Below are 55,791 nucleotides of genomic sequence, written 5' to 3'. Positions count from 1 at the left end.
CCAGCGCCTCCGAGATGCGCTTGGCCGTGCGCTCGTCGTTGGTGCCGAACGCAATGCGCACATGGCAGTTGTCAAGAATCGCGTGATTCGGGCCATAGGCCTTGTCGATCTGGTTCAGGGACTGCGCGATCAGGAAGGCACGCAGGTCGTAGCCGGCCATGAACGCCAGCGCAGATTCGAAAAAGTCCAGTCGGCCCAGCGCCGGGAACTCGTCGAGCATCAGCAGCAGCTTGTGGAGCCGTGCGATGCCATCGGACCCGTCGAGCGATTCGGTGAGGCGCCGTCCGATCTGGTTGAGGATCAGGCGGATCAGCGGCTTGGTGCGGCTGATGTCCGAGGGCGGGACGACCAGGTACAGCGAGACCGGGTGTTTCGCCGAGATCAGGTCGGCGATGCGCCAGTCGCAGCGCGAGGTGACTTCAGCCACCGTCGGGTCGCGATACAGCCCCAGGAAGGACATGGCCGTGGACAGCACCCCGGAGCGCTCGTTGTCGCTCTTGTTGAGCACCTCACGGGCAGCCGAAGCAACGACCGGATGGATGTCCTCACCCAGGTGCCGCGTCGTCATCATCCGGTGCAGCGTGACCTCGAAGGGGCAGGCGGGATCGGAAAGGAAGTTCGCCACCCCACGCAGCGTCTTGTCCTCACCCGCGTAGAGCACATGCAGGATCGCCCCGACCAACAGCGCATGGCTGGTCTTCTCCCAGTGGTTACGCCGCTCGAGTGCGCCCTCAGGATCGACCAGGATGTCCGCGATGTTCTGCACGTCGCGCACCTCGTGCGCGCCGCGGCGCACTTCGAGCAGCGGGTTGTAGGCAGCCGAGCGCGCCTCGATCGGATTGAACAGCAGGCAGTGCGAGAAGCGAGCGCGCCAGCCAGCCGTGAGATTCCAGTTCTCGCCCTTGATGTCGTGGATCACGGCCGAGCCGGGCCAGGACAGCAGCGTGGGCACCACGAGCCCGACGCCCTTGCCGGAGCGCGTGGGCGCGAACGCCATCACATGCTCTGGGCCCTCATGACGCAGATAGGCGCCGCTCTTGTCCGAAGTCTTGCCGAGGAACACACCTGCCGGCTTCGTCAGTCCGACCTTGTCGATCTCCTCACGCTCGGCCCAGCGCGCGGAACCGTAAGTTGTGACGCGCTTGGCCATCCGCGCGCGCCATACGGCCATCGCAATGGCTGCGCCCGTCGCCGACATCCCGCTCAATGCGGCTATGACCCCACCACGCTTGAACACCTGGGGCGCATAGGTCTCGTAGAAGTACCACCACGCGAACAGCTTCCACGGCTCGTAGACTGGCACGCCGGAAACCTCGAACCACCAGGGCCCGAGCCTCGATTGGTAACCCAGCGCGTGCGCCGTCCACTGCGTGGCCGCCCACACCCCGCCCAAGGCGACGCCGAGCACCACGAATATCTGTCCGAACAGGATGCCGGTCGCTGCTGTCGGCATAGGGCGCCACCTCCCAGGCGTATGAGTTCCAGCACATGTGTGCCGCTGCGGCACGCAGGCATGAGTCTGGAATCAAGCCGCCGGGCGGCACACCCATGGGGGCGTGGCGTGGCGTACGTTGGCGTGGGACTGGCTTGCGACTCCTTCTTCTGCTGAGTGCATGAGCCTTCAGGCTGTCATGACGGGAGCATTCCACGGGCAGCTCGACAACTCCATGGCTGTTGGAGCGAGGCAGTTCGCCTTGCAATCCCGCACCGTAACGTTCAGTTCAAAGCTGTGGCGTGGGTAAGAAACCGTTGCAGCGATTCGGGCAGGCCATTGCGCCGGTGCTTGTGCAGCACGTAGGTTGTGAAGTGCACCGGTTCGGCGAGCGGCACGACCACGACGTCCGTACGTCGCAGTGCCCGCATGTGGTCAGCATCTGCAACCCCAACCCCCTGACCTGCCGCCACACGGGTCAGATAGCCAGTCAGTGTGCGAGCCTCCCCGACGATTGTCGGAGCTACAGAATATCGCCGACGTACTGCCTTCATCTGCTGACATAGTCCTGGATGGTAGGAAGCACTGCAGGCGATGGCGGGGAAGGATGACAACTCGGCAAGGGAAACCACCTCGCGGCAGGCGAGCTCATGTGCTCTTGGAAGCAACGCCACGATGGGGCTCATCCAGGCCACATGTTGCGCGATGGCTTCACTATCTGGCAGGCCGAAGGAGAACCCTGCATCCATCTCCTCGCTGCGCAGCGCGGCCAAGAGTTCTGCCGGGCGCATTTCCGTCAGCTCCACTGGGATATCGGGGACAAGTTCCCGCCAGCGGGTCAGGCATTCGGCCAGCCTGGGCTGCACCGTGCTGTCGTCCGCGCCGATGCGCAAGGGCTCGCGATAGCGTGCATCGGTTTCGCGTATGACGCGTTTAATGCGCTCCAGACGCAAGAAAAGTCCTCGCGCATGATCAAGCAATTTGGCACCTGCGGGAGTGAGCTCGAGTCTGCGGGGCTTTCGAATTAAAAGAGCCACGCCCATTCGGTCTTCCAGGTCACGGACGGTTCGCGACAGTGGAGTCTGGTCGATATGGACTCGCTCGGCGGCGCGACGGAAGCTCAGTTCCTCTGCAACGGCCATGAAATGGCGAAGGTGGCGCAGTTCGATCATCTGCGCGCCAGCAATGAGGCAAGACAGAACTCGGTCACGGGCGGCCATGGTGCCGATGTCGGAGCGAGCCGCTTCGAACTTTCGAGTTGCGGTGCCATCTCAATCAACCGATCAAGCCATCCTAGTCGCGATCTTGGCCGAGATTCGCGAAACGCGCGGGGTCACGGCGCTTGAGTCGACCTGCCGCCAACCACCCGACAGACGCTGCGATCGGCAACAGACCGATCAAAGCGAGAGCACTCCTTTCGCTGGCGCCCGTCAAAATATGGAAGTTCGCAACCGCAAGCACCAGGACCACGCAAAGCCCCATTCCCGCCAACGCCGGCAGCAGCAGGATCCGGACCTTGCCATAACCGTGCGATGCGCGGCGAAAGAACCTAATCACCGAGATCGCGGTGGCGATCATCAGCAAGAGCACACAGACCGTGGCCAGGTTACTCAGCCACGAGAACATCGTCAGGACCGGATCTGCACGGGCCACGGCGAAGCCGATCACCACGGCGGCGCACAAGGCCGTCTGCAACAGCGAAGCAATATGCGGGCTCTTGTGCCTGGGATGTGTCCAACCGAGCCGTGGTGGCAGCAAGCGTTCACGTCCCATCGAGTAGAAATAGCGCGCGGTCGAGTTGTGAAATGCGATCAATCCTGCATAGATACTGACGATGAACATGCCGCGCAGGATCATGGTCAAGTGCGATCCCGCATAGGTATCTGACAAGGTGTACAGGAAATTCGTTGGGTCACCCAAGGCAGCAACCGTGGCAGCGACCTTGTCAGTGCCGGCACCCAGCACCAAGCACCACAGCGAGAACGAGTAGAAGCCGCCCACGAGCAACAGCGCGGCGTATGTGGCGATCGGGATGCTGCGTTTGGGATCCTTGGCTTCCTCGCTGTAGATGGTCGTCGCCTCGAAGCCTATGAAGGCCGCAAAGCAGAAGAGCAATCCGATGAACGGGTTTCCGCCAGCGATCACCTGCGGGGTGAAGGACTTGAAGTTGATACCGTCCGCCCCTCCCTGGCTGAGAATCAGCACATCAAGAATCAGCACCACCGCATATTCCGCAACGACGAAGCCGGCCAGCACCTTCGCGGAGAAGTCGATCTGGCGATAGCCGAAGTACGCTACCGTCGCCATGGCTGCCAGTGCGCAGGCCCACCATGGAACACTCAGCCCAAACTGGGCAAGCAAGGCCTCGGACGAGACAGCGCCCAGCAGGCCGTATAGCCCGAATTGCAGTGTGAGGTAGCCCAGGATCGCCACCATCGCCGCAGCGCCGCCGGCGCTTCCACCAAGGCCGCGGGCAACCATGGCATAGAAGCCCCCTGCACTCGTGACGCAAGTGGCCATCGCCGTGTAGCCCGCGGCGAACAGCAGCAGCAGCGCCAGCGCCACAACAACCAGCGCGGGCGTGCCGGCACCGTTGCCCAGCATGATCCCAAGTGGAAAGCCACCAGCGACAACGCTCAATGGGCTTGCCGCCGAGATCACCAGCAGTGTGATGAACCCCGCGCTGAGCGTTGAACGGCGCAGAGTGGTGGAGCGGACTGCGGCAGCCTCCTGTGGCCGCTCCAACAAGGTGTTCATAACTTCCATGTACTGTCTCCTGACTCGGCATGCGATGTTCGAAGCCGGAATTGCGGGTGGGCGCGAACCTGCTCGGTTGCAGCAAAGGGGTGGCCGGCAGTCTATGAATAGAAGCCTGCTGCGCGGTATCCCGGATCGGCAAGCCGTTGCGCGGCCGTTGTGCGCGAGACCAGTCGTGGCACATCCAGCCGATGCTTCATTCGCTGAAAGTGAACCGCCCCTCGGCTGCCAATTGGGTCAGCGGCAGTCGTCCGTTGGGCATCTCGCGAGCGCGCAGCCCCTCGGCAAGCAAGGCCTTGTCGCCCTGCTTGCCAATCGCCAACACCGTTTCCAGCGCGTAGGTGTCTGGAATGCCTGCGGCCTTTCGCAGCCGATCTGCATCGAAGCCCGCCATCCCATGGGCGGACCAGCCCGCGAGCGTGGCCTGGAAAGCGATGCTGGCCCACGCCGCGCCGGCATCGAACGAATGCCATGCGTTGGGCGCGGCATCTGTCTGCCCTGGAAACACGGCTTGCCTGGCCGACACGATGACCACCAGTGCAGCTGCATGCTGGGCCCAGCCTTGGTTGAATTCCACCAGCGTAGCAAAGATCGGCTCCCAACTGAGGGTCTCGCGCTGCGCATAGATGAAGCGCCATGGCTGCGCGTTGTATGCCGAGGGTGCCCACCGAGCTGCTTCCAGCAGGCTCAGCAGCATGGGCTTGGCAATCGGCTCGCCCGTGAATGCGCGCGGCGACCAGCGGTCGACGAACAGGGAATTGATCGGGTGATCGGGCTGGCGTGCTTCAGTCATGGTTTCCTAGTTGAGTTGATTCGTTCGCGGGCTCTCGATTCCCGCCATGTTGATGTACTTGATGACCAAGTAGTCCTCGATGCCATGGCGCGATCCCTCGCGTCCGAGGCCCGATTGCTTGACACCGCCGAACGGCGCCACCTCGTTGGAGATCAGCCCGGTGTTCACGCCAACCATGCCGTACTCGAGGCGCTCCGCGACACGCCACACGCGGCCGAGATCGCGTGCATAGAAATAGCTTGCCAGGCCGAATTCGGTGTCGTTCGCCATCGCGACGACTTCGTCTTCTGTCTCGAAGCGAAACAGGGGCGCGAGCGGCCCGAAGGTCTCCTCGCGCGCGACGCGCATGGCCTGGGTGACGCCCACGAGCACGGTCGGCTCGAAGAAGCTGCGCCCCAGCGCATGCCTGCCGCCACCGGTGATCACCTGCGCCCCTCTTTCTAGCGCGTCAGCCAGATGTTCCTCGACCTTCCGCACGGCCGCGTCGTCGATCAACGGCCCGACGCGTACGCCCTCCTCCTCGCCGGACCCCACCTTCAGCGCCTTCAGCGCGTCCGCCAACTTGCGTGCAAACTGGTCGTAGACCTTGGAGTGCACGTACAGCCGGTTGGCGCATACGCAGGTCTGGCCTGCATTGCGGAACTTGGACACGATGGCCCCTTCCACCGCGGCGTCGAGATCTGCATCTTCGAAGACGATGAAAGGTGCATTGCCTCCCAGTTCCATCGACACCTTCTTTACTGTCGCCGCGGTCTGCTGCATCAGATGTCGCCCGACTTCGGTGGAGCCGGTGAAACTAAGCTTGCGCACCAACGGATTGGTCGCCAACTCCGTCCCGATGTCGCCAGCCGACCCGGTGACTACCGACAGCACGCCCGAAGGAATCCCTGCACGTTCGGCCAACGCCGCGAGAGCAAGCGCCGTCAACGGTGTCTGGCTCGCCGGCTTGACGACCATGACGCAACCCGCGGCCAATGCCGGTCCCGCCTTGCGCGTAATCATCGCAGCGGGAAAATTCCAGGGCGTGATTGCCGCGCACACACCCACGGGCTCCTTGGTCACCACGATCCTCTGGGTGGAGATCGGCGAAGAAATCGTCTCGCCGTAGACCCGCTTGGCCTCCTCGGCGAACCATTGGATGAAGGACGCCGCGTAGGCAATCTCGCCGCGCGCTTCCGCCAGCGGCTTGCCTTGCTCGGCAGTCATGATTCTGGCGAGGTCGTCCTGGTTCTCCAGGATCAGCGCGTGCCAGCGCGCCAGCAGCGCCGAGCGGTCATGGGCCGTGCGCGCGCGCCATGCGGGCCACGCACCATTCGCGGCGTCGATCGCCTGGAGGGTTTCGGTGGCACCCAGGCGCGGTACGTGAGCCACCACGGCGCCACTGGCGGGGTTGGTGACGGCGATGGTTCGGGCGGCAGATATCCACTGGCCCGCCACGAAGCATTGCTCTCGAAGCAGAGAAGGGTCTCGCAGGTTCAACATGGTGCAGGAACTCGGGGTTGAGGTTTCAGATCTGGGTGATCAGCTTGGTCACCAGGAAGCTGTCGAAGGACTCGGTGCCGCCCTCGCTGCCGAAGCCGCTGTCCTTCACGCCGCCGAAAGGCAGCTCGGGATGCGCCATGCCGGAATGGTTGATGTTGACCATGCCGGCCTCCAGTTCGTTGGCCACGCGCGTCGAGGTCTGGATCGACTGCGTGAAGACGTAGGCAGCCAGGCCGAAAGGGAGCGCGTTGCCCAGGCGCAATGCATCGTCCACCGTATCGAAACGCGCGAGGGCGGCCAGGGGTCCGAATGGTTCCTCACGCATGACGCGAGCGTGCTGCGGCACGTTAGCGATCACGGTCGGCTCGTGAAAATGGCCGCGCTCGCCCAATGTGCCGCCGCCTGCGAGCACCTGCGCGCCCGCCTGCACTGCGTCGTCCACGAGTTCGCGTATGGCTTGCAGGCGCCTCTCGTGGATCAGTGGCCCCATTTGGACGCCCTCTTCCAAGCCATGGCCCACCTTCACGCCGCGCATCGCATCGGCGAAACTGGCCACGAAGCGGTCGTGGATGCCTGCCTGGACAAAGAAGCGCGAGGGCGAGACGCACACTTGGCCGGCATTGCGGGTCTTCAGTCGCGCAAGCAGAGTCGCGGCCTGCTCTACGTCAGCATCATCGAATACCAGAACCGGCGCATGACCGCCGAGTTCCATGTTCATTCGCTTCATGTGCGAGCCCGCGAGCGCCGCGAGATGCCTGCCCACCGGAACCGAGCCGGTGAACGAGACGACCCGCACCAGGGGCGATTCGATCAATTGGCGCGAGATCTCGCTTGGCACGCCCCACACGATGTTGAACACGCCTTCGGGCAGTCCCGCGTCGTGGAACAAGCGAGCCATCGCCACAATGGCGCTTGGCGATTCTTCCGGCCCCTTGAGCACGACGGTGCAGCCGGCGCCGATCGCGGCCACGACCTTCTTCATCGCCTGGCCAAATGGAAAGTTCCAAGGGCTGAATGCGACGCAGACGCCTGCCGGCTCGCGCACCACGAACTGGCGCACCGCGGGATTGCGCGATGGCACGACACGGCCGTAGATGCGACGGCATTCCTCCGCGTGCCATTCGATATGCTCGACGGCGTTGAGCACCTCGGCCACTGCTTCCGGCAATGGCTTTCCGTTGTCCAGCGTGATGCCATGCCCGATCTCGCTGGCGCGCTCGCGTGCCAGCGCTGCCGCCTTGCGCAACACCTCGGAACGCTCCATCGGCGAACTGCGCCGCCAGGACTGGAACGCCCGGTGTGCGGCCCTCAGTGCCGCATCGACGTCCTCGCGCGTTGCCCAGGGCAGGCGCCCGAGCAGATCAAAGGTGGCGGGATCACGCACGTCCTGTCCTGGACGGCCATCGCCATTCAGAAAGCGGCCGCCGACATAGAGGGAAAGCTCGGGATACAACATCATGGTTTCCTCAGGCATGCGCCGGCAAGCGGGACTGCTCGGAGGCGCTCGCCGAGCCGGCGAAAACAGAGCCAGTTGGCGGCAGTACGGTTTCGCAAAATGTCGAAAGCTGCGGCACCGAATCGCCCGCCTTGCCAGCCGCCGCGATGAAGCGGTCCGGGCGGATCAGCACCCAGTCGACACCTTTGGCCTGGAACCAGAAGTGCAGCGTGTTCTCCACGTCCTCGATCACTGTTCCCGATGGCTGGACTGGCACGTGAGAACAGGCCTCGCTCCTGATGCTGCGCGAGCGCACGCCGACATAGTGGTCGCAGCCCAGACGCTCGAGTTGCTCCCGCAAACAGGCGGGTGCACCCGCCAGTGCGTCGCCGCACCAGCTCAGCAGCGCGAAGCGCGCACCGACCATATCGTCCAGGCGCTGGGTGCGCCCGGCTTCGCGCTCGACGTTGGGTTGGATGAACATGCGCCCCACCAATTCGTCGCTCCGCGCATCGCCACTGTTCAGGACAACACCCTTTGTAAAGCGCGGCATGGGTTTGAACTTCATCTGCAGCACGTAGTCGCGCACGCGCGGAATGTTCTTGATGGACAGGAAGAAACAGTCACGCATCCAGGCCACGAAGCGGTTGCGCTGGGACAGCACGGAGCCGAACAAGTCCGCCAGATCGATCATCGCCTTGGCGTGCGCGTGGCGCTCTTCGTGATAGCTCGCCAGCAACTCGGGCTTCATCCGTCCCTGCAGGATCCAGGCTAGCTTCCAGGCCAGGTTGAAGGCGTCGCGCAGGCCCGCGTTCAACCCCTGGCCGATCCATGGCGGCGTGATGTGTGCAGCATCCCCGGCCAGGCAAACGCGCCCGACGACGAACGCGCCGGCCACGCGAGAGTTGTGCGTGTACACGCGGGCGCGGATCACGTTGAGCTTGTCGGGTTCTGCCACATGCCGGCCCAGCAGTTCTCGCACCTTCTCAGGCTGCAGCATCTGCTCGCCGTCTTCGCCCGGAAACAGCATGAACTCCCAGCGCCGCAGCCCATAGGGGAGCCTCAGGCACACGTAGGGCCTTTGAGGCTCGCAGTGCAACGCGGTATAGGGCGCGTCCAGGGGATCGTGGTCGCATTCGATCACCACCCACTTGGCTGGATGCGTGCGCCCTTCGAAAGGCAACTTGAGGATGCCTTCGCGCACCATGCTGCGTCCGCCGTCGCATGCCACGAGGTAGCCTGCGCGCACCCGGTGCTCGGCCCCCTCTGCGTCGCGCAAGGTCGCCGTCACGCCCTCATCGTCCTGGACCAGATGAACCAGCTCTACGCCGGGACAAAGGTTCACGTGCGGGAAGCGTTCGAGCCCCTGGCGCAGCGTCAGCTCGCCGAGCGGCTGTGAAAAGAGATTGCGACGAAACCAGCCGAACTCGCGCGTGCTCGGCAGGATCTCCGCAAAACAGCGCTTGCCGGCGGTGTACATGCGCATCGGCACGTTTTGGATCATGTCGCGCAGCATCGCCTCGGCCAGGCCGGCCGCCTGGAAGGTGCGCAGCGCCTCATCGTCGAGGCCCACCGCGCGGGGATAGTTCAGCACCTGCAGGTTGCGCTCGACGACCAGGCAAGCGGCGCCGTAGTGGCCCAACAGGTTGGCGATGGAGACGCCGACCGGGCCCGCGCCGACGATCAGCACCGGAATGTCCGTGGGGATTTTCATAGGTTCTTGTCTCCGTGCCCGCCGACTCAGGCGGCGGTGAGAAGGCGGCTGTCCTGCCGGACCAGCAAGTGGCGCACGCTCTTGCGAAACTCCGTGAAGCTGGCGTCGGCCATCAACTGGGCACGTCGACGCGCGCGCTCTTCATGGCTGTCATAGGCCCAGAGAAAGACAAGCTGATTGAGATCACCACTCTCCGGCGTCATCAGCGTCACCAGGTTGCCCAGCATGCGGGTCTGCAGCGCTCGCGCCGTCTCGTTGTAGATGCGCAAGTACTCGCGCGTGCCGCCTGGTACGAGGGTATAGGTTCGAAGTTCGTGGATCACGGTGCGCCCTTTCCTGCATGGAACAGACCCCGATCGAGAAAATCGGAAACCGCCTGCTGGAACAAGGCCGGCTGGTCGTCATGCACGTAGTGGCCGGCGTCCGGGATCTCGATGCTCGCGATGCGCGGATTCAACGCCTGCATGCGCTCGACCATCGACGGCTGCAGGTAGTCGGATCGCCCCCCGCGGATCACCAGGGTCTCGCAACCGATGGCCGACAGGCACGGCTCAAGATCAACGACACGCGCCGGGTCGGGGTTCAGCCGCGTCGCCGCAATGCCGGCATGGTCGTAGCGCCAGGTGTAGCCGCCCTCGCGCAGGGGCTTGAGCATGCTGTGCAAGCGCTGCTGCCGGGCCTCTTCGCTCACCGTGGGACGCAGCGCCCGCATGAATTCGCCGGCGGCCTCCCAGGACTCGAAGCGCTCCGGCGTCGTTGCGAGTTCCTTGCGGATGCGTGTCGCGCCGTCGCTCGTCTCGAAGGCGCCGGGGCCGGCGTCCTCGATCACCAGGCGCCGCACACGCCCGGGATGGCGCGCGGCATAGACGATCGCGTTGATGCCTCCCATGGAATGACCCAACAGGTCGAAGCGGTCGAGCCCCAACTGTTGAACGATGGCCTCCACATCCGCCACGTAGGCGTCGGCATAGTAGTTGTGAGCGGGGTCCCAGTCAGAGCCGCCGCGCCCGCGCTGATCGAACGCAATGACGCGGAAGCCGGGATGCAGGGCCGCCGCGATGCCAGCGAAGGTCTCGGCGTAGCCGCGAATGCCGTGGAGCATGACGACGGGCCATCCCTGTTCCGCCCCCCACTCGCTGACGTGGAAGTTCAGCCCCGACAGGGCCAGCGTGTAGTCGCGCCGCTCCATGTGCGTCTTTCAGTACAAGCCGTCCTGGCCCTTGACCTCGGAGGCCTTCAGGCCCCCCAGCCGCGCGTTGAGGCGTCCGCGGGTGGCGAAGGCCCAGCAGACGATGACCTCGTCGCGGTTGGGGCCGTCGCTGAACTGGGCGGTCACGGTGTCGTAGTGCGAACGCACGTACAGCGCGTCCTTGTGCGCCAGCGGGATGTCGATCACGGCGCCGGGACCGCCACGCTTTCCGGTGGAAGGCACCCAGGACTTGCCGCCGCCGAGTGCGTCGCGGATCGGGTTGGCTGCCGGATTGGTGAGCAGCGCGTTGCCATGCTCGTACTCGCCGTCGATGCCCACGAGGCAGGCCTTGCCGTAGCTCTCGATCGCGCGGCCCTGGGCAGCCTCCTGGATGCGGCGACCGAACTCGCGCCCCAGTTCAGGCGACGGCTCGATCCAGGCAGACAGGTCCTGGACGAACCTGCCGGCGAACGGGTTGTGGATGGAGGCCGCAATGACGATCTTGCGCAGTGGGTCGCCATCGGCCGGCGCGCCGGTTTCGCCTGCGAGGGTGTCCTCGATCTGCAGGTACCACTTGCGGATGTGAAAGACGCTGCAATTGGCTGACTTGGTCATGAGAATGATGTGTGAATGTTGAAGAACAGGAAGGGGAAAGCGCGCCGCACTCAGTCGTACAGCGGCTCCAGTTCGAAGTGGTCGCTAGGCGCGTTGTAGTTATGCAGCACTCGCTTGCCCTCCTCATCGTCGTGGACGGTTTCGCAGAAGAACTCGAAGCGATGACCATCCGGGTCGTTGAAGTACAGGCCGTAACCCACCTTGTGGTCGGTGGTCTTGACCACCTCCACTCCGGCCTTGAGCAGTTGCCCGTAGAGCCGCCGCAGTTCCGTGATGTCGCCATCGATTTCCAGGCCGTAGTGCTGCAGCGCACAGCCGCCCACAACGATGCCCGGCTCCGGGCGGATCAACGCGATGTCATGGTGCTTCTGTCCGAAGCTCATGAACACCCACTGCTCGCCGCGCGCGGTTTCCTGCATGCCCAGCACGCGCTCGTACCAACTTGCCGATGCGAAGGGGTTCGACACAAAGAGCGAGAGGTGCGTGCGGCGAATCTTCGGGCGCACGGTCCGGGTCGTCGTATCAGTCATGTGGCTTCGCCCCGAGAGTGGATTTCGGGTGCGCCTTGACGGCGGCGACGACCGGCGTCCATGCCACTGCGGTGATCTCGCTGAAGTCGCGCCAGTCCTTGAACCAGGTTTTTCCCGCGTCCATGGAACGGAAGAGGTGGCCGTATTTGGTGCCGGCCAACACAAACTGAGGGTCTGCGGCGTGCGTTCCCAACGCCCAGAACGTGGAGTTGGGCACCGCATGAAGCAGTGCCGCTGACCATGTCGCGCCACGGTCGAGCGAGCGGTAGATCTGCGTGCGCGTGCCCGGCGTGCCATCGCCGATGGCCACCAGCAGCACGTCCTCCGCGCCCTCCAGAGGTGCGAGCGTGCGGGTGTAGTACATGCCATCGAAGCGATCGGCCGAACTTTCCGCGGCCCACGGCCCGTAGCCACCGTCGCGGTTGGTATAGACCGAATTCACCGTGGCGAGCAGATGGGTCTTGGGCCGGCCGCCGCGGGCCGGAAGGATGGTGATGGCGTGGATGTCGCCGTTGAGGATGCCGCTTTGCGCATCGTCCGCGCGGCGCCAGGTCTCGCCCTGGTCCAGGCTGTGCCAGGCACCGCCCTCCTCTACGCCGAACCACACCGCGCCGTCATCGGCGTCCACGCAGATGGTGAGGATCCGCGGACGGTTTACGCCGCCGCAGAACTCCGGCAATTCGATGCCAAGCCGCGTCCAGCTCTGACCCCCATCGAGCGAGCGGAACATCGCGGCGCGAGAAGGCGCGCCCGTTCCTGCGTAGATGACATTGGAGTCGCGCGGGTCGATCGCGATGGACCAGACATGCATTCCGTTCGCGGGCGATTCGAGGCGCCTGAAATGCGCACCCGCGTCTTCGCTCAGGCAAATGCCGGCGTCCGCACCCGCGAAGATCCGGTTCGGGTCCCGAGGGTCCACCAGAAGACTTCGCACGACGCCATCGAACTCGATGGCTTCCTTCAACCCGAGGCGATGCCATGTCGCGCCGTCGTCTGCGCTGCGCAGGATGCCCTGCCCCGCGGTTCCCACAAGAATCGTTCCTTGCATGATTGAGTGCTCCTTCGCTTTGCTCAGATGAAGATGCCGCGCGTGATGCCGCCGTCCACCGCGATCGACTCTCCGGTGATCGCGCCCGCTCGTTCGGAGGCGAGGAACAGCACGGCATCGGCAATCTCGTTGGGCTGCAACACGCGGCGGATGGGCGTGGCCCTGGCGTAGTTCGCCTCCACCTGATCCGGCGTAAGGCCCTGTAGCTTGGCCTCCTTGGCGTAGAGCTCGTGGATGTGCGGTGTTTCCACCACGCCGGGATGGATCACGTTGACCGTGATACCCGACGGGCCGAGTTGGTCGGAAAGCGTCTTGGTCAAGTGGCAGATCGCCACGTTGCGCATGCCCGAGAGTTGCTTGCTGCCGCGGCCCGTGAGGCCGCCGATGTTGATGATGCGGCCGAAGCCGCCCTTGCGCATGTGGGGCGCGGCCGCCTTGGCGCAGCGCATGTAGCCCACCACCTTGATGTTGATGTCTTCCAGCAGCCCTTCGGGGCTGGCGTTCTCGATCTCGCTGCGCACCAGACCGCCCGGGTGGGCAGCCCCATTGACGAGAATGTCGATTCGGCCGAAATGCGCCGCGACCCTGCTCATCATGGCGTCGACCTGCTCGGTGCTGCTGACATTCGCGGGCGCAGCAAGAATCTCGATGCCGGTTTGTTCGCTGATTTCGCGCGCCGCCTGTTCGAGCGGTTCCTTGCTGCGCGCCACGATCGCCACGCGCACGCCTTCGGCCGCCAGCGCCTGCGTCACGGCCCGGCCAATGCCAAGGCTGCCGCCGGTCACGACCGCGACCTTGCCCCTGAGTTTCAGATCCATATGTTCTCCTTGATTGATGCAGGCCGCCTGCCGGCGCCCTGACGTTGCGCCCTCAAAGGGCCATTTCGATGAGCGCAGGGCCGCTTCGCCCGAACGCGCGTTGAAGTTGTTCGGTCAGTTCTTGGGCGGTGTGCGCGCGCGTTGCGGGGACGCCGTAGGCCTCGGCAAGCCCCACCCAGTCGATGCGCGGGTGATCCAGCGCAGTCAGGGCCTCCGCCCGTGTGCCGAGCGCCGCGCCATCGCGCCGCAGTTCGTTGCGCAGGATGGCGTACTGGTGGTTCGCTGCGATCAGCACGACCACGTCGAGGTTTTCATGCGCGAGCGACCACAGCGTCTGGATCGTGTACTGGGTGCTGCCGTCCGACAGCAGCCCGACCACCTTGCGCTCCGGGCAGGCGATGGCCGCGCCCATCGCCACGGGAAGCCCCTGCCCGATGGCACCTCCGGTGTTGGTGAGCGTGGTATGCGGACGGGCGGCCGAAGACGCCGCATAGAAGGGGTAGCCGCAAGTCCCGCCCTCAACCGAGACGATCGCGCCCGCCGGCAATTCGCGCGCCAGAACCGCTGCGATCCTGGCCGGCGTCAGCGCGCCCTCGGGCGCGTCCGGCAGCGACGACACGGCCGCCTGGTAGGCCGGCGCCCCCAGGGCATCGGCCATTTCCTCGAGCCGCCCGGCCACTGGCTGCCCCGGCTCGCTGATGACCAGCAACCGTTCGGCATCGACCAGCAAACTCGGGTGACCCGCATAGCCGAAGTACGTCACCGGCGGCAGCGCGCCGACGAGCACGACGAGTTCGGCCGCATCCAGCACTTCGCGCGCCGGCTCGGGAAAGTAGGGCAACCGATCGAAGGCCGGCAGCCCCTGCCCGCGCTCTGAACGCGACGGAAAGGTCTCGGCATAGGCCTGTGCGCCCAGCAGCGTGCACAGGCGGGCCGTCGCGCGCTGAGCGCGCTGACCCAAGCCAGAGAGTTCTCCGCCACCGCCCAACAGGAAGACCACGCGCCGCGCTGCGCGCAGGCGCTCGATGCATTGTGCTGTGTCGGGGCCGCCCTCGGCGCTCGTGCTGGTGGCGCCAGGCCTTTCGATCTTGGCGGCCTGCGTGACATCGCCCGCCTGAAAATCGGCGGGGAAGATCAGCGTCGTGCCGCGCCCACCTGCTGCAACGCTTTGTCGCACAGCCTCGGCGGCCGCGGCCGCGCTGTCGTCGACACTGTCGATGCGGTGCACCCAGCCAGAGACGGGCCGCGCGAGCGATTCGATGTCGGAGGTCAGCGGCGCGTCATATGGCAAATGCCAGCTGGCGTGATCGCCGACGAGGTTGACGATCGGCGTGCGTGCGCGCCGCGCGTTGTGCAGGTTCGCGATGCCGTTGGCAAACCCCGGCCCCAGGTGCAGGAGCGTTGCCGCGGGACGCCCGAGCATGCGGCCGTACCCGTCGGCCGCTCCCGTGCAGACGTTTTCCTGCAGGCCGACCACGCACCGGATTTCATCGCGCTGCTCCAGTGCACGCACCAGGTCGAGTTCGGTGGTGCCCGGATTGGCAAAGCAGGTGTCCACACCTTCGCCTGCAAGCGCGAGCCAGAGCGCCTCGGCGCCGGTCATTTTCTTCATTGCCTTGTTCCTCTTATTGCACCTTGATGCCGCGCTCGCGCACCAGCTTGCCGACACGCTCGGCGTCGACGGCGATCTGCGCGTCGAGCTCCGCGGGCTTTGAAGCCCCGGCCCGCAGGCCTCGGGCGGACGCCCAGGCCGGCAGGTCGGGAGCGGCCAGCACCTTGGCCAGGGCTGCGTTCATTCGCGCCAGGATTTCTGCAAGGGTGCCTGCCTTGGCATGCAGCGAGTAGGAGGTGGACAGCAGCATGTCGGACCCGCCGGCCTCGGTGATCGTCGGCACATTCGGTGCCACCGGCGTGCGCGCGCTGGCGCCGACAGCCAGCAGCTTCAGGCTGCCCTTTTGCACATGGGGCAGCAGAGCCTCCACGCCGCCCGATGTCGCCACCACCTGGCCACCGAGCATGGCGGGAATGACTTCCGCGAGCGCCTTGTACGGCACATGCAGGAACTGCACGCCGGTGCCTGCTTGCAGCAACTCCATGTTCAGGTGCATGACGCTGCCAACGCCGCCGGTGCCGAACGGCACCTCCCCGGGATGCGCCTTGACGTGGGCGATGAAGGATCTGAAATCGTTGGCAGGCACCTGCGCACTGACCACGAGATACAGATTCACGTCGGCGATGTTGCTGACCGAGACGAGATCCTTCCGGGGGTCGAACGGCAGCGGCTGGTAGAGCAGCGGATTGACCGTGAGGGTGAGCCGGTCGACCAGCAGGAAGGTATAGCCGTCGGCCGGCGACTTCACTACCTCCGACGTCCCGATGATCGCGTTGGCCCCCGCCTTGTTTTCCACGACGAAGGCGGTCTTGAGCTCCTTCGCCATTCCTTCCGTCACCAGGCGAGCCATCACGTCCGGCCCCGTACCTGGCGGGTACGGAACGACGATGCGGATCGGCCGGGATGGCCAACCGCCCTCGGCCCAGGCTGGAGCCGGGGCCAGACACGCGGCGAAAAGCATCGCCAGGGCGGCACATGTTTGCCGAAAGCAATTCCTGTTCATCTCGAACTCCTGAACACCCCGACTGACGACGTTCGGCTTCGAGCGGGGCGTGCGCTCGCTGGGCCGGGGCCAACGGCCCGACTACCCCTGCCAGAGCTCTTTCATTCTGCGAGGAATTTTGCAAGTTTATCGATTGGACAAAACAATGCAATATTGTTTGTCATTTTCAAGCACATAACATGCATATTTTTCTCAATGCGAGATATTGATCGATCATTTCGAAGCGAGCAAGAAGCCGACAACGGCGCCGATGCTTCGATTAACCTTCCGGGTTTGCCAAGACATGCCGCCCACCCATGACGCCACGCGCTGCCAACGCCCATGAATAGCCTCAGTCGCATGCTCGAGGTGCTGAATCTGTTCAAGCCGGAACAGCCCGTGATTGACATCGAGGTCATCTGCTCGCAGTTGGGTTACACGTCCGCGAGCGCATACCGCTATGTGAAGGAGCTGTCCAACGCGGGCCTGCTCGTTCGCCTGCCCCGCGGTTACGCCCTGGGGCCGCGAATCATCGAACTCGATCGGCACATGACTCAGTTCGACCCATTGCTGGCAGCCAGCCGCGACATCGTGGGCGACCTGATCGCCCAGACCCATCTGGAACTGCTGATCAGCGAGCTCTACGACTCGACCGTGATCAACATCCTGCAGCGCTCCGGTGCCGACGAGCAGGCGCTGAACTTCGGACGCGGCAGACCCATGGACTTGTTTCGCAGCGCGACGGCCAAGGTGATCCTGGCGTACCTGCTGCCGCGTCAGTTGAAGCGGCTCTTCGACAACGCCGCGCCAGGAGACCTGGAGCGCATCGGGCTGACCTGGAAAGACTTCTCCAAGGCCATGCTGCGCATCCGCAAGGACGGCTACTGCATCAGCGAGGGCGAACTCGATCCCGGCAAGAGTGGTATCGCCGCGCCGATCTTCGACGAGAAGGGACGCATCCTCGGCAGCATCACCCTGGCGGGAAACTCCGAACGGTTCAATGCCTTCAACCGGGAGTTCCTCTCGACGCTGATGATCGACGCCGCGCGCAAGATCACGTCGCGGATCGCTGGCTAGGGCGGCCAACTCGGCACTCCCTTTAGCTCACGAACGCACCGAGTCTGGCGCAAGGTTTGTCATGGCCGTCAATCGGCCACCTTGATCTTGCGCTCCGAGACCACGCGCTGATAGATCGCCTTGCCTTGGGTGATTCGCGCCTGCATCTGTTCGGGAGTGCTGTAGGCCGCGGTGAAACCCAGGTTGTCGAATGCGTGGCTGACCGCGGGCGCCGCAAGCGCCGTCTTCATGGCGCCGTTGAGCTTCGCCAGTACTTCCGGTGGCGTCCCTCCGGGCGCGAGCAGGCCGAAGAAGCCGGTAATGGCCAGGTCGGGCAGCCCCACTTCCAACGCGGTGGGAATGGACGGGAACAGGCGGTCGCGCGTGTCGCCCGTGATGAACAGCGGCACCAGTTGATTGGAGCGCAACGCGCCGATGAGCGGCGAGACGACCTCGTCCATCAGTTGGGCATCGCCCTTCAGAAGCCCCTCCTTCGCCGAGGCGGCCCCTCTGTAAGGCACGTGAACCAGTTGGATGCCGGTGACCGACATGAGTATTTCGCCCAGCAGATGATTGCTCGACCCCGTCCCGGCCGATGCGAAGTTCAACTCACCAGGCCGTCGCTTTGCCAGCGCGACAAATTCAGCCAGCGTTTTCGCGCCGGTGGCAGGCGTCGTCACGAAGACAAAGGGCTGGGTCGCGCCAAGGCTGACGGGAGCCAGGCTCGCCGCATGCCCCCGGTCCGGATAAAGCACCGGCCCAGCCGTCAGGGTGCTCCCGCTCCCCCAGAGAAGCGTGTAGCCGTCGGCCTTCGCCGAAGCGGCGTATTTCGTCCCGATACGCCCCCCTGCACCCGGCTTGTTGTCGACTATGACAGGCTGGCCCAGGGCGACCGAGAGTTCCTGCGCAACCGCACGGGCAGAGATATCAGTGGAGCCCCCTGGCTCGAACGAGACGACGAGCGTGATCGGCCTGGACGGATAGGCCTGGGCACCGGCCGGCTGCACGAGGGACAGCGCAGTGGCAAGGACGCAGCAAGCCAGGAAGGCCATGCGCAAAAGCGCCGGGTGCAAGCGATTCATCATCATGGGCAGCCTCTTCAAGTGAAAGGGAACGCCGAAGCCCCGCGCCGAGGCGCGCTCAAACAGTGGCAATGGGCGTGACAGGCGAACCTGCGGCACCGGGAAGATTCAATGGCGGCGCAGTCAGAAGGAAACGGCTTCGCTCGTTCTTTCTCAGCCAGCGCGCGAGTTCGCCCAATCGCCACAACTCGCCCAGGTGGATGCCGTTCTTGAAAAGGCAGTGCTCGTGCAGCGGCAGCATTGCGTGCCTGGCGCTCTGGCGCATGGCTTTGGGCATCAACTCCACCGCGAAGTTGTCCGAGATCAGCGCAGCAATGCCTGTGTCGGTGATCCACTGAAGCAACCGCTGGTCGCCGCCATCCAAGCCAGCACAGGAATGAAGCAGTTTCTCGGCGACGGGCTTCCTGTTCATGCCGAGGATCAGGTCGTCGAGGCCGGTGTAGAGGCAGACCATGTCTCCGCGCTCTATGACCACCCGATCCTCCTGCAGGATTCGCATCAGGTCCGCATAGCCGACGGGATGATTCTCCTCGCCGTAGTGGCGATTCAGGTCGATCATGACCGCGCGCCCCTGCACGCCGTGGCTGGCCAGTTGCTCGATGCCAAGCGCGCTTGCCGTCGGGTCCTCGTAGGTGTCCCATCGCACGGCGCCTTCGGCACGGCGTGCCGGCTTGACGTGCTCTCCGCCCCGGTAGCCGTTGTAGAAGACGATCTCGTCGACGCCATCACCGTCGGCGTCAAACTCCGCGCCGACGTGCGCCAAGCCGTCCCACTGCGTGGAGTACTGCGTGTGCAGGACCACGACGTCATCCGAATAGACGTCGGAATAAAAAGGATTCTCGCGGGAGAGCGCAAAGCAGAAGCACTGCTCGCCCTCGTTCTTTCCGCCCCGCAGCGTGGCGAAGCGCCGAGGGCCATGGCGGCGCGGATGCAGTGCCGTGCCGCCGGGGTAGTCCAGCGGAAGCGACAAGCTGAATGTCAGCCCCTCTTTCGCCTCCTCGAGCCCCTTCAGCACTTGCGGCCGGCCAACGAGGTTCATCGATCCGCGCTGATCGTCGTTCCCGAAGAGGCCCCAGTTCGAACCCGGCGGCCTTTGCTTCCATCGGTTCGTCATGGCGATCTTTCTTCGGGCGCCTCAGGCGGCGGCACGGGCGGCGATCTCCTGCCGCTCCGCATTCAGTGCCGCCCGAACGCTCTCACGTTGCTCGATGCGTTCGAGATAGGCATTCAGGCTGGGCCATTGCGAAAGATCGATGTCGTGGACGTGGCTCCACATGACGATGGTGTAACAGTAGGCGTCGGCAACCGTGAAGCGATCGCCGTGCAGGTACTCGCGCCCCGACAGCGCGGTGTCGAGCCAGGCCAGCCGCTTGTTCAGGTTCTCTATCGCCAGCACCCGATACGCGGGAGGCGTGGTCGGTCGGAACAACGGAGTGAAGCCCTTGTGCAGTTCCGAACCGATGAAGTTGAGCCACTCGATGACACGGTATCGGTCCATCACGGCACCGGCAGCCAGCAACCCGCTTCCCGGCTTCATGTCGGCCAGGTACTGCACGATCACCGGGCCTTCGGTCAGCAACTCCCCTGCGTCGGTCTCCAAGGTCGGAACCTGTCCCTTCGGGTTGATGGCGAAGTAGTCGCCTCCGTCTTTGAGCTTCTTGGCGCGCACATCCACCCAGATCAGTTCCAGCGGGATACCCGCTTCTCGCGCCACGATGTCGACGGCCAGCGAGCATGCGGTGGGTGTCAGGTACAGCTTCATGTGTTTCCTCAGTCAGTTGCGGGGTCTCGCGCCATGCCAGCGCCGTCAGGTCAAATTGCCATTTTTCCCATATTCCGATAATTTATTTATTTCGTCAACACATCACCCACGAACCCGCATCGGCCATCCACCGGAAGGCCGGGCGCAGCCTCGAGCGACGCGGCCCCTAGAATTCCCAGCCATCGCTCAGCCGAAGGGGGAGGAGACCCATACATGCCGCGTGCAAACACAAAGACCAAGCCCCTCAAGGCGACTCCCAAGACGGCCCGCAAGGCGCGCTCGGTCGCCGTCAAGGCCCGCGATTCGGAGCAGGACTCCTCGAGCCTTTCCCGGATGCTGAGCACGCTTCAACTCTTCACGCGCGAGCACCCGGTGCTGTCGGCCGAGGAGATCGCCAAGGGCGCGGGCGTTCCCACCAGCACGGCCTATCGCTACGTGAAGCAGTTGGCAACGGCCGGCTTGTTGGTTCGCTGGAAAGGCGGCTACACGCTCGGGCCCAGCATCATGGAACTGGACCTGCAAATCAGGGAGTGCGATCCGGTCATCCGTGCGGCGTCCGAACCCATGCGCACACTGTGTGCGCAGACAGGCCTGAACGCGCTGCTGACCAAGCTCTATGGCAACAAGGTCATGACCGTGCACATCGAATCCACGAGCGACACGGGCTCGCTTGCCTACGGCCGGGGCCGGCCGCTGCCCCTGTTCCGAGGCTCCAGTTCCAAGGCCATCACCGCCTTCCTGCCGGCCGCCAAACTGCGCCGACTCTTCGAGAACGGCGAGGCGCAGGGCGACGAACAGCTCAACGACTGGGAGAGCTTCCACGCCAGCATGTCGAACATCAGACGCCAGGGTTTCGCCCTCTCCGTCGGAGAGCTCAACAGCGGCATCGAAGGCATCTCCGCGCCCGTCTTCATCGAATCCCGGCAGGTCGTGGGCAGCATCACCCTCATTGGCGATGCGGCGCGCATGGCACTGCTGCGCGAGGAGGTCGTCATCGAAATGGTGAAAGCTGCGGCAGCCACGGTCAGCAGCGCCCTGCAGTAACGCGCCGGTAAAGCACCGCGCTTTCGCGCCCCGGAAAAGCCGGCATTTCTTTCTTGTTTGATTTTTTCCCAAAATATGAGAAAGTTCTTCTGACACGACACTGAAAGGCCGACCATGGTGCTTCGCTTGCTCCGAGACGCGCTGAAGATCGGACTTCTGGCTGCAGTGCCGCTCTCGGCCTGGACTCAACCTCAGGCGCAAGCGTTTCCCGCAAGGCCCATCACCATGGTTGTCGGCTTTGCCGCCGGCGGAGGCACGGACACGGCGGCGCGCTTGCTGGCGCAGAACCTGGCCGCCGAGTTGGGACAGCCGGTAGTGATCGAAAACAGGGCGGGCGCCGGAGGAATGATCGGAGCCGCCGCCGTAGCCAAGGCATCTGCGGATGGCTACACACTGTTCTTCGGGTCGGGCTCGGAGTTGACCGTTTTGCCGGCCCTGAAAAAGGCGGTGCCCTATGACACGCTGAAGAGCTTCAAGCCCATCACGCAAGTGGGCACCGTGTCGTTCATGCTGGTGGCGCATCCATCAGTCCCAGCCAGCAGCGTCGGCGAGTTGACCGCCCTTGCCCGGGCGAAGCCGGGGCAGCTGAGCTTCGCGTCCTACGGCGCAGGTTCGACCAATCACCTGATCGGTGAACTCTTCGCGATCAAGACGCAGACAAAACTGCTGCACGTGCCCTACAAGGGAAGCGCAGCTGCCGCGACGGACCTGGTCTCCGGTGAGGTGCAGATTGCGTTCGATACCGTGTCGGTGATGCTTCCGTATGTGCAGGCGGGAAGGCTCAAGGCACTTGGTGTCCTGTCTGCTCAGCGCACCACCCAGGCCCCCAATCTTCCAACGATGGCCGAGGCGGGTATCCCGGACCTGGTGGTTGACGGCTGGCTTGGTGTCATGGCCCCGGCGGGAACATCCGACGCCATCGTGCAACGCCTCGACAAGGCAATCGGAAACGCACTTGCCAAACCGCAGGTCGCAGAGGCCTTGGCGCAGCGCGGCGTGAAGGTATCCGGCGAAGGTCCAGGACCGTTTCGAGCCTTCATCGAACGAGATCAGGACAAGTGGCGAAGCGTTGTCCAGCACGCTCACATTCAACTCGAGTAGCCACTCCAACCCGACAGAGCACTTTTGCCGAAACCCGCATCGACGCCGGCACACGGTCGACCACCGCCGATCGACGACCCGGACCCGGCGCCGCCGAGCGCCGTCTTACTCCACTTGCCATGCTAAAGAAAATACCTCTCGCAGCGCTTGCACTGTTTACCGCTCTCGCATCCCTCAGCGCCCAGGCCGCTCCTGCATTCCCCGCAGATCGCCCGATCGCGTTGGTCGTGCCGTTTTCCGCCGGTGGCGGGACCGACATACTTGCCAGACTTGTGGCGGCCAAGCTGGGCGCGATGATTCGGCAATCCGTTGTTGTCGAGAACAAGCCGGGTGCCAACGGTGTTCTCGCGAGTCAGTATGCCGAACGAGCGAAAGCCGATGGCTACACGCTGATGTTCGGCGGCAGCTCGACCCACGTCCTGTCGCCGCTACTGTCTCCGAAGAAGCAGCAGATGGAACAAACCCGCAAGAACTTCTCGATGGTCGGCATCGTGGCGGAAACACCGCTTGTACTGGCCGTGAACGCCAAGTCTTCGTTCAAGAATCTCGATCAGCTGCTGAAGGCTTCGCGCGACCGCGAGCTGACCTTCGGCACCTTCGGCTCCGGGTCGTCTCCCCACATCATGGGGGCGCTGCTTGCGGCGCGAACCAATGCGCGTCTGCAGCATGTTCCGTACAAAGGCTCTTCGCCCGCGATCACCGAGTTGCTCGGCGGTCACATCGACAGCGTGTTCCTGACAGTCGCCGCGCTCAGCAGCCATGTCGAAGACAAGGAAGTGCGCGCCTTGGCGGTGACCGGGGCCCGCCGCGTGCAGACATTGCCCGACGTTCCCACATTCAAGGAAGCCGGCGTATCGGGTTTCGAAGACTCGGGTTGGTTCGCTGTGTTCGCACCCGCCGGGACTCCGGAGCCTGTCATGGACTTTCTTCACGATGCCATCGGGCGCGTGATGGCAACCCCGGAAGTTCAGGCCAAGTTGGTGGAGCTTGGATTGCGCAGCGCGAACAGCAGCCGTGCGCTCCAGATGGCCGTGTGGGAGCGATCCATCGTCGCCACGCAGGGCATCCTGACTCAGGTCAAGATCGAAACGGACCGGTAGCGAACCGTCGCATGAGATTCGACTCAATTCCTGGTCGGCACGACGCTGGCCATTTATGCACTAGAAGAAGATGAGAAATGTCATGAAGCTTTATCACGAGGTGCGCGGCTGCTCGCTGGCTGTCGATATCGTTGCGCGCGAACTACAAATCCCTCTTGAGCTTGAATGGGTCAACATGACCACCAAGCGTCTGAAGGACGGCACCGACTACTTTCAGGTCAACAGCAAGGGAACCGTGCCCACTCTCGAAATGGCCGACGGGCAGTATCTCAGCGAAGGCGCGGTCATCATGCAGTACTTGGCAGACCAGAGCCCGGGCAGTTCGCTGCTGGCGCCCCCGGGCACGCTCGAACGGTACCGGACGCTCGAATGGATGAGCTTCATCGGAGCGGACCTTCACAAGGGCGGCTTCATGCCGCTCTTCAAGGCGGCGACTCCTCCTGAATACAGGAGCATCGCTCGCCAATACCTCAATGGCCGACTTGGTTGGCTGAACACGCAGTTGAGCGACAGGAACTACCTCATGGGGTCCATCTTCACGATTGCGGATGCGCATTGCTACACCATTGCCATGTGGACAAGAGCCCACGCTATCGACACTGCGCCATGGCCCCACCTGGAAGCCTACCTCACCCGGACCGGTTCACGGTCCAGCGTGAAAGCGGCCGAGCAGGCAGCGCGCGAACAAGGTGAGCGTGAAAGCGCAGAGAGAATGCACAACACTCACTAACCGATTCGCGCACGCGCTCATCGCCGAGCCGACGGACGAGCGTGATCGCCCCCGTCACGGCCATCGCGCCTGAACTGGGTTACGCGATTGCGAGTGCGCTCGTCGGCGTGTCTACCGCACCTTCGAAGAGACACGCGCATCCATCGGGTGCATCGCTGGCCCGCATGCACCTCTTGACTCTATTCAATTGTCGCGGCGCTGCGCGCGCGTCTTTCGGCGCAAGTCGATGTGCCGCTCGCAGGCGGTCAAGTTCAAGCGGCACTTGACGCCGCCCGCTCCGCTGGCGACTTCGTCCAGTTGCTGATTTGGGCTAACGCGGGTGACACAGGCAAACGCACACTCGCCCTGCGCCCAGAGTTCGGCGCGACTTTCTTCAACCTGCCAGAGCCTCTGGCATTTGTGCGATTTTCATCTGGCAGATCACCCATGACCCTGCAACTGAATCACTTTATCGAGGGCGCTTTGGTCCCTGCCTCGGACCATGCCCGCATGAGCCTCGTCAGTCCTGTTGACGAACTGGAATATGCCACCGCAGCGCGCGGCACGTCCGAGGACGTGCAGCGCGCCGTAGCGGCTGCGCATGCCCAATTGGAAAGCGGCGCCTGGAAGCTACTCAGCGGAGCGCAACGCGGCCACCTGCTGAGCAAGCTGGCCGACCTCGTCGAACGCGACACTGCGCTGTTGGCCGACATGGATGCCAATGCCATCGGACGCTCGCCGATGGAGCCCCGCATGATGGACGTTCCCAATGCCGTGGCCAACTTGCGTGCCGCAGCGGGCTGGGCCAACCACCTTGAAGGCCGCGCCATCCCTACGGGCGGCTATATGGGGAATCGGACGCTCTCATACACGATCCGGGAGCCGATCGGCGTGGTCGGTGCCATCCTGCCGTGGAACTCGCCCCTGATGATCACGACATGGAAGCTGGCCGCTCTGTTGGCGGCGGGCTGCACCGTGGTGGTGAAGCCGTCAGAGGAAACGCCCCAATCCGCGCTGCATCTGGCTCTCCTCGCGCAGGAGGCGGGCTTTCCCGACGGCGTGATCAACGTGGTCACGGGCTACGGTGAGGTGGTCGGCCGTGCGCTTTGCGAGCATCCCGACGTGGCGAAGATCAGCTTTACTGGAAGCCCCGAAGCGGGACGGGCCATCCAGCGCATCGCAGCTCCGTTGTTCAAGCGAATCACACTGGAACTGGGTGGCAAGAGTCCGCAGATCGTATTTGATGATGCCTCCATGGAGGAGGCACTGCGCGGCTGCGCCATGGGCCTGTTCGTGAATCAGGGGCAGGTGTGCGCGGCTGGATCGCGGATCCTCGTGCAGCACGGCATCGCCCGCGAATTCGCGGCTGCATTGGCGGAGGCGGCGAATTCCATCACCGTGGGGGATCCGCGCCAACCCGGTGTGCAGATGGGCCCAGTGGCCAAGAAGGCGCAGTTCGACCGTGTGAATCGCTACGTGCAGATTGGCCTCGACGAAGGCGCCGAACTCCTTGCCGGCGGTGTGTCGCAGCCTGAGAGAGGATGGTTCGTGAAGCCCACCATCTTCGCCAACGCAACAAACTCAATGACGATTGCGCGGGAAGAGATTTTCGGTCCCGTGGGGACGATCATCGTCTTCGACACCGAGAAGGAAGCCATCGATCTGGCCAACGACTCCGCCTATGGCTTGGCCGCCACAGTGTGGACCAGCCACCTCGCGCGCGCTCACCGCGTCGCAGCCGCCCTCAAGGTCGGAGCCGTTGGCGTGAATTGCTGGAGCCCTCTGGATGCGAACCTGCCATGGGGTGGACTCAAGACGAGCGGCATTGGCCGCGAGGGCGGGTTGTCCGGTGCCCTCGCGTATACCGAAGAAAAGGTTGTCACCGTGCTGTTGCCAAACTGACCTTGGTGCTGCAGCCAAAAGAAGAAGGAGATTGCGATGGGTTGGCGCAACAGAATCGACGCTTACGGAAATGCCTCAATGCTGTTCCATTGGTTCACAGCGGGGGCATTCATCACCGCCTATGTGATTGCGTACTATGTGATCTGGATAGTCGATCCGGAAACAAGTATCAAGCCGGCACTCTTCGGCATCGCTCCGGAGCCTGACCGGGTCATCCCGCTCCTCAATATCCACTGGATTCTGGGTATCTCCATCGGCGTGCTCACGCTGCCGCGGCTCGTCTGGCGGCTCTGGGGAGGCGTCCCCCACCACGTCCCCGGTTCACGCCTGGAACATCTCGCCGCGGACGTGGCCCATTGGGCGCTGTACGCCTTCCTCATCCTTATGCCCGTGACAGGCTACATGACGACGTATCACCCGACTGATTTCGGGCTCTTCGTGATTCCGGCATGTCGAGACACGGCCTTTGCGGCCTGGGTCCGGGACCTCTTCGGCCTGAGTGTCAAAGACCTGGAAGACATCATGTGGTCGATTCACAGCTTCTGCGGCAAGTGGCTGGCATGGCCGCTGGTGGTGCTGCACGTCGCTGCGGCTCTTGTGCATCACTTCGTTCGCAAGGATGCCGTGCTGCGGCGGATGCTGCCGTTGAAGCCGCGACCCCAGGTCGTTCCGGCGCACGCCCACCCGGGAAAACGCTGCAACCCTTGATGTGCAAGAGCTCCGGCGCGGTTCGACCGGCCGATGCCCGGCGCGGAAACGGACGGGGTCAGAAGACCGGGGTCATGGAGGATCGTTTCATGCAAGAAGCTCGGAACCTGCTGTTCCTATCCGTGGTGGTCTGCATTGCGCAGACCAGCTTGGCAGAGCCCTCTGTTGCTCAACTGCCCACCGTGCAGGTGACGGATACGCAGGCCGAGGCCGGCAGCACCCTGTCGCTCGATGCGCCCAACAGCACCGGCTCCCGCCTGGGCCTCACTGCACGCGAGACACCGGCCAGCGTCAGCCGTCTAGAGGCGGCCGACATCGCCGAGCGTGATCTCACGCGTGCGCAGGACGTGGCCGTGCGCATGCCCGGCATCAGCGAAGCGCCCGCTCCGGGGAATGGCGGGACCAGCTTGATTGCGCGCGGCTTCGTCGGCCACAACTCGGTGGCCCAGTTGATCGACGGAACACGCCTCACCGTCGCAGCAGGCACCGTCACCTATCCCTTCTCGACCTGGCCCATGGAGTCAGTCGAGGTCCTGCGAGGCCCTGCGTCGGTGCTCTATGGCGATGGAGCCATCGGCGCGGCTGTGAACTATGTGACCAAACGCCCCGGCTTCGAGCGCACCGAGCGCGAGGCCTTCCTGAGCGTTGGCTCCTTTGGCGCTGTGCAAGGGGGCGTGGGCCTGCGCGGCCCCATCAACGATGTGCTGGCTTATTCGGTCTACCTCGATGCAGAAAGAAGCGACGGCTATCGCCAGTTCATGGATGTGCAGCGCCGCAACTACGCGCTGGCACTGGCGGTGCGCGCGAGCCGCGACATGAGCGTGACCCTCTCCCTCGACGGCGGCGTGAACGACGACGCGCGCTACTTTGGTACACCGCTGCGCAATGGTGTGTTGGACCAGCGGCTGCGCCGGACGAACTTCAACGTCTCCGACTCAGTGGTCAAGTACAACGACCGCGTCTGGCGCGCCAAGGTGGACTATCAGGTCGCCGCCGGCCTTCGCCTGCGCAACGAGACCTACCACCTCACCACCGCCCGGCACTGGCGCAACGCCGAAGACTACAGTTTCAGTACCCCGGGAACCAGCGTGGACCGCAGCGATTACCTGGAGATCCTGCACGACCAGGGGCAGACCGGCAACCGATTCGACGCGACCTTCGACGGCACGCTGGGCGGCTTGAAGAACCGCTTCATCGTGGGCCTGGACTGGTACCGTACCCGGCTCGTGCACACCAACAATTCGCCCTATGGGGGCGCCAGTGCGGGAGACCCCTACAACTTCGCGCCTGGCGTCTTCATCAGTCCTGTTCCCACCATTCCGGGCCGCGCGTCAGAGCTGGAGACCACCGCCTTGTTTGCCGAGAACGCGCTCGACCTGAATCGGGAGTGGAGGCTCGTGGCCGGCCTGCGCAGCGACCGCATGGAACTTCACAGCACGGACCTGCGCCGCGGCGTGAACCTGGTCAAGAAGTATTCGCCCATCACCGGCCGTCTTGGCGCCGTGTGGTCGCCCAGCGAGGCGCTCTCGCTCTACGGACAGTTCGGCACCGGCACCGACCCGCTTTCGGGCGCACTGTCGCTGCCCGGAGGCGGCAACACCTTCGATCTCACGAAGGGCCGCCAGGTCGAGGTAGGCGCCAAGGGCGCCGTGCCCGCCGTGCGCGGCGAATGGACGGTGGCACTGTACAAGATCGCAAAGCGCAACCTGCTCTCGCGCGATGCCGGCAATCCCAACGTCACGCAGCAGATCGGCCAGCAGTCGTCCACCGGCATCGAGCTGGCCTTCGCGGCCGAGCCCGTGCGCGGCTGGACGATCGACGCCAATGCCGCCTTCCTGCGGGCGCGCTACGACGACTTCAGGGAACTGGTCTCGGGCGCCCTGGTCTCGCGCGACGGTATGACGCCCACCGGCGTGCCCGAGCGCACGGCCAGCATCTGGACAACGTGGCGCTTCCTGCCGCAATGGCAGTTGGGCTTCGGCGCGCGCTACGTGGGTGAGAGCCAGGGCAACACCGCCAACACCACGAAGCTGCCGTCGTACGTGGTACTAGACGCGTCGCTGGCCTACGAACATTCACCCAACCTCAGGTTCAGCCTGTCCGTGAAAAACCTGGCCAATCGCGACTACGCGCTGACAGGCACCGCCAATACAAGCTGGCTGCTGGGTACTCCGCGCACAGTGCAACTCACGGCGCGAGCGAGCTTCTGATCCGCGCCTGCTGTACAGCAGGCGCGGATTGGGGAATTCCCTAGCCTCAGGACGAACTGCCGTTTTGGGCTAAGGCCACATCACGAAGCGGCCTAACCTTGGCATGCATCGCGATGGCGCAGTGGCATTTTGAGAGGCCACAGATCAATACAAGAGTGGAGACACCCGCAATGAGACATCCGAGGTTATCGCCGTCCTCAATCAGAAGGCGCCTCGTGCTGGCAGTGATCGCATCGGGCCTGCTGCCATTGACTGCATCGGCACATCACTCCTTTGCCATTTTCGACAGAACCAAGACCACCGCGGTCAAAGGCCTCGTCGGTCGGTTCGACTGGACGAATCCCCACGTGACGATCTACGTGGATGCAGAGGGCACGCCGGCCCAGCGATACAAGGTCGAGACCGGAAGCATCAACGCCCTGGCCAGATCGGGCTGGAAATCCGATTCGATCAAGGTTGGCGACAAAGCAGAGGTGTCGTTTCACCCGCTGAAGAACGGTGATCCTGGAGGGTTGCTCATCGAGATCAAGATCGGCAGCGTGGTTCTGACGGGGGGAGGATGATGACGCGCCGCCCAGCCCTTTGTACTGAGACCGACGACGTCCGCCGGGTGGAGATATCGATATGACAATGACACGACGCTCTCGTGCGGGCTTGCTGGCCCTGTTCATCGCCGCAGCTGCCGCAGTGACGTTCATCGCCTCCGAACGCGGTGGTGGTCCTGCAGAAGCGCAGAAGCTCGGCATCAGCGGAACGTGGGAAAGAACACCGGACGACTGGTTTGGCGAGGATCCGGACAACCCTGTATTGCCAGGCGGAAAGATCGACCTGAAAGAGCCCTTCCTCAGTGAATACGAGACGCTGAAGAAAAAGCAGGCTGAGGCCAACGAAGCCGGGACCCCGCTTGCCACAACGAGCAGCAAGTGCCTCCCGGAGGGAATGCCCACGCTGATGGCGGCGCTTTTTCCGATCGAGATTATTCAGAACAACAAGCAAGTGGTCGTGCTCGGCGAGTATCTCCAGCAAGTACGTCGCATCCTGTTGACCGAACCGATGCCGTCAAAGGACAACCTGGAGGCCACGTTCCAAGGGCAATCGCGCGGGCGGTGGGAGGGCGACACGCTCGTGGTGGAGACCCAAGGTATTCGGCCCGAGGCGCGGCTGTACGACGTTCCGCATGGGAAGGAAATGAAGATCACGGAGCGAATCCGGCTCAAGGATCCCGATCATCTCGAGAACCAGATCGTGATCGAGGATCCGGAAGTTCTTAACGCGCCGTATCGCTTCACCTTCGAATACAAGAGGTCCGACTACAGGATCCAGGAATACGTCTGTGAGAACAACCAGATCGTGATCGACAGCGAGGGAAAGACCGCCCTTCGTCGCAACTGACACCGCCGCCCTGCCCCCTCACTCCATCCCAAGAGCGGACGTACTGAAATGAATTGGATCTCGAGCGGTCTGATGCGTGCCGTGCTGCAAAGCGCTTTGGTTTCGCTCAGCGTTTCCGGGCTGTCGTGGGCGGAGGTTCCCACCACGCCCACGATCGTGGCAGTCCCCCCCTCCGGCAAGGCGCCCTTGTCTTCGGCGCAGCGCAGGGGCACGGAGTACATCGACCTGGCGCGCCACGGGTATGTCGAAGAGGAGTACTACCTTTCGGGCATCGCGCCAGCCATCACCGCCGCAGGCGAGACGCTGCTGCAAGCCCCATATACCACGCGCATTCTCGTGCGCAAGCCGATCGACCCGGCACGCTTCAATGGAACCGTGGTGATCGAACCGTTCAGCTGGTTCGGCGAGCGTGGAGCCGGCTGGATCCTCACCCGCGACTACCTGCTGCGGCGAGGATACGCCTACGTCGGCTACACGCTGAACATCAACAAGCCAAAGCGTGATCCCAAGTTCATCTCCGAAATGGCGGCGGAGGAAGCCGACGGCATCAGGCAGTACGGCCGGATCGTGAACTTCGACTTCATGCGCCGGTACGACTACGCACGCTACGCACCGCTGGGCACGTACTCCGATCCCGAGCGCTTCAAGCGCGGTAGCGTTGCCGATCCCTTCGTTCCGCAATCGCAGGCCATTGCGGCGCAGCTTGCGATGGCGTTGAAATCCAATGCGCCACAAGGTCCGCTCACCGGACTCGAAGTTCATCGCGTGTATGTCAACAGCTGGGCCGTGACGGCCCAGGTGTGGATGGACTATCTCGACCAAGGGCGTCACCAGCAATGGCGGATGCCCGATGGTGGTCCCCTGATCGACGCCTACATGACTGGCCGCATGGCCTACGGCGAAGTCGGGGGTGACGCCATTCGCGTACCTCGCAAGATGCCCGACGGCGTGCCATTCGTGACGGTCTACAGCCAGTCCGAATTGATGCACGACGCGATCGAGGGCATCGAGCTGCCGCCGGACACGGACAGTCCGAAACTTCGCTACTACGAAGTGACCGGCATGCCGCATCTGCGCCTGGCGGACCTCGGCACGGAGCATTCAGAGCGGCTGGCCGCCGATGTCGGCAAAGGTCGCGATCCTCGCTGCCAGACCTTGTACGACGAGCCGGTCGAAATGCTTGCCTCGGCCTTGCTCGACGGCATGGACCGCTGGGTCCGCGAAGGTACAGCGATGCCCAAGGCGCCACGGGTGGCACGCAAGGGCAAATCGGTGCTGCGCGACCCCGCAACCGGCAACATGCTCGGCGGCGTCCGCCCCCCCTGGATCAGCGTGCCATCCAGCCGCTACATGACCGACCAGGAGACCCGCTGCGGCCTGATCTACGACACCAAGATTCCGTACTCGCGTACGCAGCTGCGCAAGCTCTACGGAACCGGTGAAATCTACGCAAAGAAGTTCGAGGAGGCCAAGGCGCTGTCTGTCAAGGAGGGTTATCTCCTTCCCGAAGACGCCGCGAGCTTGCGCCCGATCGCGAAGCCAGGTGACTTCTGACGAGAAGCTCCATGGTCCCGGCCTGCCAGGCAAGCCAATCCTGATTCTTTTCATTGAAAGGCGACAGATGTCCTCGGAGACCTTCATCGCGTGGCTCTATGAGTCCGCGCCCAGCACCATGATCCGGGACGTGTCCTGGATCGTTCCGACCGTGCAGTGCATCCACATCATTGCGATCGCCGTGATCTTCGGCTCGGCATTCGTTTCCGATCTGCGCCTTGCAGGCGTACTGGCCACGGATGAGTCCCCGGGCAAAGTCGTTCGCCGCTATTTCCCGTGGATGTGGCGCGCGCTCATCGTGCTGCTCCTCACCGGGCTGGTCATGAGCATCGGTGAGCCTGAACGCGTTCTGACGAACTCGACGTTCTGGCTCAAGATGGTGCTGGTCGTTGCCGCCTTCACGTTGACCTGGCTCGCGCGGCGTCCGCTCCTGTCTCCGGACGCGGAGGGCAGTGGCGCTCGATGGGTACACCTCGTCAAGCCGATCTCCTGGCTATCGCTTTTCCTGTGGTGCTGCGTGATCGTCTGCGGCCGATGGATTGCCTACACGATCTAGGTCGCCTCCTCTTTGACGCAACGCTCACCGGTACCTTCCATGGTCATTCAATCCATCCTCCAAGCCGTTCAAGATTCCCGGCTTTCGACTTTCATCCGAGAGACCGGTGTGGCATTTCCGGCGCTCGAGTCAGTGCATGTGATTGCGATCACGCTGGTGCTCGGAATCATTGCCATTGTGGATCTGCGGCTCATCGGCTGTGCCTCGCACCGCTGCAGCGCCCATCGGCTGATGCAAGAGCTGCTGCCATTTACCTGGGTGGCCTTCATCGCCTCCGTGGCGACGGGCCTGCTCATGTTCGCGTCGAATGCCACTACCTACGCCGAGAACAGCCTGTTCTGGTGGAAGATGACCATCCTGGTCTTCGCCGGCATCAACATGGCGATCTTCCATCTGGGCATCTATCGCCGGAGCGGCTATTGGGACGAACTGCTGCCGCCGCCGCGCGGGGCGCGCGCCGCGGGATTGAGCTCGATGGGGTTGTGGATCGTTGTGATTGTTCTCGGCCGATGGATAGGATTCTCCTCGTGAGCGCGGGAGGCAGTCTCGTGGGGCGCAGCATCCGGCGGGCGTTGGGTGACTCACCGGCCTTGAAAGGTGGGAGCGCTCGACTCTGGACCGTGCGTCCCCTCACCGGCAGGCTTGAAACGCTCATGATGCCTCTGCTGTTCGTGGCGATGGTCGGCAGCCTGGCAGGCTACGTGCTGTTGCGCCCCGCCCATCCTGCCCCCCCGAAACCCCTCAGCTGGCAGATCAGGTCCTTCGACGGCCTCGGGCCCGCCGACCAGGCCATTCACGGCGCGCTGCTGCCCGCCTCGGAAGAGATCATCTGGTTCAACAACGACACGGGCGGCTGGATCACCCTCGCGGACGCCCAGCGGACGCTGCTCCCGCCCTTCTATCAGGACACCTTCTGGAAGGCGAATGGGGAGGTGCATTGGCAATTGATCCTCCCCGGCGCTCACCAGCCCCATGCCAGCCAGCCCGGCGCAGAGAGCGGCCATCGTGAGACGCCTGCCGCGGCGGCGCCGAACGCTGTGTCCGAAGGCACGCAGGGTCAGGGTGCCACCGTCTACTACGGCTCTGCTGGCAAGGCGCCGGCCCAAAGCGCCTACCTGCTGGTGATCGGACATGCGCACGCGGGGGTGATGTGGGCGAACCAGGCCACCATCTGGATCCATCCCGATGCCCTGGCGCCCTACCCCGAGATCGTCAAACCCGAAGCACTGGTCGCCAAGGGATGGCGGCAAGTCATCGCCTATAACGGCGCGAGTGAAGTCGAGCGCATCAAGGAGGCTCGATGACGGCCACGTCGAAGAAGCTTTCGCTGCGCCGGCGCGGGACGACGATGTGCCTGCTGCTTCTGGGGTGCGGATTGGTCGGCCCGGCACTGGCCGCGGGTAAAAAGCTCAAGGTGGGCGTCACCTTGCACCCCTACTACAGCTTCGTCGCCAACATCGTCGGAGACAAGGCAGAGGTGGTCCCGCTCATCGCGGGAGATGCGAATCCGCACAACTATCAGCCGCAGACGGAAGACATCACGCGTGCCATGTCACTCGATGCGCTGGTGGTCAACGGCATCGGGCACGACGAGTGGGCCTTCGAGATCGTCAAGGCAGCCGGACGCAAGGGGACGCTGCCGCTCATCTACGCCAATGCTTCGGTGGCGCTCATACCGATCGCGGGGGACCAGGGCGACGCCAAGGTCGTCAATCCCCACACCTTCGTGTCCACCACCGCGGCCATACAGCAAGTGTTCGAAATCACCCGGCGCCTGGGAGAGCTCGACCCGGACAACGCCGCCGCGTACCGGCGCAATGCCGCCGCCTATGCGGCGCGGATCCGGGGGCTGCGTGCGGAGTTCATGACCCGTTTTGCCAGTCTCGACCTGTCGTCGTTCCGATGCGCCACGACACACGCGGGCTACGACTACCTGATGCAGGAGTTCGGCCTGACCGTGACGGCGGTCATCGAGCCGCGCCATGGCGTTGCGCCGACCGCGCGCCAGCTCGCCAACACGATCGATGCCATCAGGAAGGCGAACGTCCGCGTGCTCTTCGCTGAAAAATACTTCTCCATCGGCCTGGGCAAGCCAATCGAGGAAGCCACGGGCGTGAAGATCTTTGCGCTCTCTCACATCACCGGCGGACCGTACACCGCGGACCGGTTCGAAGTGGAGATGCGCGAAAACCTCCAAACTTTGGCCTCGGCCATCGAGTCCACGCGCCGTTGAAGGAGAAAGACCGATGCGTGGCCCGGCCCTGGTATTCGAGCATGTCACCCTTCAGTTGGGTGGAACGCGTGTTCTGGACGACGTGACGTTCCGCGTCGAGGCCGGTGCGCTGCACTGCCTGGTCGGCCCGAACGGCGGCGGCAAGACCTCATTGGCCCGCGCCCTGTTGGGCCAGATGCCGCATTCGGGGCATATCCGCCTCGAAGGTGATGTGGTGGGTCCGATCGGCTACGTTCCTCAGTTGCCGGAGTTCGACCGCAACTTGCCGATGACGGTAGATGACGTCATGGCGCTCCTCAGTCAGCGCAGGCCCGCCTTCATGGGCGCCTCCCGACCGGGCCGGGAAGCATGCACCGCGGCCCTGCAGCGAACCGGCGTCCAGGTCTCAGGCAGGCGCCCCTTCGGAGCCCTCTCCGGCGGGGAGCGGCAGCGCGTCCTGTTGGCACAGGCCCTGACTCCGGCGCCATGGCTGCTGGTTCTTGACGAGCCCACCACCGGTGTCGACAGGCCGGGCATGCGGCTGCTCGAGGATCTGGTGGCCGAACTGCATGCGCGTGGGGTCACCATCCTGTGGATCAATCATGACCTGGATCAGGTGATGCGTCTCGCCCAGTGCGTGACCAGTATCAATGGTCAAGTCCTTTTCCATGGCTCTCCCGCCGAAGCACTCGACTGGACGCATTTTCGGTAAGAGACCAGCCAATGACGCCCGTATACGAATTCATTCGCAACCAGTTGCAGGCACTCGCCGAACGAGGTGCCTTGCCAGAGCCGTTCCAGTATGAGTTCCTGATCAATGCGCTGCTGTGTACGTTGCTGATCGGCCCGCTGCTGGGAGTGCTGGGCTCGATGGTCATGATCAAGCGGATGGCATTCTTCAGCCAGGCTGTCGGCAATGCAGCCATGACGGGCGTGGCCATCGGGGTGCTCATCGGCGAGTCCTACACGTCGCCCTATGTCTCGATGTTTGCCTTCTGCCTGCTGTTCTCTCTGACGCTCAAGTACGCACAGCACCGCACGACGTTGTCCAACGACATCCTGATCGGCGTCTTCCTGTCGATCTCGCTGGCCCTGGGGGCCTCGCTGTTGCTGTTCGTGTCCGCAAAGATCAATACCCACGTCATGGAAAGCGTGCTGTTCGGCTCCATCCTGGCGGTCGACCACACCGACATGAACGTGCTGCTTGTCGTCACGGTGATCTGCGCCTGCATTGGACTGCCGATGTACAACGCGATGCTGCTGGCCAGCATCAACCCGAGCCTGGCACATGCAAGGGGCGTGCGGGTGCGCTTTGTGGATTATGTATTTGTCGCCATGGTCACGCTGGTGACCGTGGCCTGCCTGAAGATCATTGGTGCCGTGCTCGTCGAAGCTCTTCTTCTCATTCCGGCGGCGGCAGCCCGCAACGTCAGCCGCTCACTGGGTGAATTGGTCGCGCGCTCGGTCGCCATCGCGACGGTGTCCTGCGTGCTCGGCATCCTGCTGCCGATGCAGCTGCATATCCCGGTCCCCACGGGCGGGGCGATTGTCCTCGTCGCTGCGGCGATCTTCGTCTTTACCTCCGTCGTTCGAGCCCGCGCGCCCCGGTTCCGAAGCGCTGGCATCTAGAGCGCACTCCATGACTTTCCGAAACTGGTTGACGATCTTGGTGTTCGCGTGGGGCGCCCCTCTTGCGGCACATGCAGGCGCCGGCGGTGAAAAATGCCGCGTGCTTACGGCACTTCCTGCACTACACGCCCTCACCTCCGCCCTCACCGAAGGGACAGACATCGAAGCTATACGCCTGCCTGAAGGTGCTGCAGTGCCAATGGAAGCACAGGGCAACGCGCTCGCACGCTTGCAGGCCGACGCGTTCATGAAGGCAGAAGCGGTTGTCACGCTGCGCAACCTGTGGCGCGCGGACCCGCTGTACCCGACGGCGCGCCGGCACAACCTGCGCATCATCGAGATCGATGCATCGCGCTCGTGGGATGCCGCGAAGCCGGGGTTGTCGGTGCTCGAAACACCAAGGAACAACGTCCCCTGGGTTGAGGCAGCTGGCCCGGATGCGGGGCCGTCGCCCTACGCTTGGCTCAGCCCCGACAACGGCATGCGCATGGCGGCACTGATCGCTGCCGACCTGGAGCGCTTGTCGCGTCCGGATGCCAACCGGATACAGCAGAACCTCGCCGCCTTCGAAGGGCGCTTGCGCCGATTGAAAGCCGAATATGGCGCACGCATGGCGGCGCAGCGCGACCCTCGCGTTCTTTCGCTGGCCAGCGAGTTCGCCTACATGCTGGGCGACTTCGGCGTGTTCGTCGAAGGCTGGTATGTCAAACAGGATGTCGACTGGAGCGATGGCGATCGCTCGGCGCTGAGCCGCTACTTGCGCGAGCGAGACATTCGGCTGGTTGTCCACAAGTGGAAACCGGACGAGCGGATCGTCAAGGCCATCGAGAAAGGCGGCGCGCGGCTGCTGGTACTGGATGCGGGCAACCCCGGCATTCTCACCGACGAGGCCGGCGCCTACGAGGCCCTTCTGAGGTGGAACATGAATGCCTTGTCGACGGCTCTAGCAGAAACCGCCGGCGACGCAATGAAAGACACGGACCGCTCGCCCCGGCGTTGAGCGGCATGTGAATGAAGGAAAAGACTTGATGAAGCCATTGCTCTCGCTTCGTGGGACGTCGGTTGCTGGAATTCTCTCCGCGTGCGCGGCGGCGCATGCGCATGCGCCCGTCCTTGACTGCTACATCAAACAAGACCAGGTGCAATGCGAAGCTGGTTTCTCGGACGGCAGTTCCGCCGCCGGAAAAAAAATCCAGGTGCTCGACGCCAGGAACAAGGTGCTGCTGGAGGGCGTCCTTGACAACGCCGGCACCTACGTATTCAAGCCACCAGGCGTCGATTACCACGTGGTCTTTCTCGGTGGCGACAACCACCAAACCACGCTGTACAGCTCCAACATCACCAAATGAGGACTTTGATGAACTTTCTTCGCCGAGCCGGAGTGCTCACGTTGGCCGGTTGCCTGGCCGCACTGCCCGTGCAAGCCCATTTTCAGACACTGTATGTCCAGGAGTCGACACTCGAACGCGGCACAGATCTGGAATTCGCGCTGGTGTTCACCCATCCCTTTCAAGGTGGACCCACGATGCCGATGGCAGAGCCGCGCTCCTTCAGCGTGACCACCTACCGCGCCGGCGCGGAGCCGGTGAAGACCGATCTCAAGAAATACCTGCGCCCCGTCGAATGGAAAGCGGGTGGCCGGCGGGCCGCAGCGTTCCGGGCCTCCATCCCGCGAGAGGTGGTGCGCTCGCTCGGAGATCACGTGTTCGTACTCGAGCCCGAGCCCTATCTCGAGACAGAGGAAGACCTGTACATCCAGCAGTTCACCAAAGTCGTTGTGAATGTCGGCGGCGTGCCCAGCGGTTGGGCCAACACGCAGGGCCTTCCGGTCGAGATACAGCCCCTCACGAGACCGTACGGCATCTGGACCGGCGGCGTTTTCCGCGCGATCGTTTTGTCGGACGGCAAGCCGGTCCCCTTTGCCCGCGTGGAGATCGAGTATCTGAACCACCCGGTCGATCTCAAGACGGGGGCATTCGGACGAAAGGCGCACGTGACGGCGCCTCATGCCGCATACGAACGCCTGAGCGTTGTCGCCGATACCGAAGGCGTCATCGCGGTCGGCTTGCCCAAAGCGGGATGGTGGGGCATTGCGGCCTTGGACATCGGTACCGCGAGAAGCCACAAGGGAAAGACCATGTCGCAGGACGCCGTGCTGTGGGTCCAGGTCAAGGACATGAAGTGACATCGAGTGGCAGATGCCCAAGAGGTCCCCCTGGGCGGCAAAGCTCATGAAGCGCGCGCTGATCTTCGTTCACAAGTGGCTCGGCGTTGTCCTGGCGCTTTTTTTCCTGATGTGGTTTGCCTCCGGCATGGTGCTGCACTATGTGCCGTTTCCCAACCTGTCGCAGGTGGATCGGCTCGAAGGGCTCGAGCCGCTGCGGGTAGAGCCGGGCTGCTGCTTGACGGCGGAAGCGATCGCGCAGCGCGCCGGCATCGGCTTGGGCGCTGCAAGGCTGGGCATGCACGCCGACGTGCCTGTCTGGCGCATCCTGGCCGGCGAGGCCGAGGGCCGCGCCCCCGTCTGGCGGACCTTCGACGCGGAAAGCGGCGCACCGGTCGCGCCGCTGACTGCGCAACAGGCCGCGCTGGTCGCCCAGGCCTTCAGCGGCCGCAAGGCTGTAGACACCGAGGAACTGGAGCGCGACCAATGGACGGTGCCGCAGGGACTCGATCCTTATCGTCCGCTGGTGAAGGTCAGGCTGGCCGGCGACGACGGCCTTGAGTTATATGTGTCACGCGGCAGCGCCGAAGTGGTTCGAGACACGCGCCGGGCCGAGCGTTTCTGGAACTGGATCGGCGCGGTGCCGCACTGGATCTACCCGACAGTGTTGCGCCAGTTTCCGCAGGCGTGGAACCAGGTCGTGGTCTGGCTGTCGATTCCGGGCGTGGTGCTTGCTGCCACCGGGCTTGCGCTGGGCATCTGGCAGATCTTCCTGAATCGCACCCGCTGGATTCCCTATCGCAAGTTCTGGATGCGATGGCATCACATCGCGGGCCTTGTGGCCGCAGTCTTCACGCTGACGTGGATGTTCTCGGGCTTGATGTCGATGAACCCGTACGGCGTTTTCGGTCCGCGCAGTGCCCTGCCTTCCGAGCAAGCGCGTTGGTTCGGTGCGCCATCGGTCGCACAGCTTCAACCGCGCGACGCACTTGCCGCGCATGCCCGAAGCTCGCCGAACGCCGACGCCCTGGAACTTGAGCGTGTGCAGTTTGCAGGGCACACCTGGTATCGCGTCCATACCCGCGTGGGTCAAAGCGTAATGCGCGCCGATGCCGCCGCGCCGGCTCCGGTGTTGCACGCCAGGTTTCCTGAGGAAGAGATCGCGCGGGCGCTGGGAGGCATCCGGGGCGCCGGGCATGTTCCGGTCGAGTTGCGGCGGATCGACGCCTACGACAGCGCCTACTACGCGCAGAACGCCGCGTCCTCCGACGTACGGGATACGCGTCCGCTGCCGGTGTGGCGAGCCCGATGGGCGGACGGGATCGACCTGTATGCGGATCCGCTGTCGGCCAGGGTGCTGCTGCGTATCGCCCCCTCGGGCCGCTGGCAGCGTGTGCTGTACCAGGGCATGCACAGCCTGGACTTCGAGGCATTGCGCAACCGGCCGTTGGTGCGCGACGGCGTCGTGATGATGCTGTCGCTTCTCGGCCTTGCGCTGTGCATCACGTCGTGCGTGATCGGTTGGCGAATTTTCGCGAGCAAGGTCAGGCCGCGCCGCATGCCCAAGCTCGATGAGCCCTGGTCGCCATCTTCTTGAATTCCTCGCGATTGCTGATTTGGGCTACCACCCCACCCACGGGCAACAGGACACTCGCCCCGCTTGTGGTCGACTCCCTGTCTCCATGGCGCGGTCGTCGTCGAACGACGACAACGCGCACGCTCTGCCGCCGCATGGGCGCCCATCACAAGTCTCTCACGACACAACACAGGAGACACCATGCGTCCGATCCGCAGCCTACCCTTCATTTCACTCACCGCCCTTTGCATGCTCACGCCTGCGGCCCATGGCTATGAACTCTACGCCGAAAGCGAAACGACTCTGAACGCAGAGCTCAAAGCGGGCTACGGCATGTTCGGCACCCGGCGCAACTATGTGGGTCGACCCGGCGGTTTCCGATGGCAAGAGGGCTTCGCCAAGTACGGCCTGAACGGCTCCACCGACCGGATCGGCAGCGGGACGCTCTACGGCGCACTGAGTGCGATCAGCACGGCTACATGGGGAGACGGGGACCCCGGCGGCATTACCACGGGCCGGGAACACCGCACACGGTTCGAGGACGCGTACGTGGGATGGAAGTCGGGTGACTTGCTTCCCGCATTGGGCAAGGACGGAATCGACTTTTCCGCGGGCCGCCAGGTTGTGAAAGCCGGCTCCGGCTTCCTGGTCAACGACGACGGCGTGAATCCCGGCAAAGGCCTGGCAGATGGACGCTATGACCGCGGCGGTGCCTACTACTTCGGCCAGCGCCTGGCGTTCGCCAGGACGGCTGTCCTGCGTCTGGGCGGCACCGAGGGACTGCACGGAAGCGCGATGTGGCTCAAGTCGAACACGCGCCTGCAGGCCAACACGGAGATCGCGGTCGGGACGCTCGACTACACCGCCCCCGAAGGCACCGTCGGATTCACCTTCATCCGCGGCCTGGACGTCGATGAGCGATACGCCATTTCACCGACGCGTCTGGAGCGCAAGGGCATGAAGATCTATAGCATTCGCGCGGACGGCAACGCCGGAATTCCGGATGCAGACTTCGCATTCGAGTACGCCTACCAAAAGAAGCGCTCTCGCAACGACAACGCATGGTACGCCGAGGCGGGCTATACGTTTTCCGACGTGGCATGGCAGCCTTCGCTGAGCTACCGCTACACCCGGTATTCGAAAGAATTCGATTCCCTGTTTCAGGGTGGCTTCCGCGGGCGGTACCAGGGCGAGGTCGCATCGAACTATGCGTTCTCGTACAACTTCAACACCCGCATCCACGATGTCGCACTCACCGTTCGGCCGCTTGAGAGTCTGGCAGCGACGCTGATGTTCTTCGACTTCAGGACGCTCGCCGACCGCTCAACGCTAAACCTGGACGCGCGCGAATTGGCTCTTTACCTGGATTGGACCATCACCAAGAACCTGACTTTCTCGCCGATCATTGGGATCTACAAGCCTCGTAAGTACGAAGCCAATGGAGGCAACCAAAGCGGCAGTGCCAAGGCCAATCCCTATCTCAAGCTGATGTTGGTGGCAAGCTTTTAAACGGTGCACCACGCCGCGTCGTGCCCAGAAAGGGCCGGGAACGTATGCGGCGGGGAGTGCTGCACATGATGGGCTGCGTGCAGACTGCTCTTCTGGCGAGCGATGCCATCGGCGACGCCAATGAACTCCACGATCCTGTGTGCACCGGAGGTACTTTCTGCCACCAGCGCGACGATTCGACGCGCTGCTTCAGGCAGCGTATGCCCGGGCCTCTTCCGCCCGCTTGGTCTGGGACGGCAGGACACCGAACAGTTCCTGGTATTCCGCTGCGAAATGGCTCAGGTGGAAGAAGCCCCATCGGGAGGCCGCGTCGCCAATGGAAAGCTCGGAGGCCGGAGTCGACATGAGAGTCCGACGTACTCCGTTCAGGCGCACGGAGCGCAGGTAGTTCAAAGGCGTAGTCTCAGCGACCAAGCGAAAGCTGTTCTGGACAGTGCGCCGGCTCACCTGAAGGCGTTGGCACAACTCGATCACGCTGGGCACGTTGATCGTCTCCGACATCGCCAATCTGTGGCACTTCTCAACGATGAAACTGTGCGTGGAGCTGCCGCTGCGCTGCCGCCTGTCGCAGGCCGGGTCGGTCATCAGCACCAGAAGTTCATCCAGCATGGCCTGTTCCAGCTCGCGCTCGCGCGCCTGCGTGTTGCCAAGCTCCTCGTTGACAAGCGCTTCGGAGAACATCGTGAGCAAACGCTGGCGACACTCTGCAAGACGCGGCGGCGGCACCTTGATTACTGGTTGCCGAAGCAAGGTCTGGATCTCGCTAGCCGAAGCGGTGTCGCCCAACGCGGCTTCGAAGAATTCGCGCTCGAAGGTAATCGCCAGCATGTCCATGCCTGTTGGCATGTGGAACATGAACTCCTCTCCGCCACGAAGAAAAAAGATGCTGCTGAAGTCCGCCTCGCGTCCCTGCATCCGGATCGCCCCCGGGATCGCAAGTGGCACCGCGAAACACACCCTGCCCTTCGGCGCCTCCCCGTGCTGCACCACCCGCTGGTTGATTTGCTCCCGAAAGACATGGCATCTTGCACTCGTGAGTTGCATGAGTGAACTCTCGAGCGACCCCGCAGTGATCTGGCTGTAGGTCTGGTTCCACTCCTGCACCGAGACCGCGTGGGCATGTATGTCTTGAAAGCGATGGATGCTTTGATTCACCGGCTGGCACTCCTTGAAGGACGGTTGCTTTTACTATGCCAAATTCTCACATAGACAAAATATTGCACAGATCGATCAGAGCTTCATAGAGGGGAAACCCCTTTAGCGAAGGACAGCTTCGCGGCCAACGCAAAGGCCGTGCCGATCAAACGCCGTTGACCTGTTGAATACTTGTCCAATGCGGAGCGCCTTGGCGTGCAGTCCGTCCGATCCTCCGCAGCTCGTCAGAGAGATTGCACAAGGCAAGGCCCGTTGCCGATGCATTGCACGCATGGAAACAACTGGGTGGAGGCACCCGAGGCAACTGGCTGTTCGCGGGTTCACCGTGCGCGGATCGGCACGGCCTCCGCAGCGATGAACTTGATCCGGTCGACAAGTCGCCCAAGCTCAATCAGCTCGATCCGTACGCGTACTTGAAGGACGTCCTGCTTGTGCCTGCCACGCACAAGGTGTCGCTTGTCGGCGAACTGCTGCCGCATCGCCGCCAACCCGGGGCATCCGCTGCCTGACATTCGTACATGTGGGGCCAGCGTCAGGCGCAGAGGGTCGCGATGTTCCGCGAAGTACTGAGCCTCCTAAAGGAACCCACCTCAGGCACGATCGCTTGTGGGATTCCAAAAAACCCAAACGCCGACATATGTTGGCGCATCTGCCGACCGGCTCCGGAAGCGAAACCCCGGCCAGCGCGGAAAAACGGTTTGCCTGGCCAAGCGAGATCGAGCGGCAAGGCCATCGTGCTGATCCAAGCGCAGTTCGGTGTGCTGGTTACGATGCGATTTACCGAACAAGCGCCCCCCCTAACCCATGAGCTTCTCAAATCTGAACATGTCCCACCTCCCGGGGAGACCTGCAGGCTGGGGATGCTCGGGATCGGGATGGTGCCGGTTGTAAAACTCTACAATTTTGAATCCGCATTTGTTCACGTAGAAGTGGATATTGCGTTTCTCAAAATACGGCGTGTGCGTTTCCCAGACTTTCGTCTCAGGATAACGAGCCTCGATGACCTTCCAGGCCTGGAGTCCGACGCCACGGCCGTGAGTGCCAGTCGACACAAAAAAGAGGTCCAGCGAGTTGTACTGGGTGGCCTCGTCAATTCTCAGCACTACACCACCGACCCGGGCTCCATTCATCAAGATGTGACAGGTGACGGCACCCGTCGCGCCAAACGATTTCTCCATGTCCTCATCCGAGGGGATGGGCTCGTCCGGGCTGGTGCACAGGGCTTCGACCATGCCTGCAGCAAATGCTTTCTGCAGCTCCCGTTTGAATCCCCGCAGATCCTCCTTGCGAGCAATCTCGAGTGTCAGGCAGATCTCCTGCCAATTTTTCTTCACGACTTCTGCTCCTGTGCCACTCGCCGCAAGGCAATAGTGATAGAGGTCTCATTCATAGTGGTTTGAAGCCACTTCGCCGAGCGCCATCACGCAAGGGATTTTTTTGACTTGCGAGACTGTTTCATCCGCCGTCATCGATGCACGATCGCGTCAGCGACCACGGCGCCTCCCATTGGGCACACAGCGGAGCACCTGTTCGTGGCGTCCGGCAACGCAAAGCTCACAACCAGTTCGCGGCAGCTTGGCGATGGACAAGCCGCGTCCCACCTCACCGCACTCCCGGGCCGCGCTACATGAAGCCCATAGTCCGCAAACAAGCTGGCTCTTCTGCGCGCAGGCTAGGCCGAACGGGAAAGAATCTTGGTGCGCGGTGTGCAGATACCCCAGCAACGAAGGCCTCGATCATCCGCGTGCGGCACCATGACCTTTTCGCAGCCACGCAGCGTCTCCCTTGCCGCTGGCAAGGTGGTGCATATCGGCTCGTCGCGTTGCGGCCCCGTCAAAGCGTGGACAAGCCCCGTCCAAAGATGTCAAGCGCCTTGAACAACAGCGATCGCGGAATCGTGAGCGACGGCATCACGCGCATCACATTGCCATAGCGCCCGCATGGCACCATCATCACGCCGTGGCTCAGAACATAGCCCATCAGCTCGCCAATCTTCTCGTGGCTCAGGGGCTCCTTGGTCGCCCGATCCTGCACCAACTCGATACCGATCATGAGCCCCAAGCCGCGGACTTCGCCGATGAACGGACTGTTGAGGCCTTGGATGTACTCCTTTGCCTCCTGACCAAGCGAGCGAGCGCGATCCAGCAGACCCAGCGAAGGATCCTGCAACAGACTGATGTTGGTGAGCGCAACGGCGGCGGAGACCGAATTGGCTGCGAAGGTATTCGGTACTGATCCGTCCGGAATCTTTGCCGCTAGGTCTGAGCGCATCACGAGTCCTGCCATAGGGACATCGCCCCCGATGCCCTTGCCGAAGGTGAGCATGTCCGGCTTCACGCCAGAGTGCTCCACCGCCCACATCTTGCCGGTCCGACCTGCGCCGGCTTGCACCTCGTCAACAATTAGCAGCGCGCCACTGCGATCACAGGCCTTGCGCAATATTTGCAGGAACTCCGGCGCGGGCGGCACGTATCCGCCTTCACCCTGCACAGGTTCGACAATCACAGCTGCAACATCGTCGGCGGCCGTGTATGGCGTATTCAGAAGATAGTCGACGTACTCACCTGCGATCTGTTCGGCACTTTTTTGATTGGTGTCGAATGGAAACCGATAAGCATAAGGATAGGGCGCGTGAATTACGCCGCCCATGAAGGGAGCGTAGCCCTTGCGATAGGCTGTACCGGTAGTCAGCGCCACGGAGGCGTTCCACACACCGTGATAGCCCCCATGAAAAGCGATGATCTGGTGCCGTCCCGTGACGCGCTTGGCAAACTTCACTGCTGCTTCGAGCGCGTCGCTGCCGCCCTGCGTGAAGAACGTGATGCAATCGCCTCGCAGTCCTTCCGGCATGATCTCAGAGATCTTGGTGGCCAACTCCGTGCGCTTCGTGCTATTCACCTCCATGGCATGCATCAGCACTTCGGATTGCTCGCGCATGGCTGCGACCACCTTGGGATGGCAACGTCCCACACTGCTTACACCAACGCCAGCCGACAGGTCGATGAACGTATTGCCGTCGGGGTCCTTGAAAGTCACGCCGAAAGCGCGATCGATCACCACGGGCGCTCGACCGGCACCGCGCGCCATGGATTCGGTACGTGCCGACTGGGCCAGCGCATCAGCCGACTTCGGGCCAGGGAACTCGGCTGACACCATTTTCGGTGCGTCGGGGAAATTGAGGGCTTCCAGATCGGTCTCGGTCATAGTCATAGCTTTTCGGTCGGATTCGGGGTTGAGCAATCGCCGCATCGCTGCGACGGACAAGGACGGAGCGGACAGCTTCGTGAGGTGGCTAGGCCGCGAGGCGGCGGCTCTGCATTCATGAAATACGGTCCGACAACGCTTGGTCCAACCGATGTTGGCCGAGATCACCTCGGCTCGGTAGCCCGAATCGGCAATGCACGCCGGGCGGTCGTCATATGGAGATGCCCCGCTGCCGCCCCAACTGCCAAGTCACCGATTGGCCACGGCTGACGGCGGAGACCTGTTGACCCAGGTGCTGTTCAATCACAGGTCGCCAAGGCAGCAGGGCGAAACCCACCCCGTCATCGAGCATGGCGAAGCGACCACTGGCAAGCTGAATACTTCGGCGATAGGTGCCGCTGGCCCGCTCGCCGTCCTTCAGTCTCCGGTAGCTCCGGCCGGTCTGATCCTGCAAGGATTTGGCAGCTACCGCCAATTCCCGATCCCGCAAGGTCGACAGCAGGTCACGTGCGAGCGCGAAACGCCGACCTCGACGTTCGGCCAGGCGCTGTTCGATCAGGAACTCCGCGCGGCTGCGCATTGCATCGCGTACCTGGGTACCGAAGCCTTGCGCTACCAAGCCGCGGCCCCCATCGATCAATTGCCTGTCCAGCCAGGTGGCGCCGATGGCGCGTACCTGCTGATCGATGCGCAGGTGGGAGTGCAACTCGATGGTCGGTCCTGCAGCTTTCTGCGCATCGTGTTGTCGCGCTTTCACCGTCAGATCCGACGGCACCTTCCAGACGCCATCGGCCACACGCTCCACGACGCCCGCACGGCGCAACGCCTCGAGTCGGCGCACGTGGACATCCACGGCAGATCGAGGATCCGGATCGTTGGTCAGCTCGAGATGGGCCAAATGCTCGGCGGTCCTGTAGACGCCATCTCTCGAGACCGCCGCGATGTTGCGGTCCACCGCCCGCTCCTGCGCCGGCGGGTTCGCCTCCACAATCCCGCCCATCGGAAGCGCCGACAAGTCGGCGCCGACCGGCAGCTTCAGGTAGTGCGCCCGTCCGTCGACGCCATCGACCACCAGATAGCCTCGCCCGTGCAGTTCGTCGGCCAAGCCCTTGCCTGTGATGCGCCCGACGATGGACATTGTCGGGCTCGCCTCAATCACCAGCTCACGCTTGTCGCCCTTCATTGCCCGGTGCATCGCGCGCAGGATGTCTCCGCGCTCGCCCATCGCTGACAGGGATCGCTCCACGCCCGGCGCCAACTGCCAGTGGTTCGCGTCGAGCCGCTCGGCCAGCCCCATGGCGTCGAGCCGCTGCAGCCGGGCACGCAGCAGGGTCTGGCGCTGCCGCAGGTTCGCGGTCTTCTCTGGCGCCTGGGTCAGGTCCACCACATCGGCCGCCGCTTGCCGCAACAGCGTCCGGTCGAGGCTAGTCAGCCGCTCCTGCTCTACCTCTCGCTGCAGCCCTTGCCGGATCTCCAACTCGGTACGGGGCCCGAGCCACTCGGTCGCGATCTCGCTGGCACGCAACCGCATGCCGTGGGCCATGTAGTCCGGGGCGATGACCAGGTCCCGGCTCGCCCTCCCCTCGCCGACCTTGCCGCGCAACACGACGTGGGTGTGCGGGTTGTCCGTGTCCCAATGATCGACCGCGACCCAGTCCAGCCGCGTCTCCAGATCCACCTCCATGCGCCGCATCAGCTCGCGCGTGTAGCCGCGCAGGTCTTCCAGCTGCTCGGCGTCTTCGACTGAAACGATGAGACGGAACTGGTGCCTGTCGCCTCGGCCTCGTTCCTCGAAGGCCTTGAGATTCGCCTCGTCCGTGGCCGCACCGTAGGCTTGGCCGCGCTGCCCATCGCGCGTGACACCGTCTCGCTCGATGTAACGCAGGTGCGCGGCGACCGAACTGGCGCCGGCTTTCTTGAGGACCACGAAGCGGGACTTGATGACCACGCGCCGGGCGTTCGCCGGGAGCCGGTGGCCAGCCATGCCGGCAGCCACGCGGCCGCGGCCGAAGATGGATGCTGGCCGCCCAATACGTACACCTGAAGCATTGGCGCCGGCCTTCGAGGCCGCCTTCAGGACCTGCGAGACGAAGCGCTGCGAACTTGGCCCGGCGCGCGACCTCGGCGCCACCGGCTTGACGCGGAAACGCTCGCCATCCTGCGTATCTTTACGCGAGGCCATGGCGCAAGCTCCAGCGCAACACAACGCACGGCAACGCAGACGGCACGCAGACACGCTTGGCGGCGAACCGCGTTGCATGCCTGCGCGGCACAGGCACTGCAAGGCGCCGTGCCGCGCCAACCCCACGTGCAGACTGGATCGGCAGACGAAGGCGTGCCGCCCCTTTTATCTTGCCCTCCGTCTCCGCCTCCCGCCTCCGCTCCCGGCTCCGACCCACCGCCAGCCGCGCACCAAGTGCGCAATGCTGCCCGTGAGGCAGCAGCGGTGCAGCGCCCGCTGCACGCTGGCGGCGGACCGTCTGCACGATGGGATGCAGCGCCGACGCAGGTCCAGCTGCAGTTCGGCCGCATGCCCGGAGACAGAATGATGGGAAGTTCATGGCGCGCTCCATGTCCACAAGGGCTGCGCGACGCCGAGCACGGCCGACGCGGCGATGGGCCCGAAGTAGCGGCTGTCAAACGACGCCGGGTTCGTGTCGCTGAGCAGAAACAGCTCGCTCAGCGCCAGGGAACGGCATTGCGACCAGGCTTGCAGCGGACGATGCACGCCGTCATGCGTGCGCACGTTCGCCAGCGCGACGCCATCGATGCGCACAACCAGCTCTCGAACACACACTGATTGCGGCGCGAGCGCGCCGATGCGCTTGAGGATCGGCACGCCGTTCGGCAGGTAGCCGCGCTGCGCTGCGAACGCGGCCACGTCGGCGGGAAGCCGTACTAGCACGATGCTGCCAACGTGCAGCGAGTCAGGCGGCTCGATGCGATACCAGCCACGCGCCACGCTGTGGCTTGGGTTGTAGACCAGGCGCACCGGAACCTGCACCATGGCCGGCATGCACAGTGCCGCAAGGCTGATGCCCATGCAGGCGAAAACCATGCGGCGCATCATTGCAGTACCTCGCGCGCGAGATGCGCCGCATGCCGCTCGGCCGTGTAGACGGGCAACGGCTGACGCGCGGCCAGCCGGTTGCCGACTGTGCGCCAGTATGTGGCGGTGGCTGCGCACGGCTCGATGCCCAGCGCCTCGATGGCGTCAATCACCGCGAGCACTACCTTGACCTGCAACTCGCCATCGGCGCGCAGCAGTATGCGCGCGCCGGGTGCCACGCCGGCAACGCGCTGAGCGTCGTCAAATGGTGTCGGCGACTGCAGCACCATGAGCTGCCAGAGCGCCGTGCCGTAGTCATTCCCGATCCACTTCACGCGGCAGCAGACTTTGCGTGGCGTGAACATCGCAACACGCCGCCAACGATCCAGCACGATCTCGACGGTCGGCTGACCAAACCGCAGCCAGACGTTCACCCGATGCTCGACGAAAGCGAGCGAAACCCGCATTCCGGTGGCCCGCGGCGGCGCCATCGCTTGCAGCGAAGCCTGCGGGACGACTGGCGTCGGATGCGAAGCCGGCGCCGTCATGCCGCGTCCTCCGGGTATTCGCGCTCCAGCAATTCACGCAGCATGTCCGCCGCTGTGAGATCGCGCCGGAACGCCACGACCTTGATGCGCCCGCGCATTGCGGGCGTCACGTCGATGGTCAGCCGCGCGGTGTAGATTGATGCCTTCACCGGTATCTCTGATGCGTCGGGCTGTCGAACCCAGGCCGATGCCGGATCGGCACCGGGCCTGCGGCCAATGGATGCCCGGCGCGGCTTCGCGGATGGCAGGGGCTTGGTCATCGCAGCATCTCCCGCACCGCCTGCGCGAGCGCCGCGATCTCGCGTGCGGCTGCGCACTGCGGCGCCACTTCGCAGGCCAGGCGCCCCGCGGCGACGCTGTCGGCGAACACGATGCGCTGCGAGACTTCCGCCGTCAGCGCGGCGAACGGCTGATCGGCGAGCGCGGCGCGTGCCTCGCGCCCGATCACCGTGCCGACCACGCGCCGGTTGATGACAAAGGCCGCGCGCAGCGCAGGCCGGAACACCCGGGCCTCTGCAATGAGCTGCACCATCTCGTGGCTGGCCCACACGTCGTAGGCGCTCGGCTGCACCGGGATCAGCACGAGGTCGGCGGCCAGCAGTGCGGAACGCGCAAGGGCCGCGACGCGCGGTGGCCCATCGATCACCACGAAATCCGTCTGCAAAGCGATCTGCGGCGCCTCTTGGTGCAGCGAGTCCCTCGCCAGCCCGAAGACGCTGTACAGCCGCCCCTGCCTGTTCTGAAGCCGCCGTTGCGCCCAGTCGAGGGCCGACCCCTGCGGGTCGGCATCGAGCAGCGTGACGCGGCTTCCCTGCAGAGCCAACTCGCCAGCCAGGTGCGTGGCGAGCGTTGTCTTGCCTGCGCCGCCTTTCTGGTTAAGCAGCGCGATCACTTTGCCGGGGCGGCTGTCTTCTCTTGCCGGGAGGCAGTTCTCGGGTATTGGACCTGCCTGATTTGCAGTCGCTGAACCACTGCCCATTTTTTGGGCGTCCTCCGCTCGCGCGCGCGTGACTTCCATTTATGTATCCCTTTAGATGTTTAGGGAGCCCCGAAACCGTTGCTGGGCGCGGCTCGCTGGGTGTTTCGCGCCGGTGATCCACCGATAGAAGCGCCGGTGATACCCCGAGTCGCGTGCCGGTGATCCACCGAGTCCGTCCACACACCATCCACAGGTTCTTCAACAGAAGTTGTGAATAAGTTGCTCCTCGCGACGACGTCCGGGCAATGGCGGAACGCCAGCCATTCGCTGCCGCCGCTGCGCTCGATGAAGAGGCGATAGCCGGGCAACGCCTGGTGCAGAGCCAGGCCGCGCACATGCGCGGCGAAGTCGCGGTAGCGTTGGAGCGCACCGGACTTCAGGTACAGGTGGCGCATGTCGAAGCGCCAGCCACCGGGCTGCCGGCCGCCATGCTTGCGCACGAGCCGGTACAGCCAACGCTCGATGCCTCCGGAAAGCCGGAAGTACGTGGGGTCCAGAGTGAGCACCAGAGCCTCGTCCATCACGCCCGAGAAAAACCAGTCGGCCAGGATCAACTCGATGCCGTCGGCGCGGCCATCGGGCCGGATGTACTCCTTCCATTCGTTGATCCAGGAGAAGCGGTGCGTGCGCTTGGCGCCATTCGGGCGCTCCCGCTGGCGCAAGGTTGTCGCGACGGTTGTGGACTGCAGCCGGTCCAGCGCGGCGCGCAGCGCTAGGTAGTCGCTGCGGCCGGTACCTCGTTGCGCGAAGCACAGGATCTCGTAGGGCGTGGCCACCATCAGGCGCGAAGGCGCGATGCCCTCCTTCTTGGCCTGGACGATCTGGCTCGCGGCCCAGATCAGCACGTCGGCATCCCAGATGGTGGCGATGCCATGCTCAGGCACGCCCTCCACGTTGAGCGACACGCCGCCGGCCTCGAAGCGGATCGGCACGGTGCGCGGCGACTTGGCCAGCGAGAAGAACGGGTAGGCCATCAGGTCCTGCGCGTCGCGCAGCGCCATGTCGCCGCCCGGCAATGCGCGGAACAGTGACAGCTGTTCGCGTTCACTCGGGCGCTTCGACATAGAGACCGGCCCCTGCCCTGCATCGATCAGCGGACCGAGTCGCGCTGCACGTAGCCGGGATCGGAGGTCATTCCGTAGGCGCGGCTGTTGGCCCAGGTGCGCAGGTCCTCGACCGCGTAGACCACACGCGCGCCGAACTTGCGGAAGCGCGGGCCACCGCCCAACACGCGCTGTTTCTCCAGCGTGCGCGGCGACAGCCGCAGGAAGGCGCCGGCCTCCTCGGTGGTCAGGAACTCGGGGTTAGCTGGCGCGGCGGGTACCGCTTGCGCCTTTAGCGATGGCGCAGGGGCGCGGGTGGGATACAGGGAACTGGCACTCGCCATGACGGCCTCCATCACTGTCGGTGAGCCGCAAACCATTTGCAGCCCGATGGAGGCAGTCTCGGGAGTAAGGGCCTTCCTGCGCAGGGAGAGATTCAGCGCATCGGTTCGTCTCCGGGGGACTGTGCTACGGTGCGCCTGGCCCCCGCCAGGACCAGATAGCCGCCCCTCATGTACGCCTCGGCGCGCCGCAGCAGGTGCCGGACCTGCGCTCGCAGTTCACCATCGGCTTGCCAGCGCAACGCCACGGCTTCGAGGCCGAACAGGGCCTGAGCGATGTCGCGATGCGACGCGCCGGCCTGCGTGCCGTCGAGCGCCTGCAGGGCGCGAAGATGCAGCAGTTCGGCACGGCTAGCAGCCCGCACGCCCCCTGCCGCGGGTGAAAGGCCCTGCAGGGCCTGTGCCTGTACGGTGAATGTGTCGAGTTGCCCACGCAGGGCAGGGCCGAGCGGAACGGTGACGGCGTAGGCCGTCCCGTCGGCGAGGTCACCAGCCAGTGACGCATGCAAATGCTGCGCGGACACCTCAGCCAGCAGCGTCAGGCCTGCGCCGCCCAGCGCCAGGCGCTTGCGTCCAGGCACACGCCACAGGTCGAAGGACTGCTGGTCAGATGCGCTGCGCGCAGTCAATGCGCGCACGTGCAGCAAATCATCAGTCGCCGTGATCCAGAGCGGATGCGCCTCACGCGCGTCGAGAGTTGGATCTTCAGCGCCGTCGCAACCCCCATCGCTCGAACGATGCACCGCGCCGTGCCCAGTCCCTCTGGTACTGCGGATGGCGGCGCAGATACTCCCAAGCGAGTGCGGGACCATCGAGGCTCAGCGTGTACAGATAGGCGGCCGACACGCCCCAGGGTGCGTTCGGCTGATCTTCAATATTGCGGCCAGTCATGGCGAAACTCCGTTTTTCTTGCCTGGGAGTACGCTGCCACAGGTATGGCTGGCATGGCTGGCTTTTGCGGCGGTGCGCTGTCGCGCACGCGGCGACGCTGCCGCGCGACCCAACCGTCATGAAGCTCAGTCGTTGATCGACCCGTCGCGCTGTGCGTCTGCCACATAGGCTGACAGCGGCTGACGCGCGTTGAAATGCGGATCGGCCACGATGCGCAGGCCCTTGGGGCCGCGCACGCTCTCGAGCGCCGACAGGCTCACTCGGCCCAACTCGGGGAAGCCGGTGCCGGCATCGGTAAGCCCGTAGGCGCGATCGCCATCGGCATCGAGCTCGGTCAGTAGCCAGCAGGCGGGCGCGTCCAGCGTGTACAGCTTGACGATGGGATAGGGATCGATGGCCTGGCCAGTGGCGCGGGCCGCGCCGTTGGCCAGCAACTGGGTGCGCTGTTGTTCGGTGAGGAGGGTCATGGTTCCTCCGCAAGAGGGGTTGAAGCTACTGCCGTGAAGGGGGAAAGGACGCAGGTAAGTACTTCCAAGAGGCATTAATTAGACGCCAGATTGAGTTAAAGATAACGTGGTTTAAATTGTGCTGAACCGGGACGCTTCTGTCCATGCAGAAGCGAACCATCCAGCGTGGACGGCCGGCCGGCGCGACGACCTTCGAGGTCGCGCCCGCGCTGGCGTTCGGTGCCGTGGTGCGCGCACTGCGTACCGCGGATGGTGTTGCCCAGGAAACGCTGGCGCACCTGGCCGGCATCGAGCGTTCGCACATGGGCAAGATCGAGCGCGGCGAACACATGCCCACGCTGGTCCTCGTGCTCAAAATAGCCCGGGCACTCGACCGCAGCGCGGGCGAACTGCTGCTGGAGACGGAGGCCAGGCTTCCGAAGGAATGGCACCAGCCGCCCGCCGGACAAGCCGGCGACTGATGCCCGCAGCGCCTATGCCACGATGCGCCCCGCCAGCCGGGCTTCGCGTGCATAGGCGCTGATGGCTTGTCACCCTGGAAGTACAAGTCGCGCTCGATGGGCAGACCCCAGCGCCCTCGCAAGCTCTCCAACTCTTGAAGGCTCACGTAGCCCAACTCGGGAAATCCTTGCCCCAGATCGCACAGGCCGAAGGCGCGGTCCTGGTCATCCGGATCGATTTCGGTCAGGAGCCAGGTCGCACCTGCATTGGGCGTGAACAGCTTGACCACGGGATATGGATCGAATCCGTCGTTTTCGACGGATCGCCGGCCGTTGGCCAGCAGCTGCGCACTTTGTTCGTCGGTGATGAGCTTCGTCATGGTCTTTCTCCTTGGAAGGAATCCGGGCGGAATTGCCCGAGACCGGACGCAGCACGGCGCAGCGCAGCCGTCAGGGTTCGAAGACGGCCGCCAGGACGCCAGCGCGCAAGGCACGCGCCGACCTTGACGGCGAGAACGGCGTGCAACGATGAAGGGAACAGCAAGCCAGTCCCCCAACCACGGCATCCGCATCGCAAGCGCAGCGCGCAGCACCGCAGGTGCGAAGGCGTCAGCGATGGAAGCCCGAACGGGGCGAGACGCCATGGGCGGCTCGATGCGCAGCACGAGAGCGCGGTCCGGCATCGCTGGAGACGCACGGAATCGTGAAACCATGGAAGCGCATCAGCTGAAATCCGAGGAACCGTCATTCCGACTCCACACATCGACGTAAAACCGCAGGTCAGCACAAGCACGGAATCGGCTCTTCGACAAAGCGCAAATGCGGAGTTGCGCTTTTGGGTATATCCGCACATGCACAAAAAAGACGAGCCGCGAACACGAACGCCAACACGACGACGCCCGCGAACCTTCGCGGGCCATCGGTGCGTTCGGCAGAGAAAGCGCCCCCCCGAAGCGGGGCGCCGAGGGCGACGCTCAGTCGCCCTTGCTGCGCGACCAGATCAGGTTGTGCGCGCCGTCCTCGCCTTCGACCAGGCGGGCATAGATGGTCGCCGGGAACGACGGGTCATCCAGCGTCACCGACAGGTAGGGCCGATCCGCCTTGCTGACCTTCTTCCACGCCGCGCCGATCTCCAGGCCGTTGCCGGCGATGACGCGGAAGTCAGGGGCGTTTTCGCTCGTCTTGTCGCTGGCGGCGATCTTGACCTTGACATTCAAGGTCAGGGTGCGAACCGTGCCGGTGTAGCCGTTGCCCGAAGCGGTGAAGTTACCAATGGTGCTCATGATGAAGTCCTTTCGAGGTTGATCCAGGTCCGCGCCGATCGCGGCCTTGGCGTGATCCGGACGGCGCGGGGCCGGGCGCGCCGCACCCCAGGCGAAGCAGGGGCCGCAGCGCAGCGAAGGACCGGAAGGCACGAGAAATTTGCCTCGCGAGGAATCTGCGCAGCAGAGGGGAAATTTGTCGGGCCGCACGGTTGCGGCGAGGAAGCCCGAGGCGAAACGAAACGAAGAGCAGCGCCGCCGTGCCCGCGCCAGGATTCACGGCAAATACAAGGCCGTGGGCGTGGACCTGTTCTCGCAAAGGACGCATGAGCCTGGTACCCGCTCGAAGCAACAGCATTCCGGCATGGACCCGCCCGCACCCGAACGCCAAAGTAGCCGCCTCGCGAAGACCAGAAAGAACGCACCGCCGCATCGCAGCGGCATGGAAGTCGGCATCGGCGAAATGGAAGGGCATGGCGGACGGCCTGTCGAAGAAGGCCTCCGTCGTTCACGGTGGCCTGCCGCCAGCGTCGAGGACGACGCTGCATTCCGGAACCCAGCGCAGCCAAGCCTGTCGTGAACCCGCTCCGCCCATCGGCGGGGCGCACTCCCGGAAGGTCTCAGCGGCGCAGCCGCTGGATGTCAAAACGCGCGCGGCACACCTGCCGCGCGCGGCGCGCCGCTTAAAAAACCCCCGCCCCCAGGCCCGGGCGGCAGTTAACGCAGTAGCGGGGGGGGC

Annotated in this window: 56 protein-coding genes and 2 pseudogenes (1 of these 58 only partly in view); 25 read left to right on the top strand and 33 right to left on the bottom strand. The window is 64.0% G+C overall.

Features of this window, described 5'->3' with window-relative positions; genetic code table 11:
- The 15 genes from ACCC97_RS11215 to ACCC97_RS11145 form a co-directional block, all read right to left on the bottom strand.
- Positions 1–1,453 carry the 5' portion of a conjugal transfer protein TraG gene (locus ACCC97_RS11215; protein ID WP_209535089.1) on the bottom strand. Its footprint begins 548 nt before the window's first position, so 1,453 of the gene's 2,001 nt are visible here — the first part of the coding sequence; it begins with the start codon at positions 1,451–1,453; its stop codon lies beyond the left edge, outside the window.
- A gap of 263 nt (positions 1,454–1,716) precedes the next feature.
- Positions 1,717–2,652, bottom strand: a complete 936-nt coding sequence (locus ACCC97_RS11210) for a LysR family transcriptional regulator (RefSeq protein ID WP_413332797.1) — start codon at positions 2,650–2,652, stop codon at positions 1,717–1,719.
- 73 nt (positions 2,653–2,725) lie between these two features.
- Entirely contained in the window at positions 2,726–4,189 is a 1,464-nt protein-coding gene (locus tag ACCC97_RS11205; protein WP_145745982.1) for an APC family permease, read from the bottom strand.
- A gap of 196 nt (positions 4,190–4,385) precedes the next feature.
- Positions 4,386–4,982, bottom strand: a complete 597-nt coding sequence (locus ACCC97_RS11200; RefSeq protein ID WP_145745755.1) for a nitroreductase family protein — start codon at positions 4,980–4,982, stop codon at positions 4,386–4,388.
- Positions 4,983–4,988: 6 nt separating this feature from the next.
- The gene (locus ACCC97_RS11195; protein WP_209535087.1) at positions 4,989–6,464 is read right to left on the bottom strand and encodes an NAD-dependent succinate-semialdehyde dehydrogenase; all 1,476 of its coding nucleotides are present in this window, start codon (positions 6,462–6,464) and stop codon (positions 4,989–4,991) included.
- A gap of 25 nt (positions 6,465–6,489) precedes the next feature.
- On the bottom strand, positions 6,490–7,917 hold the full coding sequence (locus ACCC97_RS11190; protein ID WP_145745983.1) for an NAD-dependent succinate-semialdehyde dehydrogenase: 1,428 nt from the start codon (positions 7,915–7,917) through the stop codon (positions 6,490–6,492).
- Positions 7,918–7,930: 13 nt separating this feature from the next.
- Positions 7,931–9,613 carry a bifunctional 3-(3-hydroxy-phenyl)propionate/3-hydroxycinnamic acid hydroxylase gene (locus ACCC97_RS11185; RefSeq protein ID WP_145745757.1) on the bottom strand — a complete coding sequence of 561 codons (1,683 nt, stop codon included), beginning with the start codon at positions 9,611–9,613 and terminating at the stop codon, positions 7,931–7,933.
- Between the two features lie 26 nt (positions 9,614–9,639).
- Complete coding sequence (locus ACCC97_RS11180; RefSeq protein ID WP_145745758.1) at positions 9,640–9,936, bottom strand: NIPSNAP family protein; 297 nt, start codon at positions 9,934–9,936, stop codon at positions 9,640–9,642.
- Entirely contained in the window at positions 9,933–10,802 is an 870-nt protein-coding gene (locus tag ACCC97_RS11175) for an alpha/beta fold hydrolase (protein ID WP_145745759.1), read from the bottom strand. The genes ACCC97_RS11180 and ACCC97_RS11175 overlap by 4 nt, the downstream gene beginning before the upstream one ends.
- A 9-nt stretch (positions 10,803–10,811) precedes the next feature.
- On the bottom strand, positions 10,812–11,417 hold the full coding sequence (locus tag ACCC97_RS11170) for an amino acid synthesis family protein (RefSeq protein WP_413332794.1): 606 nt from the start codon (positions 11,415–11,417) through the stop codon (positions 10,812–10,814).
- A 50-nt stretch (positions 11,418–11,467) separates the two neighbouring features.
- Positions 11,468–11,947, bottom strand: coding sequence for a VOC family protein (locus ACCC97_RS11165; RefSeq protein ID WP_145745761.1), 480 nt, complete (start codon positions 11,945–11,947; stop codon positions 11,468–11,470).
- On the bottom strand, positions 11,940–12,995 hold the full coding sequence (locus tag ACCC97_RS11160; protein WP_145745762.1) for a WD40/YVTN/BNR-like repeat-containing protein: 1,056 nt from the start codon (positions 12,993–12,995) through the stop codon (positions 11,940–11,942). Before ACCC97_RS11160 ends, ACCC97_RS11165 begins: the two co-directional genes overlap by 8 nt.
- A gap of 23 nt (positions 12,996–13,018) precedes the next feature.
- Positions 13,019–13,813 carry an SDR family NAD(P)-dependent oxidoreductase gene (locus tag ACCC97_RS11155; protein ID WP_145745763.1) on the bottom strand — a complete coding sequence of 265 codons (795 nt, stop codon included), beginning with the start codon at positions 13,811–13,813 and terminating at the stop codon, positions 13,019–13,021.
- A gap of 52 nt (positions 13,814–13,865) precedes the next feature.
- On the bottom strand, positions 13,866–15,425 hold the full coding sequence (locus tag ACCC97_RS11150) for an acetolactate synthase large subunit (RefSeq protein WP_145745764.1): 1,560 nt from the start codon (positions 15,423–15,425) through the stop codon (positions 13,866–13,868).
- A 13-nt stretch (positions 15,426–15,438) separates the two neighbouring features.
- Positions 15,439–16,275, bottom strand: coding sequence for a Bug family tripartite tricarboxylate transporter substrate binding protein (locus ACCC97_RS11145; protein WP_413332791.1), 837 nt, complete (start codon positions 16,273–16,275; stop codon positions 15,439–15,441).
- A 492-nt stretch (positions 16,276–16,767) separates the two neighbouring features.
- Here ACCC97_RS11145 and ACCC97_RS11140 point away from each other — a divergent pair, with 492 nt between their 5' ends.
- Positions 16,768–17,484, top strand: coding sequence for an IclR family transcriptional regulator (locus tag ACCC97_RS11140; protein WP_307614363.1), 717 nt, complete (start codon positions 16,768–16,770; stop codon positions 17,482–17,484).
- Positions 17,485–17,552: 68 nt separating this feature from the next.
- Here the strand turns inward: ACCC97_RS11140 and ACCC97_RS11135 are convergent, their stop codons facing one another.
- Genes ACCC97_RS11135 through gstA (ACCC97_RS11125) form a run of 3 tightly spaced genes read right to left on the bottom strand, consistent with a single transcriptional unit; the run spans position 17,553 to position 20,307 of the window.
- Positions 17,553–18,551, bottom strand: a complete 999-nt coding sequence (locus ACCC97_RS11135) for a Bug family tripartite tricarboxylate transporter substrate binding protein (protein ID WP_261380352.1) — start codon at positions 18,549–18,551, stop codon at positions 17,553–17,555.
- 52 nt (positions 18,552–18,603) lie between these two features.
- On the bottom strand, positions 18,604–19,659 hold the full coding sequence (locus tag ACCC97_RS11130; RefSeq protein WP_145745767.1) for a cyclase family protein: 1,056 nt from the start codon (positions 19,657–19,659) through the stop codon (positions 18,604–18,606).
- A 21-nt stretch (positions 19,660–19,680) separates the two neighbouring features.
- Positions 19,681–20,307, bottom strand: coding sequence for a glutathione transferase GstA (gstA, locus tag ACCC97_RS11125; RefSeq protein WP_209535083.1), 627 nt, complete (start codon positions 20,305–20,307; stop codon positions 19,681–19,683).
- A 213-nt stretch (positions 20,308–20,520) separates the two neighbouring features.
- On the opposite strand from gstA (ACCC97_RS11125), the gene ACCC97_RS11120 reads away from it, so the two are divergent.
- The 21 genes from ACCC97_RS11120 to ACCC97_RS11020 all read left to right on the top strand — a co-directional run bounded on the left by ACCC97_RS11120 (position 20,521) and on the right by ACCC97_RS11020 (position 41,673).
- Positions 20,521–21,351, top strand: coding sequence for an IclR family transcriptional regulator (locus ACCC97_RS11120; RefSeq protein ID WP_145745769.1), 831 nt, complete (start codon positions 20,521–20,523; stop codon positions 21,349–21,351).
- Positions 21,352–21,465: 114 nt separating this feature from the next.
- Positions 21,466–22,452 carry a Bug family tripartite tricarboxylate transporter substrate binding protein gene (locus ACCC97_RS11115; RefSeq protein ID WP_145745770.1) on the top strand — a complete coding sequence of 329 codons (987 nt, stop codon included), beginning with the start codon at positions 21,466–21,468 and terminating at the stop codon, positions 22,450–22,452.
- Positions 22,453–22,571: 119 nt separating this feature from the next.
- Complete coding sequence (locus ACCC97_RS11110) at positions 22,572–23,552, top strand: tripartite tricarboxylate transporter substrate binding protein (protein ID WP_145745771.1); 981 nt, start codon at positions 22,572–22,574, stop codon at positions 23,550–23,552.
- An 82-nt stretch (positions 23,553–23,634) separates the two neighbouring features.
- Positions 23,635–24,282, top strand: a complete 648-nt coding sequence (gene gstA / locus ACCC97_RS11105) for a glutathione transferase GstA (protein ID WP_145745772.1) — start codon at positions 23,635–23,637, stop codon at positions 24,280–24,282.
- 426 nt (positions 24,283–24,708) lie between these two features.
- The gene (locus tag ACCC97_RS11100) at positions 24,709–26,163 is read left to right on the top strand and encodes an aldehyde dehydrogenase family protein (RefSeq protein ID WP_145745773.1); all 1,455 of its coding nucleotides are present in this window, start codon (positions 24,709–24,711) and stop codon (positions 26,161–26,163) included.
- A 36-nt stretch (positions 26,164–26,199) separates the two neighbouring features.
- Complete coding sequence (locus ACCC97_RS11095) at positions 26,200–26,871, top strand: cytochrome b (protein WP_145745774.1); 672 nt, start codon at positions 26,200–26,202, stop codon at positions 26,869–26,871.
- Positions 26,872–26,960: 89 nt separating this feature from the next.
- Entirely contained in the window at positions 26,961–29,081 is a 2,121-nt protein-coding gene (locus tag ACCC97_RS11090) for a TonB-dependent receptor (RefSeq protein WP_413332786.1), read from the top strand.
- 215 nt (positions 29,082–29,296) lie between these two features.
- Complete coding sequence (locus tag ACCC97_RS11085) at positions 29,297–29,644, top strand: DUF6152 family protein (protein WP_209499599.1); 348 nt, start codon at positions 29,297–29,299, stop codon at positions 29,642–29,644.
- A gap of 61 nt (positions 29,645–29,705) precedes the next feature.
- Positions 29,706–30,473: a hypothetical protein gene (locus ACCC97_RS11080; RefSeq protein ID WP_209535080.1), complete on the top strand. Its 768-nt coding sequence runs from the start codon at positions 29,706–29,708 to the stop codon at positions 30,471–30,473.
- Positions 30,474–30,521: 48 nt separating this feature from the next.
- Positions 30,522–32,027, top strand: coding sequence for an alpha/beta hydrolase domain-containing protein (locus ACCC97_RS11075; protein WP_413332784.1), 1,506 nt, complete (start codon positions 30,522–30,524; stop codon positions 32,025–32,027).
- Positions 32,017–32,583 (top strand): DUF6644 family protein, encoded by a 567-nt coding sequence (locus tag ACCC97_RS11070; protein ID WP_413332783.1) that lies wholly within the window; start codon positions 32,017–32,019, stop codon positions 32,581–32,583. The genes ACCC97_RS11075 and ACCC97_RS11070 overlap by 11 nt, the downstream gene beginning before the upstream one ends.
- A 39-nt stretch (positions 32,584–32,622) precedes the next feature.
- Entirely contained in the window at positions 32,623–33,114 is a 492-nt protein-coding gene (locus ACCC97_RS11065; RefSeq protein WP_413332781.1) for a DUF6644 family protein, read from the top strand.
- A gap of 122 nt (positions 33,115–33,236) precedes the next feature.
- Complete coding sequence (locus tag ACCC97_RS11060) at positions 33,237–33,887, top strand: hypothetical protein (protein WP_186454221.1); 651 nt, start codon at positions 33,237–33,239, stop codon at positions 33,885–33,887.
- The gene (locus ACCC97_RS11055; RefSeq protein WP_145745779.1) at positions 33,884–34,816 is read left to right on the top strand and encodes a metal ABC transporter solute-binding protein, Zn/Mn family; all 933 of its coding nucleotides are present in this window, start codon (positions 33,884–33,886) and stop codon (positions 34,814–34,816) included. The genes ACCC97_RS11060 and ACCC97_RS11055 overlap by 4 nt, the downstream gene beginning before the upstream one ends.
- A 13-nt stretch (positions 34,817–34,829) precedes the next feature.
- Complete coding sequence (locus tag ACCC97_RS11050) at positions 34,830–35,507, top strand: metal ABC transporter ATP-binding protein (protein ID WP_145745780.1); 678 nt, start codon at positions 34,830–34,832, stop codon at positions 35,505–35,507.
- An 11-nt stretch (positions 35,508–35,518) separates the two neighbouring features.
- Positions 35,519–36,424 carry a metal ABC transporter permease gene (locus ACCC97_RS11045; RefSeq protein ID WP_145745781.1) on the top strand — a complete coding sequence of 302 codons (906 nt, stop codon included), beginning with the start codon at positions 35,519–35,521 and terminating at the stop codon, positions 36,422–36,424.
- Between the two features lie 10 nt (positions 36,425–36,434).
- Positions 36,435–37,424 (top strand): metal ABC transporter substrate-binding protein, encoded by a 990-nt coding sequence (locus tag ACCC97_RS11040; RefSeq protein ID WP_209535076.1) that lies wholly within the window; start codon positions 36,435–36,437, stop codon positions 37,422–37,424.
- Between the two features lie 28 nt (positions 37,425–37,452).
- Positions 37,453–37,773 (top strand): hypothetical protein, encoded by a 321-nt coding sequence (locus tag ACCC97_RS11035; RefSeq protein WP_145745782.1) that lies wholly within the window; start codon positions 37,453–37,455, stop codon positions 37,771–37,773.
- Between the two features lie 8 nt (positions 37,774–37,781).
- Positions 37,782–38,609, top strand: coding sequence for a DUF4198 domain-containing protein (locus tag ACCC97_RS11030; RefSeq protein ID WP_209535074.1), 828 nt, complete (start codon positions 37,782–37,784; stop codon positions 38,607–38,609).
- Between the two features lie 46 nt (positions 38,610–38,655).
- A complete protein-coding gene (locus ACCC97_RS11025) occupies positions 38,656–40,185 on the top strand; it encodes a PepSY domain-containing protein (RefSeq protein ID WP_209535072.1) in 1,530 nt (509 codons plus the stop codon).
- A 180-nt stretch (positions 40,186–40,365) separates the two neighbouring features.
- Positions 40,366–41,673: an alginate export family protein gene (locus tag ACCC97_RS11020; protein ID WP_209535069.1), complete on the top strand. Its 1,308-nt coding sequence runs from the start codon at positions 40,366–40,368 to the stop codon at positions 41,671–41,673.
- A gap of 189 nt (positions 41,674–41,862) precedes the next feature.
- On the opposite strand, the gene ACCC97_RS11015 is transcribed toward ACCC97_RS11020, so the two are convergent.
- Positions 41,863–42,828: a helix-turn-helix domain-containing protein gene (locus tag ACCC97_RS11015; protein ID WP_145745786.1), complete on the bottom strand. Its 966-nt coding sequence runs from the start codon at positions 42,826–42,828 to the stop codon at positions 41,863–41,865.
- Between the two features lie 233 nt (positions 42,829–43,061).
- Between ACCC97_RS11015 and ACCC97_RS11010 the strand changes: the two genes are divergently transcribed.
- On the top strand, positions 43,062–43,337 hold the full coding sequence (locus tag ACCC97_RS11010) for a transposase domain-containing protein (protein WP_186454222.1): 276 nt from the start codon (positions 43,062–43,064) through the stop codon (positions 43,335–43,337).
- A 288-nt stretch (positions 43,338–43,625) separates the two neighbouring features.
- On the opposite strand, the gene ACCC97_RS11005 is transcribed toward ACCC97_RS11010, so the two are convergent.
- The 12 genes and pseudogenes from ACCC97_RS11005 to ACCC97_RS10950 form a co-directional block, all read right to left on the bottom strand.
- Positions 43,626–44,162, bottom strand: a complete 537-nt coding sequence (locus ACCC97_RS11005; protein WP_145745787.1) for a GNAT family N-acetyltransferase — start codon at positions 44,160–44,162, stop codon at positions 43,626–43,628.
- A gap of 499 nt (positions 44,163–44,661) precedes the next feature.
- The gene (locus ACCC97_RS11000) at positions 44,662–46,032 is read right to left on the bottom strand and encodes an aspartate aminotransferase family protein (RefSeq protein ID WP_145745788.1); all 1,371 of its coding nucleotides are present in this window, start codon (positions 46,030–46,032) and stop codon (positions 44,662–44,664) included.
- 211 nt (positions 46,033–46,243) lie between these two features.
- Positions 46,244–48,214, bottom strand: coding sequence for a DUF3363 domain-containing protein (locus tag ACCC97_RS10995; RefSeq protein WP_145745789.1), 1,971 nt, complete (start codon positions 48,212–48,214; stop codon positions 46,244–46,246).
- Between the two features lie 375 nt (positions 48,215–48,589).
- Positions 48,590–49,102, bottom strand: a complete 513-nt coding sequence (locus ACCC97_RS10990; protein WP_145745790.1) for a S26 family signal peptidase — start codon at positions 49,100–49,102, stop codon at positions 48,590–48,592.
- The gene (locus ACCC97_RS10985; protein ID WP_145745791.1) at positions 49,099–49,629 is read right to left on the bottom strand and encodes a DUF2840 domain-containing protein; all 531 of its coding nucleotides are present in this window, start codon (positions 49,627–49,629) and stop codon (positions 49,099–49,101) included. Before ACCC97_RS10985 ends, ACCC97_RS10990 begins: the two co-directional genes overlap by 4 nt.
- Positions 49,626–49,889, bottom strand: coding sequence for a chromosome partitioning protein ParB (locus ACCC97_RS10980; RefSeq protein WP_145745792.1), 264 nt, complete (start codon positions 49,887–49,889; stop codon positions 49,626–49,628). The genes ACCC97_RS10985 and ACCC97_RS10980 overlap by 4 nt, the downstream gene beginning before the upstream one ends.
- Complete coding sequence (parA, locus tag ACCC97_RS10975; protein ID WP_261380354.1) at positions 49,886–50,647, bottom strand: ParA family partition ATPase; 762 nt, start codon at positions 50,645–50,647, stop codon at positions 49,886–49,888. Before parA ends, ACCC97_RS10980 begins: the two co-directional genes overlap by 4 nt.
- Before the next feature lie 200 nt (positions 50,648–50,847).
- A pseudogene (locus ACCC97_RS10970) lies at positions 50,848–51,672 on the bottom strand (replication initiator protein A); the annotation flags it as partial.
- Between the two features lie 26 nt (positions 51,673–51,698).
- A complete protein-coding gene (locus ACCC97_RS10965) occupies positions 51,699–51,995 on the bottom strand; it encodes a helix-turn-helix transcriptional regulator (protein WP_225612725.1) in 297 nt (98 codons plus the stop codon).
- Between the two features lie 92 nt (positions 51,996–52,087).
- Entirely contained in the window at positions 52,088–52,630 is a 543-nt protein-coding gene (locus ACCC97_RS10960) for a DUF2285 domain-containing protein (RefSeq protein ID WP_261380369.1), read from the bottom strand.
- Positions 52,631–52,697: 67 nt separating this feature from the next.
- Positions 52,698–52,883, bottom strand: coding sequence for a transcriptional regulator domain-containing protein (locus tag ACCC97_RS10955; RefSeq protein ID WP_225612727.1), 186 nt, complete (start codon positions 52,881–52,883; stop codon positions 52,698–52,700).
- A gap of 125 nt (positions 52,884–53,008) precedes the next feature.
- Complete coding sequence (locus ACCC97_RS10950) at positions 53,009–53,350, bottom strand: DUF2958 domain-containing protein (protein ID WP_145745794.1); 342 nt, start codon at positions 53,348–53,350, stop codon at positions 53,009–53,011.
- Between the two features lie 143 nt (positions 53,351–53,493).
- Here ACCC97_RS10950 and ACCC97_RS10945 point away from each other — a divergent pair, with 143 nt between their 5' ends.
- Positions 53,494–53,811: a helix-turn-helix domain-containing protein gene (locus tag ACCC97_RS10945; protein ID WP_145745795.1), complete on the top strand. Its 318-nt coding sequence runs from the start codon at positions 53,494–53,496 to the stop codon at positions 53,809–53,811.
- A gap of 12 nt (positions 53,812–53,823) precedes the next feature.
- Here ACCC97_RS10945 and ACCC97_RS10940 read toward each other — a convergent pair.
- Together ACCC97_RS10940 and ACCC97_RS10935 are read right to left on the bottom strand one after the other, a co-directional pair.
- A pseudogene (locus ACCC97_RS10940) lies at positions 53,824–54,170 on the bottom strand (DUF2958 domain-containing protein).
- Positions 54,171–54,764: 594 nt separating this feature from the next.
- A complete protein-coding gene (locus ACCC97_RS10935; RefSeq protein WP_145745991.1) occupies positions 54,765–55,073 on the bottom strand; it encodes a DUF736 domain-containing protein in 309 nt (102 codons plus the stop codon).
- A gap of 175 nt (positions 55,074–55,248) precedes the next feature.
- Between ACCC97_RS10935 and ACCC97_RS10930 the strand changes: the two genes are divergently transcribed.
- Positions 55,249–55,632 carry a hypothetical protein gene (locus ACCC97_RS10930; RefSeq protein WP_145745796.1) on the top strand — a complete coding sequence of 128 codons (384 nt, stop codon included), beginning with the start codon at positions 55,249–55,251 and terminating at the stop codon, positions 55,630–55,632.
- Positions 55,633–55,791: the final 159 nt, after the last annotated feature.

Origin of the sequence: Variovorax sp. Varisp85 (assembly GCF_047304045.1) — a bacterium.
Lineage (GTDB): Bacteria > Pseudomonadota > Gammaproteobacteria > Burkholderiales > Burkholderiaceae_C > Variovorax.
This window is presented reverse-complemented; position numbering and strand designations above follow the sequence as displayed.

What these genes read in the sequence shown, in the direction of transcription:
- ACCC97_RS11210 (WP_413332797.1), bottom strand. Translation starts at nt 2,652, where the DNA reads ATGGCCGCCCGTGACCGAGTTCTGTCTTGCCTCATTGCTGGCGCGCAG.
- ACCC97_RS11205 (WP_145745982.1), bottom strand. Translation starts at nt 4,189, where the DNA reads ATGAACACCTTGTTGGAGCGGCCACAGGAGGCTGCCGCAGTCCGCTCC.
- ACCC97_RS11200 (WP_145745755.1), bottom strand. Translation starts at nt 4,982, where the DNA reads ATGACTGAAGCACGCCAGCCCGATCACCCGATCAATTCCCTGTTCGTC.
- ACCC97_RS11195 (WP_209535087.1), bottom strand. Translation starts at nt 6,464, where the DNA reads ATGTTGAACCTGCGAGACCCTTCTCTGCTTCGAGAGCAATGCTTCGTG.
- ACCC97_RS11185 (WP_145745757.1), bottom strand. Translation starts at nt 9,613, where the DNA reads ATGAAAATCCCCACGGACATTCCGGTGCTGATCGTCGGCGCGGGCCCG.
- ACCC97_RS11175 (WP_145745759.1), bottom strand. Translation starts at nt 10,802, where the DNA reads ATGGAGCGGCGCGACTACACGCTGGCCCTGTCGGGGCTGAACTTCCAC.
- ACCC97_RS11170 (WP_413332794.1), bottom strand. Translation starts at nt 11,417, where the DNA reads ATGACCAAGTCAGCCAATTGCAGCGTCTTTCACATCCGCAAGTGGTAC.
- ACCC97_RS11165 (WP_145745761.1), bottom strand. Translation starts at nt 11,947, where the DNA reads ATGACTGATACGACGACCCGGACCGTGCGCCCGAAGATTCGCCGCACG.
- ACCC97_RS11160 (WP_145745762.1), bottom strand. Translation starts at nt 12,995, where the DNA reads ATGCAAGGAACGATTCTTGTGGGAACCGCGGGGCAGGGCATCCTGCGC.
- ACCC97_RS11155 (WP_145745763.1), bottom strand. Translation starts at nt 13,813, where the DNA reads ATGGATCTGAAACTCAGGGGCAAGGTCGCGGTCGTGACCGGCGGCAGC.
- ACCC97_RS11150 (WP_145745764.1), bottom strand. Translation starts at nt 15,425, where the DNA reads ATGAAGAAAATGACCGGCGCCGAGGCGCTCTGGCTCGCGCTTGCAGGC.
- ACCC97_RS11145 (WP_413332791.1), bottom strand. Translation starts at nt 16,275, where the DNA reads ATGGCTCGCCTGGTGACGGAAGGAATGGCGAAGGAGCTCAAGACCGCC.
- ACCC97_RS11140 (WP_307614363.1), top strand. Translation starts at nt 16,768, where the DNA reads ATGCTCGAGGTGCTGAATCTGTTCAAGCCGGAACAGCCCGTGATTGAC.
- ACCC97_RS11135 (WP_261380352.1), bottom strand. Translation starts at nt 18,551, where the DNA reads ATGATGATGAATCGCTTGCACCCGGCGCTTTTGCGCATGGCCTTCCTG.
- ACCC97_RS11130 (WP_145745767.1), bottom strand. Translation starts at nt 19,659, where the DNA reads ATGACGAACCGATGGAAGCAAAGGCCGCCGGGTTCGAACTGGGGCCTC.
- gstA (WP_209535083.1), bottom strand. Translation starts at nt 20,307, where the DNA reads ATGAAGCTGTACCTGACACCCACCGCATGCTCGCTGGCCGTCGACATC.
- ACCC97_RS11120 (WP_145745769.1), top strand. Translation starts at nt 20,521, where the DNA reads ATGCCGCGTGCAAACACAAAGACCAAGCCCCTCAAGGCGACTCCCAAG.
- ACCC97_RS11115 (WP_145745770.1), top strand. Translation starts at nt 21,466, where the DNA reads ATGGTGCTTCGCTTGCTCCGAGACGCGCTGAAGATCGGACTTCTGGCT.
- ACCC97_RS11110 (WP_145745771.1), top strand. Translation starts at nt 22,572, where the DNA reads ATGCTAAAGAAAATACCTCTCGCAGCGCTTGCACTGTTTACCGCTCTC.
- gstA (WP_145745772.1), top strand. Translation starts at nt 23,635, where the DNA reads ATGAAGCTTTATCACGAGGTGCGCGGCTGCTCGCTGGCTGTCGATATC.
- ACCC97_RS11100 (WP_145745773.1), top strand. Translation starts at nt 24,709, where the DNA reads ATGACCCTGCAACTGAATCACTTTATCGAGGGCGCTTTGGTCCCTGCC.
- ACCC97_RS11095 (WP_145745774.1), top strand. Translation starts at nt 26,200, where the DNA reads ATGGGTTGGCGCAACAGAATCGACGCTTACGGAAATGCCTCAATGCTG.
- ACCC97_RS11090 (WP_413332786.1), top strand. Translation starts at nt 26,961, where the DNA reads ATGCAAGAAGCTCGGAACCTGCTGTTCCTATCCGTGGTGGTCTGCATT.
- ACCC97_RS11080 (WP_209535080.1), top strand. Translation starts at nt 29,706, where the DNA reads ATGACAATGACACGACGCTCTCGTGCGGGCTTGCTGGCCCTGTTCATC.
- ACCC97_RS11075 (WP_413332784.1), top strand. Translation starts at nt 30,522, where the DNA reads ATGAATTGGATCTCGAGCGGTCTGATGCGTGCCGTGCTGCAAAGCGCT.
- ACCC97_RS11065 (WP_413332781.1), top strand. Translation starts at nt 32,623, where the DNA reads ATGGTCATTCAATCCATCCTCCAAGCCGTTCAAGATTCCCGGCTTTCG.
- ACCC97_RS11060 (WP_186454221.1), top strand. Translation starts at nt 33,237, where the DNA reads ATGATGCCTCTGCTGTTCGTGGCGATGGTCGGCAGCCTGGCAGGCTAC.
- ACCC97_RS11055 (WP_145745779.1), top strand. Translation starts at nt 33,884, where the DNA reads ATGACGGCCACGTCGAAGAAGCTTTCGCTGCGCCGGCGCGGGACGACG.
- ACCC97_RS11050 (WP_145745780.1), top strand. Translation starts at nt 34,830, where the DNA reads ATGCGTGGCCCGGCCCTGGTATTCGAGCATGTCACCCTTCAGTTGGGT.
- ACCC97_RS11045 (WP_145745781.1), top strand. Translation starts at nt 35,519, where the DNA reads ATGACGCCCGTATACGAATTCATTCGCAACCAGTTGCAGGCACTCGCC.
- ACCC97_RS11040 (WP_209535076.1), top strand. Translation starts at nt 36,435, where the DNA reads ATGACTTTCCGAAACTGGTTGACGATCTTGGTGTTCGCGTGGGGCGCC.
- ACCC97_RS11035 (WP_145745782.1), top strand. Translation starts at nt 37,453, where the DNA reads ATGAAGCCATTGCTCTCGCTTCGTGGGACGTCGGTTGCTGGAATTCTC.
- ACCC97_RS11030 (WP_209535074.1), top strand. Translation starts at nt 37,782, where the DNA reads ATGAACTTTCTTCGCCGAGCCGGAGTGCTCACGTTGGCCGGTTGCCTG.
- ACCC97_RS11025 (WP_209535072.1), top strand. Translation starts at nt 38,656, where the DNA reads ATGAAGCGCGCGCTGATCTTCGTTCACAAGTGGCTCGGCGTTGTCCTG.
- ACCC97_RS11020 (WP_209535069.1), top strand. Translation starts at nt 40,366, where the DNA reads ATGCGTCCGATCCGCAGCCTACCCTTCATTTCACTCACCGCCCTTTGC.
- ACCC97_RS11000 (WP_145745788.1), bottom strand. Translation starts at nt 46,032, where the DNA reads ATGACCGAGACCGATCTGGAAGCCCTCAATTTCCCCGACGCACCGAAA.
- ACCC97_RS10995 (WP_145745789.1), bottom strand. Translation starts at nt 48,214, where the DNA reads ATGGCCTCGCGTAAAGATACGCAGGATGGCGAGCGTTTCCGCGTCAAG.
- ACCC97_RS10990 (WP_145745790.1), bottom strand. Translation starts at nt 49,102, where the DNA reads ATGATGCGCCGCATGGTTTTCGCCTGCATGGGCATCAGCCTTGCGGCA.
- ACCC97_RS10985 (WP_145745791.1), bottom strand. Translation starts at nt 49,629, where the DNA reads ATGACGGCGCCGGCTTCGCATCCGACGCCAGTCGTCCCGCAGGCTTCG.
- ACCC97_RS10980 (WP_145745792.1), bottom strand. Translation starts at nt 49,889, where the DNA reads ATGACCAAGCCCCTGCCATCCGCGAAGCCGCGCCGGGCATCCATTGGC.
- parA (WP_261380354.1), bottom strand. Translation starts at nt 50,647, where the DNA reads ATGGAAGTCACGCGCGCGCGAGCGGAGGACGCCCAAAAAATGGGCAGT.
- ACCC97_RS10965 (WP_225612725.1), bottom strand. Translation starts at nt 51,995, where the DNA reads ATGGCGAGTGCCAGTTCCCTGTATCCCACCCGCGCCCCTGCGCCATCG.
- ACCC97_RS10955 (WP_225612727.1), bottom strand. Translation starts at nt 52,883, where the DNA reads ATGACTGGCCGCAATATTGAAGATCAGCCGAACGCACCCTGGGGCGTG.
- ACCC97_RS10950 (WP_145745794.1), bottom strand. Translation starts at nt 53,350, where the DNA reads ATGACCCTCCTCACCGAACAACAGCGCACCCAGTTGCTGGCCAACGGC.
- ACCC97_RS10945 (WP_145745795.1), top strand. Translation starts at nt 53,494, where the DNA reads ATGCAGAAGCGAACCATCCAGCGTGGACGGCCGGCCGGCGCGACGACC.
- ACCC97_RS10935 (WP_145745991.1), bottom strand. Translation starts at nt 55,073, where the DNA reads ATGAGCACCATTGGTAACTTCACCGCTTCGGGCAACGGCTACACCGGC.